General features: G+C 74.7%; 53 protein-coding genes and 2 pseudogenes (2 of these 55 only partly in view). 25 read left to right on the top strand and 30 right to left on the bottom strand.

The genetic code is table 11. The features are described 5' to 3' along the window. Both ABD361_RS04650 and ABD361_RS04645 read right to left on the bottom strand, forming a co-directional pair. Positions 1-238, bottom strand: the beginning of a protein-coding gene (locus ABD361_RS04650) for an amidase (protein ID WP_344433388.1). It extends 1,148 nt beyond the left edge of the window; 238 of the gene's 1,386 nt are visible here — the first part of the coding sequence; it begins with the start codon at positions 236-238; the stop codon falls past the left edge of the window. After that, positions 225-443, bottom strand: coding sequence for a hypothetical protein (locus ABD361_RS04645; protein ID WP_344433387.1), 219 nt, complete (start codon positions 441-443; stop codon positions 225-227). Before ABD361_RS04645 ends, ABD361_RS04650 begins: the two co-directional genes overlap by 14 nt. A gap of 255 nt (positions 444-698) precedes the next feature. Here ABD361_RS04645 and dhaK point away from each other — a divergent pair, with 255 nt between their 5' ends. Continuing rightward, positions 699-1,685, top strand: a complete 987-nt coding sequence (gene dhaK, locus ABD361_RS04640) for a dihydroxyacetone kinase subunit DhaK (protein WP_344433670.1) — start codon at positions 699-701, stop codon at positions 1,683-1,685. A gap of 264 nt (positions 1,686-1,949) precedes the next feature. On the opposite strand, the gene ABD361_RS04635 is transcribed toward dhaK, so the two are convergent. From ABD361_RS04635 to ABD361_RS04600, 8 genes are all read right to left on the bottom strand, one after another. Further along, positions 1,950-3,344 (bottom strand): NADP-dependent succinic semialdehyde dehydrogenase, encoded by a 1,395-nt coding sequence (locus ABD361_RS04635; RefSeq protein ID WP_344433386.1) that lies wholly within the window; start codon positions 3,342-3,344, stop codon positions 1,950-1,952. 286 nt (positions 3,345-3,630) lie between these two features. Further along, positions 3,631-4,542 carry a methyltransferase domain-containing protein gene (locus ABD361_RS04630; RefSeq protein ID WP_344433385.1) on the bottom strand — a complete coding sequence of 304 codons (912 nt, stop codon included), beginning with the start codon at positions 4,540-4,542 and terminating at the stop codon, positions 3,631-3,633. A gap of 118 nt (positions 4,543-4,660) precedes the next feature. Then, positions 4,661-5,590 (bottom strand): diiron oxygenase, encoded by a 930-nt coding sequence (locus tag ABD361_RS04625; protein WP_344433384.1) that lies wholly within the window; start codon positions 5,588-5,590, stop codon positions 4,661-4,663. Then, positions 5,587-6,612, bottom strand: a complete 1,026-nt coding sequence (locus ABD361_RS04620) for a pyridoxal-phosphate dependent enzyme (RefSeq protein ID WP_344433383.1) — start codon at positions 6,610-6,612, stop codon at positions 5,587-5,589. Before ABD361_RS04620 ends, ABD361_RS04625 begins: the two co-directional genes overlap by 4 nt. Before the next feature lie 258 nt (positions 6,613-6,870). Continuing rightward, positions 6,871-8,409 (bottom strand): MFS transporter, encoded by a 1,539-nt coding sequence (locus ABD361_RS04615; RefSeq protein WP_344433381.1) that lies wholly within the window; start codon positions 8,407-8,409, stop codon positions 6,871-6,873. A gap of 652 nt (positions 8,410-9,061) precedes the next feature. After that, entirely contained in the window at positions 9,062-9,541 is a 480-nt protein-coding gene (locus ABD361_RS04610) for an NUDIX hydrolase (protein ID WP_344433380.1), read from the bottom strand. Between the two features lie 201 nt (positions 9,542-9,742). Further along, the gene (locus tag ABD361_RS04605) at positions 9,743-10,336 is read right to left on the bottom strand and encodes a hypothetical protein (protein WP_344433379.1); all 594 of its coding nucleotides are present in this window, start codon (positions 10,334-10,336) and stop codon (positions 9,743-9,745) included. Between the two features lie 274 nt (positions 10,337-10,610). After that, the gene (locus ABD361_RS04600) at positions 10,611-11,408 is read right to left on the bottom strand and encodes a glutamate racemase (protein WP_344433378.1); all 798 of its coding nucleotides are present in this window, start codon (positions 11,406-11,408) and stop codon (positions 10,611-10,613) included. 86 nt (positions 11,409-11,494) lie between these two features. Between ABD361_RS04600 and ABD361_RS04595 the strand changes: the two genes are divergently transcribed. Beyond that, entirely contained in the window at positions 11,495-12,673 is a 1,179-nt protein-coding gene (locus ABD361_RS04595; RefSeq protein ID WP_344433668.1) for a glycosyltransferase, read from the top strand. 46 nt (positions 12,674-12,719) lie between these two features. Here the strand turns inward: ABD361_RS04595 and ABD361_RS04590 are convergent. Together ABD361_RS04590 and ABD361_RS04585 are read right to left on the bottom strand one after the other, a co-directional pair. Then, positions 12,720-13,583: pseudogene (locus tag ABD361_RS04590) on the bottom strand (TerD family protein); the annotation flags it as partial. Between the two features lie 663 nt (positions 13,584-14,246). Then, positions 14,247-14,726, bottom strand: a pseudogene (locus ABD361_RS04585) (TerD family protein); the annotation flags it as partial. Between the two features lie 195 nt (positions 14,727-14,921). Here ABD361_RS04585 and ABD361_RS04580 point away from each other — a divergent pair. From ABD361_RS04580 to ABD361_RS04555, 6 genes are all read left to right on the top strand, one after another. After that, complete coding sequence (locus tag ABD361_RS04580; RefSeq protein WP_344433377.1) at positions 14,922-15,416, top strand: DUF6643 family protein; 495 nt, start codon at positions 14,922-14,924, stop codon at positions 15,414-15,416. Positions 15,417-15,630: 214 nt separating this feature from the next. Then, positions 15,631-16,461 carry an MOSC domain-containing protein gene (locus ABD361_RS04575; protein ID WP_344433375.1) on the top strand — a complete coding sequence of 277 codons (831 nt, stop codon included), beginning with the start codon at positions 15,631-15,633 and terminating at the stop codon, positions 16,459-16,461. 162 nt (positions 16,462-16,623) lie between these two features. After that, a complete protein-coding gene (locus tag ABD361_RS04570) occupies positions 16,624-17,265 on the top strand; it encodes an Rv1733c family protein (protein WP_344433374.1) in 642 nt (213 codons plus the stop codon). Between the two features lie 161 nt (positions 17,266-17,426). Then, positions 17,427-19,832 carry a right-handed parallel beta-helix repeat-containing protein gene (locus ABD361_RS04565; RefSeq protein ID WP_344433372.1) on the top strand — a complete coding sequence of 802 codons (2,406 nt, stop codon included), beginning with the start codon at positions 17,427-17,429 and terminating at the stop codon, positions 19,830-19,832. 103 nt (positions 19,833-19,935) lie between these two features. Next, positions 19,936-20,796, top strand: coding sequence for a DeoR/GlpR family DNA-binding transcription regulator (locus tag ABD361_RS04560; RefSeq protein ID WP_344433371.1), 861 nt, complete (start codon positions 19,936-19,938; stop codon positions 20,794-20,796). A gap of 94 nt (positions 20,797-20,890) precedes the next feature. Beyond that, a complete protein-coding gene (locus ABD361_RS04555) occupies positions 20,891-21,379 on the top strand; it encodes an SRPBCC family protein (protein WP_344433369.1) in 489 nt (162 codons plus the stop codon). An 11-nt stretch (positions 21,380-21,390) separates the two neighbouring features. On the opposite strand, the gene cds1 is transcribed toward ABD361_RS04555, so the two are convergent. Continuing rightward, a complete protein-coding gene (gene cds1, locus ABD361_RS04550) occupies positions 21,391-22,527 on the bottom strand; it encodes an L-cysteine desulfhydrase Cds1 (protein ID WP_344433368.1) in 1,137 nt (378 codons plus the stop codon). A 147-nt stretch (positions 22,528-22,674) separates the two neighbouring features. On the opposite strand from cds1, the gene ABD361_RS04545 reads away from it, so the two are divergent. Both ABD361_RS04545 and ABD361_RS04540 read left to right on the top strand, forming a co-directional pair. Continuing rightward, positions 22,675-23,013 (top strand): hypothetical protein, encoded by a 339-nt coding sequence (locus ABD361_RS04545; RefSeq protein ID WP_344433367.1) that lies wholly within the window; start codon positions 22,675-22,677, stop codon positions 23,011-23,013. Between the two features lie 199 nt (positions 23,014-23,212). Beyond that, positions 23,213-23,734: an ATP-binding protein gene (locus ABD361_RS04540; protein ID WP_344433366.1), complete on the top strand. Its 522-nt coding sequence runs from the start codon at positions 23,213-23,215 to the stop codon at positions 23,732-23,734. 112 nt (positions 23,735-23,846) lie between these two features. Here ABD361_RS04540 and ABD361_RS04535 read toward each other — a convergent pair whose 3' ends face one another. Next, on the bottom strand, positions 23,847-25,070 hold the full coding sequence (locus ABD361_RS04535; protein WP_344433365.1) for an ROK family protein: 1,224 nt from the start codon (positions 25,068-25,070) through the stop codon (positions 23,847-23,849). A 108-nt stretch (positions 25,071-25,178) separates the two neighbouring features. Between ABD361_RS04535 and ABD361_RS04530 the strand changes: the two genes are divergently transcribed. Together ABD361_RS04530 and ABD361_RS04525 are read left to right on the top strand one after the other, a co-directional pair. Next, positions 25,179-26,066, top strand: a complete 888-nt coding sequence (locus tag ABD361_RS04530; RefSeq protein WP_425583152.1) for a DUF2797 domain-containing protein — start codon at positions 25,179-25,181, stop codon at positions 26,064-26,066. A 26-nt stretch (positions 26,067-26,092) separates the two neighbouring features. After that, a complete protein-coding gene (locus ABD361_RS04525; RefSeq protein ID WP_344433363.1) occupies positions 26,093-26,893 on the top strand; it encodes a maleylpyruvate isomerase family mycothiol-dependent enzyme in 801 nt (266 codons plus the stop codon). Positions 26,894-26,993: 100 nt separating this feature from the next. Here ABD361_RS04525 and ABD361_RS04520 read toward each other — a convergent pair whose 3' ends face one another. Beyond that, positions 26,994-28,244, bottom strand: coding sequence for a geranylgeranyl reductase family protein (locus tag ABD361_RS04520; RefSeq protein WP_344433362.1), 1,251 nt, complete (start codon positions 28,242-28,244; stop codon positions 26,994-26,996). Between the two features lie 190 nt (positions 28,245-28,434). Between ABD361_RS04520 and ABD361_RS04515 the strand changes: the two genes are divergently transcribed. Next, entirely contained in the window at positions 28,435-29,826 is a 1,392-nt protein-coding gene (locus ABD361_RS04515; protein ID WP_344433361.1) for a dipeptidase, read from the top strand. Between the two features lie 243 nt (positions 29,827-30,069). On the opposite strand, the gene ABD361_RS04510 is transcribed toward ABD361_RS04515, so the two are convergent. After that, the gene (locus ABD361_RS04510; protein ID WP_344433360.1) at positions 30,070-31,107 is read right to left on the bottom strand and encodes an NUDIX hydrolase; all 1,038 of its coding nucleotides are present in this window, start codon (positions 31,105-31,107) and stop codon (positions 30,070-30,072) included. A 138-nt stretch (positions 31,108-31,245) separates the two neighbouring features. Beyond that, a complete protein-coding gene (locus ABD361_RS04505; protein WP_344433359.1) occupies positions 31,246-32,220 on the bottom strand; it encodes an ROK family protein in 975 nt (324 codons plus the stop codon). A 147-nt stretch (positions 32,221-32,367) separates the two neighbouring features. Between ABD361_RS04505 and ABD361_RS04500 the strand changes: the two genes are divergently transcribed. Then, a complete protein-coding gene (locus tag ABD361_RS04500; protein ID WP_344433358.1) occupies positions 32,368-33,414 on the top strand; it encodes a LacI family DNA-binding transcriptional regulator in 1,047 nt (348 codons plus the stop codon). Positions 33,415-33,796: 382 nt separating this feature from the next. Here the strand turns inward: ABD361_RS04500 and ABD361_RS04495 are convergent, their stop codons facing one another. The 5 genes from ABD361_RS04495 to ABD361_RS04475 all read right to left on the bottom strand — a co-directional run bounded on the left by ABD361_RS04495 (position 33,797) and on the right by ABD361_RS04475 (position 38,153). Beyond that, positions 33,797-35,341, bottom strand: coding sequence for a carboxylesterase/lipase family protein (locus tag ABD361_RS04495; protein WP_344433357.1), 1,545 nt, complete (start codon positions 35,339-35,341; stop codon positions 33,797-33,799). A 53-nt stretch (positions 35,342-35,394) separates the two neighbouring features. Continuing rightward, positions 35,395-36,687, bottom strand: a complete 1,293-nt coding sequence (locus ABD361_RS04490) for a DUF6986 family protein (protein ID WP_344433356.1) — start codon at positions 36,685-36,687, stop codon at positions 35,395-35,397. 86 nt (positions 36,688-36,773) lie between these two features. Beyond that, positions 36,774-36,986, bottom strand: a complete 213-nt coding sequence (locus tag ABD361_RS04485) for a hypothetical protein (protein ID WP_344433355.1) — start codon at positions 36,984-36,986, stop codon at positions 36,774-36,776. A 98-nt stretch (positions 36,987-37,084) separates the two neighbouring features. After that, positions 37,085-37,621: a DUF5134 domain-containing protein gene (locus ABD361_RS04480; RefSeq protein WP_344433354.1), complete on the bottom strand. Its 537-nt coding sequence runs from the start codon at positions 37,619-37,621 to the stop codon at positions 37,085-37,087. A 139-nt stretch (positions 37,622-37,760) separates the two neighbouring features. After that, entirely contained in the window at positions 37,761-38,153 is a 393-nt protein-coding gene (locus tag ABD361_RS04475) for a VOC family protein (RefSeq protein ID WP_344433353.1), read from the bottom strand. A 76-nt stretch (positions 38,154-38,229) separates the two neighbouring features. Between ABD361_RS04475 and ABD361_RS04470 the strand changes: the two genes are divergently transcribed. Further along, on the top strand, positions 38,230-38,778 hold the full coding sequence (locus ABD361_RS04470; protein WP_344433352.1) for a GNAT family N-acetyltransferase: 549 nt from the start codon (positions 38,230-38,232) through the stop codon (positions 38,776-38,778). 21 nt (positions 38,779-38,799) lie between these two features. Here the strand turns inward: ABD361_RS04470 and ABD361_RS04465 are convergent, their stop codons facing one another. Genes ABD361_RS04465 through ABD361_RS04455 form a run of 3 tightly spaced genes read right to left on the bottom strand, consistent with a single transcriptional unit; the run spans position 38,800 to position 41,341 of the window. Beyond that, positions 38,800-39,588, bottom strand: coding sequence for an amino acid ABC transporter ATP-binding protein (locus ABD361_RS04465; RefSeq protein ID WP_344433351.1), 789 nt, complete (start codon positions 39,586-39,588; stop codon positions 38,800-38,802). Next, a complete protein-coding gene (locus tag ABD361_RS04460) occupies positions 39,585-40,484 on the bottom strand; it encodes an amino acid ABC transporter permease (RefSeq protein WP_344433350.1) in 900 nt (299 codons plus the stop codon). The genes ABD361_RS04465 and ABD361_RS04460 overlap by 4 nt, the downstream gene beginning before the upstream one ends. Beyond that, positions 40,481-41,341: an ABC transporter substrate-binding protein gene (locus ABD361_RS04455; protein ID WP_344433349.1), complete on the bottom strand. Its 861-nt coding sequence runs from the start codon at positions 41,339-41,341 to the stop codon at positions 40,481-40,483. Before ABD361_RS04455 ends, ABD361_RS04460 begins: the two co-directional genes overlap by 4 nt. A gap of 420 nt (positions 41,342-41,761) precedes the next feature. Here ABD361_RS04455 and ABD361_RS04450 point away from each other — a divergent pair, with 420 nt between their 5' ends. The 3 genes from ABD361_RS04450 to ABD361_RS04440 are packed head-to-tail and all read left to right on the top strand — an operon-like array spanning position 41,762 to position 45,035. Continuing rightward, entirely contained in the window at positions 41,762-43,159 is a 1,398-nt protein-coding gene (locus tag ABD361_RS04450) for a DUF6421 family protein (protein WP_344433347.1), read from the top strand. A gap of 41 nt (positions 43,160-43,200) precedes the next feature. Beyond that, positions 43,201-43,965: an SDR family oxidoreductase gene (locus ABD361_RS04445; RefSeq protein ID WP_344433667.1), complete on the top strand. Its 765-nt coding sequence runs from the start codon at positions 43,201-43,203 to the stop codon at positions 43,963-43,965. Then, positions 43,944-45,035, top strand: coding sequence for a threonine aldolase family protein (locus ABD361_RS04440; protein WP_344433346.1), 1,092 nt, complete (start codon positions 43,944-43,946; stop codon positions 45,033-45,035). The genes ABD361_RS04445 and ABD361_RS04440 overlap by 22 nt, the downstream gene beginning before the upstream one ends. 72 nt (positions 45,036-45,107) lie before the next feature. On the opposite strand, the gene ABD361_RS04435 is transcribed toward ABD361_RS04440, so the two are convergent. Then, positions 45,108-45,836: a lysophospholipid acyltransferase family protein gene (locus ABD361_RS04435; protein WP_344433345.1), complete on the bottom strand. Its 729-nt coding sequence runs from the start codon at positions 45,834-45,836 to the stop codon at positions 45,108-45,110. 235 nt (positions 45,837-46,071) lie between these two features. Between ABD361_RS04435 and ABD361_RS04430 the strand changes: the two genes are divergently transcribed. The 7 genes from ABD361_RS04430 to ABD361_RS04400 all read left to right on the top strand — a co-directional run bounded on the left by ABD361_RS04430 (position 46,072) and on the right by ABD361_RS04400 (position 52,069). Beyond that, a complete protein-coding gene (locus ABD361_RS04430; protein WP_344433344.1) occupies positions 46,072-46,386 on the top strand; it encodes a TlpA family protein disulfide reductase in 315 nt (104 codons plus the stop codon). 152 nt (positions 46,387-46,538) lie between these two features. Further along, positions 46,539-47,033, top strand: a complete 495-nt coding sequence (locus ABD361_RS04425) for a flavin reductase family protein (protein WP_344433343.1) — start codon at positions 46,539-46,541, stop codon at positions 47,031-47,033. Between the two features lie 189 nt (positions 47,034-47,222). Beyond that, positions 47,223-48,011, top strand: a complete 789-nt coding sequence (locus ABD361_RS04420; protein WP_344433342.1) for an electron transfer flavoprotein subunit beta/FixA family protein — start codon at positions 47,223-47,225, stop codon at positions 48,009-48,011. Between the two features lie 49 nt (positions 48,012-48,060). Continuing rightward, positions 48,061-49,023 (top strand): electron transfer flavoprotein subunit alpha/FixB family protein, encoded by a 963-nt coding sequence (locus tag ABD361_RS04415; RefSeq protein ID WP_344433341.1) that lies wholly within the window; start codon positions 48,061-48,063, stop codon positions 49,021-49,023. A gap of 71 nt (positions 49,024-49,094) precedes the next feature. Continuing rightward, entirely contained in the window at positions 49,095-50,066 is a 972-nt protein-coding gene (locus ABD361_RS04410; protein WP_344433340.1) for a pirin family protein, read from the top strand. Positions 50,067-50,169: 103 nt separating this feature from the next. After that, positions 50,170-51,105 carry a M56 family metallopeptidase gene (locus ABD361_RS04405; RefSeq protein WP_344433339.1) on the top strand — a complete coding sequence of 312 codons (936 nt, stop codon included), beginning with the start codon at positions 50,170-50,172 and terminating at the stop codon, positions 51,103-51,105. Between the two features lie 262 nt (positions 51,106-51,367). Beyond that, positions 51,368-52,069: an HAD family hydrolase gene (locus tag ABD361_RS04400; protein ID WP_344433338.1), complete on the top strand. Its 702-nt coding sequence runs from the start codon at positions 51,368-51,370 to the stop codon at positions 52,067-52,069. A gap of 15 nt (positions 52,070-52,084) precedes the next feature. On the opposite strand, the gene ABD361_RS04395 is transcribed toward ABD361_RS04400, so the two are convergent. From ABD361_RS04395 to scpA, 4 genes are all read right to left on the bottom strand, one after another. Then, entirely contained in the window at positions 52,085-52,915 is an 831-nt protein-coding gene (locus ABD361_RS04395; RefSeq protein ID WP_344433337.1) for an ATP-grasp domain-containing protein, read from the bottom strand. Beyond that, positions 52,912-53,751 (bottom strand): ATP-grasp domain-containing protein, encoded by an 840-nt coding sequence (locus ABD361_RS04390; RefSeq protein WP_344433336.1) that lies wholly within the window; start codon positions 53,749-53,751, stop codon positions 52,912-52,914. The genes ABD361_RS04395 and ABD361_RS04390 overlap by 4 nt, the downstream gene beginning before the upstream one ends. Before the next feature lie 87 nt (positions 53,752-53,838). Further along, complete coding sequence (gene meaB, locus ABD361_RS04385) at positions 53,839-54,825, bottom strand: methylmalonyl Co-A mutase-associated GTPase MeaB (protein ID WP_344433335.1); 987 nt, start codon at positions 54,823-54,825, stop codon at positions 53,839-53,841. A gap of 4 nt (positions 54,826-54,829) precedes the next feature. Further along, positions 54,830-56,612, bottom strand: the 3' portion of a protein-coding gene (gene scpA / locus ABD361_RS04380; RefSeq protein ID WP_344433334.1) for a methylmalonyl-CoA mutase. The gene runs 419 nt beyond the window's last position; the window shows 1,783 of its 2,202 coding nt (coding positions 420-2,202); its start codon lies beyond the right edge, outside the window; it ends in the stop codon at positions 54,830-54,832.

Here is a 56,612-nt window from a genome sequence, read left to right as displayed (position 1 = left end):
CCTTCAGGCCCATGGGGATGCCGTGCAGCGGCCCCCGGTCGCGGCCGCCGGCGAGCTCCCGTTCGGCCTGGCGTGCTGCGCGCCGCGCCCGTCGGGCCGTCACCGTCACGAACGCCTGCAGGTGGGGCTCGACTTGCTCGAGGCGGCCCAGTACGGAGTCCAGCAGCTCGACGGGGGACAGCCGCCGCTGCCGCATCGCCTCCGCGGCGGCGGCCAGGGACATTTCATACGGCTGCACGGGGCGGCTCCTCTTCCAGGTGTGCGCCGTCGGCGCGGTAGGCCGCGGCGGGCGGCACGTCGCCGAAGTCCAGTTCGCGCAGGACCGAGACGACGGAGTGGATGTGCTGGGCGGTTGCCGCCACGAGGGCGTGGCGATCGGCGGACAGCGGCAGGCCGCAGCGGGCGGCCCAGCGGGCCGCCTCCGGTGGACCGAGAGTGGGCACGGAGCGCCCCCCTTCCAGCAAAAGCTAATGATTTGCGTTAGTGGACGATAGACCCCACGGCGAACTAACGCAAACGAATTGCTTTTAGCGGGCCGGAGGGGAGCCTCATGCCACCGCGCTTCTTCCAAGTCCCGCTGGTCGTCCCGGACCTGGACGAGTCCGACGTGCGCCGGACGGCCGGGATCCCGGCCCCGTCAGTAGAGTCGGCATCAGCATCGCCGGGCCCGCCCATCATCCGAGGAGTACCCCGTGAAAATGCTGATCAACGTCCCCGAGACCGTGGTGGCCGATGCGCTGCGCGGGATGGCGGCCGTGCATCCGGAGTTGCTGGTGGATCCGGAGCGGCGGGTGGTGGTCCGGCGGGATGCGCCGGTGGCGGGGAAGGTGGGGCTGGTGTCGGGTGGGGGGTCGGGGCACGAGCCGTTGCATGCGGGGTTCGTGGGGCCGGGGATGCTGGATGCAGCGTGTCCCGGGGAGGTGTTCACCTCGCCGGTGCCCGACCAGATGGTGCGGGCCGCGGCCGCGGTGGACAGCGGCCAGGGCGTGCTGTTCGTCGTGAAGAACTACACAGGCGACGTGCTCAACTTCAACATGGCCGCCGAGCTCGCCGAGGACGAGGGCATCCAGGTCGCCAGCGTACTGGTCAACGACGACGTCGCCGTGACCGACAGTCTGTACACGGCGGGGCGCCGGGGGACGGGGGCCACGCTGTTCGTCGAGAAGATCGCCGGGGCGGCCACCGAGGCCGGTGCGCCGCTGGAGCGGGTGGAGGCGATCGCCCGGCGGGTGAACGAGGGCTCGCGCAGTTTCGGGGTGGCGCTCGCGGCGTGCACGACGCCGGCGAAGGGCGGCCCGACGTTCGACCTGCCGGCCGGTGAGCTGGAGCTGGGGGTGGGCATTCACGGGGAGCCGGGCCGGGAGCGGCGGGCGATGATGACGTCGGGGGAGATCGCCGACGTGGCGGTGCAGGCGGTGCTGGACGACCTGCGGCCGGCCGGTCCGGTGCTGGTGCTGGTGAACGGGGCGGGGGGCACTCCCCTGCTGGAGCTGTACGGGTTCGCGGCGGAGGTGCACCGGGTGCTGCGCGAGCGCGGGGTGGCGGTCGCGCGGACGCTGGTGGGCAACTACGTGACGTCGCTGGACATGGCCGGCGCCTCGGTGACGCTGTGTCAGACGGACGACGAGCTGCTGCGGCTGTACGACGCCCCTGTTGCCACCCCTGCCCTGCGCTGGGGGCGCTGAGGCGACGCGCCCGCAGTCGGCATTGGGGGGGCGCTGCCCCGCCCGGCGGATCTTCGTCATGCGGCACCACGGCGCCCCGTAGGGGCGCGGGGAACTGCGCGACCAGCCACCGACGGCCCGCAGCCAAGGCGCCACCCCGGAGTCCGGGCGCAGCCCGGCACTCCGTCTGCGGGCGCGTCGTGGCGTGTCTCGCCCGCGCGGCGGAGCCGCAGACCGACACTGCCCGCGCCCCTACGGGGCGCTGCACGATCCACCGGACACGCCCTAGTCGGCCCCGTACCAGACGGTCGTGGCGTTGCAGAACTCGCGGATGCCGTGGCCCGACAGCTCGCGGCCGTAGCCGGAGCGCTTGACGCCGCCGAAGGGCAGGGCGGGATGGGAGGCGGTCATGCCGTTGAAGTAGACGCCGCCCGCCTCCATGTCCCGTACGAAGCGCTGCTGTTCGGCCTCGTCGCGCGTCCAGACGTTGGAACTCAGCCCGAAGGGGCTGTCGTTGGCCAGGGCGACGGCCTCGTCGAGGTCGTCGACCCGGTACAGGCCGGCGACGGGGCCGAACGTCTCCTCGCGGTGGATGCGCATGGCGGGGGTGATGCCGGCGAGGACGGTCGGCTCGTAGTACCAGCCGCGCTCCAGGCCGGCCGGGCGGCGGCCGCCGCACAGGGCGGTGGCGCCTTGGTGCAGGGCGTCGTCGACGAGTTCCTCCAGGTCGGCGCGGCCGCGTTCGGTGGCCAGCGGTCCGACGTCGGTGGAGTCCGCCATGGGGTCGCCCACCGTGAGGCCCTCCATGAGGGCGGTGAAGCGTTCGGCGAAGGCGTCGTAGACGTCGGTGTGGACGATGAAGCGCTTGGCGGCGATGCAGGACTGGCCGTTGTTCTGCACGCGGGCCGTGACGGCGGTGCGCACGGCGCGGGCGAGGTCGGCGGAGGGCATGACCACGTACGGGTCGCTGCCGCCGAGTTCCAGGACGGTCTTCTTGATCTCGTCGCCGGCGACCGCCGCGACGGCGCGGCCGGCCGGTTCGCTGCCGGTGAGGGTGGCGGCGGCCACCCGCTCGTCGCGCAGGACGGCCTCGACGGCGCCGGAGCCGATGAGCAGGGTCTGGAAGCAGCCCTCGGGGAATCCGGCGCGCAGGAAGAGGTCCTCCAGGTAGAGGGCGGTCTGCGGCACGTTGGAGGCGTGCTTGAGGAGCCCGACGTTGCCGGCCATCAGGGCGGGGGCGGCGAAGCGCACGACCTGCCAGAGCGGGAAGTTCCACGGCATGACGGCGAGGATCACGCCCAGCGGCCGGTAGTGGACGCGCGCGTGTGCGGCTCCCGCGTCCTTCGCCTCCGCCGGCGGGGCCACCTCGTCCGCGAGCAGGGCCTCGGCGTTGCGGGCGTACCAGCGCATGGCCTTCGCGCACTTGGCGGCCTCGGCGCGCGCGGCCTCCAGGGGCTTGCCCATCTCGGTGGTCATGGTGCGGGCGATGTCGTCGCGGTCGTCGTCGAGCAGGTCGGCGGCCTCGCCCAGCAGCCGGGCGCGTTCGGCGAAGCTCGTGGTGCGGTGGGTGCGGAAGGCCGCGGCCGCGGCGGCCAGGCGCCGCTCGGTCTCCTCCGGTCCCAGCTCCGGGAAGGTCTTGAGGGTCTCGCCGGTCGCGGGGTTCACCGTTGCGATGGGCATGCCTCGACTCTGCGGCGCGGCGGACGGCGGCGCAAGACAGCGTCGGCAGGACGGTGCCGGCCGCGTCACTCGAACCGGTGTGCGTCGCCCGGCCCGGGTAGCGGGACGCCGTGCCGTCACTAAGCTGAATTCCGTCTCGGATGATTTCTCACCGGGAGCGGAAGGAAACCGAGCGGTTCCCGCCCCGTGACCGTGGGGGCCGGCCCCTCTTCCCCGGCCCCCTGCCCGGCCCCTTCGCCGGTGCCCGGGCCCGTTCGCGGGGCGGCGTGCCGCTCGTCCGCCGGTCTCACCAGTGCCGGCGCACGGGCGCGGGCGGCAGGTCCAGGACGCGGACGAGGCCGGCCCACCCCGCGGGCCGGGCCTCGTCCAGGGTCTCCAGGTGCCCGGTGCGGGAGCGGGCGGCCGTGCGCAGCAGCTGCAGCAGTCCGTCGCCCGTCAGCCGGCCGTCGCCCGGCGCCGCCGCCCGCCGGCAGGCCAGGCCCACGATGAAGTACGCGGGCACGGCCCGTCCCGAGCGCCACAGCACGGCCTCCCCGGCCTGCTCCAGCGCGAGCACCTGCTCCATGTGGGTCAAGGTGAACTCGCCGAGCGGCAGGGGGCACAGGGTGACCGCGTGCACGCGGTAGCCGGCCTCCTCCAGCAGGTGCACGGCCTTGCGCGGCGTGGAGTAGCTGCCGATGGTCAGGCCCAGGTCGCTGCCGAGCGCCCGGCCGTGGGCGATGACGGCGGGCGCCCACCGCAGCCCGTCCTCGCCGCCGCTGATGGAGCGCCGGCGGGAGCCGGCCGCGGCGGTGAGGGGGACGTACGGCGGGTTGCTGGTGACGACGAGCGGGCGGGGCAGCGGGGTGGGCGCGGTGGCGAGCAGGTCCTTCGTGGACAGTTCGGCGAAGTCGCCGTGGCCGACGGTGACCGGCCCGGCGTCGTGCGGGGCGTAGTGCTCGCGGGCCCAGGCGACGGAGTCCGGCGAGGCGTCGACGCCGTGGACGCGGGCGGCGCCGGCGCGGGCGATGGCGGCGGCTGCGGCGCCGCTGCCGCAGCCGAGGTCGAGGACGGAGCAGTCGTCGCCGATCAGGTCGTGGGCGACCCACACGCCGGTCTCGGTGTCGGCGGGTTCGAAGAAGACGTGGGGCGATGCGGGCGGCGTGAGGTCCGCTCCGGTCAGGTGGACGTGGCTGTTGACGCGGGTGACGTGCGGCACGGCGATCCCCTGTCGGTCGGTGGCGGTGGGGCGGGTGGGCGGCGCGCTGTCCGGTCCGCCGGCGGGGGCGGTGCGGGCGCTGGACGGACCCGGGGCGGACCGGGTGGTGGGCGGGCGCTCAGGGGTCGACCAGGCGGGCCTCGGCGAAGGCCGTACGACCGCCGTCGGCGTCGAGCACCCCGGTCTCGGTGAAGAGCCGGACGGCGTGCCGGGAGGCGGTGCGGACGTCCCGGTCGACCTTGTGGGCCGGGTAGGTGTCGTGGACCACCTCCTCGGCCTGCCGCGGCGTCAGCCCGGCGGCGGTCAGCGAGGCCCGTACGGGGCGCAGGTCGGGCAGGAGGCTGGAGCGGATCAGCTCCGGCAGGCAGCGTGCGATGCGGCCGCGGCGGGCGGCGTCCTGGCCGGCCCACAGGTCGCGGAAGAAGCCGGAGAAGAAGGCGTGGTGCCATCCCTCGTCGCGGGCGTGGTCGCGCACGACGTCGCGCACCAGCGTCAGGACCCGCTCGTCCTTGGGGACGTCGCACAGGATGGCGGTGATGAGGGTTTCGAAGACCACGACCTGCAGCAGCTGGGCGAGCCGGCGCTCGCCGGGCAGGGCGCGGGCGCCGGCGTCGTCGAGCCGGCGCAGGAAGGGGGCGAAGTCGTACGGCGCGGGGGCGATGCCGCTGGCGCGGGAGACCTGGTCGACGACGTCGAGGCTGTACAGGGAGTGGTAGCCCTCGTCGACGTAGATGCGGTAGGCGTCCAACCGGGTGGCGGTCGGCAGGTCCAGCCCGCTGCGGCCGCCGGCGATGGCGTCCGTGGCCCGGTTGACCACCCTCGTCTCGAACTGGGCGGTGAAGCCGAGGTAGTGGTAGAGGTGGCGGGCGAGCAGTTCGGTGTGCCGTTCGGGGGGCAGGGCGGCGACGGCGGGGTGGGCGAGGCAGGGGACGAGGTCGGGCGGGAAGAAGAGGCGCCCCTCGTCGAGCTCGCCGGCCAGGACACGGCGCGGATCGCTGCGCACTCCGGCCCGTTCGTACCAGTCGCGGCCGGGGCCGGTGGCGGTCACGGCGGCTCCTTCTGTGGGGCGGACGGTTCGCGGGCGCGGGGGTGCGCCGGCGGTGGGCCGGCCGGCAGGTGGGTGACGGCGCGGACGCCGACGCCCCGGCCGACGTCGGCGCCGGCCAGGCCCTGGCGGCGGCGCCAGGAGGGGCGGTAGACGGTCTCCAGGTAGCGGTCGGCGCCGTCGGGACACAGGCAGGCGGCCCGGCGCCGGTCCGTGGTGCGCAGCAGGTGCAGGGCGGCGGCGACGAGGGCGCCGGAACTGCCGCCGACGGCCACGCCCGTGGTCTCGGCGAGCCACAGGCAGGCGCTGACGGCCTCCTGGGGCGTGACCCGGACGGACGGGGCGTGGCCGTGGGGCAGGAAGAGGGAGCGGCGGCTGGCCCCGATGCCGGGGAGCAGGCGGGGGCCGGCGGTGCCGCCGAGGGCGGCCGAGCCGGTGACGTCGACGCCGACGAGTTCCCAGGCGGGGCGGGCGGCGTGGAGATAGGCGCGGAAGCCGGCGAGGGTGCCGCCGGTGGAGACGGCGATCAGGACGCTGGTGGGCTGCTCGCCCGTCTGGGCGCGCAGTTCGGGTGCGGTCTCGCGGGTGTGGACGGCGGGGCTGGCGGGGTTGGCGTACTGGTCGGGCCACACCAGGCGGGGCTCGGCGGCGAGCTGCTCGCGGAGGCGGGCGAGCCGGTTGAGGAGGTATCCGCCGGCCCCGTCGGGGCGGTCGACGGTGAGGACCCGGCCGCCGAGGGCGGCCACGGCGTCCACGAGCGCGGTGCTGCTGCGCGGGTCCATGACGGCGGTGAAGGGGATGCGGTGGGCCGCGGCGACACCGGCGAGGGCGAGGCCGAGGTTGCCGGAGGTGGATTCGATGATTCCGATGCCGGGATCCACCCGGGGGGCCACGTCCTGCCACAGGGCCAGGGCGGTGCGCCCCTTGACGGAGCCGTACGGGCCGTACGACTCCAGCTTCAGCCAGAGGGTGGCGGGGCGGCCGTGAACGGACAGTTCCAGGCCGACGACCGGTGTGCGCGGCACCGGGGACCCGCTCGTGACCGGCGGATCCGGGTACCCCTCGGCAGGGCCCGCCAACGACGCCTCCCCGGGGACTTGCCCGGCGCGCGGCACCGTCGCCGTCCCGGGAAACCATGCCTCCTGATCTTCGAATCTATGAGCGGTCCCTGGCACGGGCAAGGGGCATTCACGCCAGCTTCGGGGCGGGTCGCGGGCCCGGCCGGTCAGCGCGGGCCCGGCCGGTCAGCGCGGGCCCGGCCGGTCAGCGCGGCGGCCGGTCGGTCAGCGCGGCGGCCGGTCGGCGGGCTCCTCGTCGGGGACGAGGGGCCCCGGCAGCCGGGGCGCGTCCTGCCCGCCGAGGCCGCCGCCCACGGGCGGCGCCGCATCCCGTGCAACCGGTGAGCCGTTGGTGGCCGGCGGGGCCGGGGGGACCCATGGTTCGCGGGGGACGACGGGGCCCCTGGCCCGCTTGACGAGGGCGCTGCCGCCCGCCGGTTGCTCCTCGCCGCCGGGCACCCCGGGCAGCACGGCCGTCCCGGTCACCACGGGGTTGCCGGCGACCGCCGGCTCCCCCGGGGCCGCCACCGCCGCCCCGGGCAGCATCCGGGCGCGGTAGAGCATGGCCACGGCGCCGGCGGAGGCGAGCCCGAAGGACAGGCAGCACACCCACGGCAGCCAGGGCCAGCCGGCCTGTTCGGCGATGTCCATGGCCCGCCCCACCACGGCGTTGCCGCCGGTGGCGGCGATGCCGGAGAAGACGTAGAACAGGCCGAAGTAGGTGCCGGTCAGGCTCTCGCGGCCGAAGCCGGGGATCATCTCCAGCACGGTCGGGTGGGCGACCATGATGCCGAAGAACAGCATGACCGAGCTCAGCACCATCACGCCCAGCCGGGCGGCCGCCGCGGTCGTGCCCACGGGCGGCTCGGTGCAGCAGACCAGCAGCGGGGGCAGGAAGCTCGCGCCCATGACGACCAGGCCCGAGCTCACCCAGCGGGTGCCGCCGCCGTTGCGTTCCAGTGCGCGGGTGATGCGCAGCTGGAAGACCATGTTGGCCAGCGCGCCCGCCGCCAGGAGCACCCCTCCCCCGGCCTTCCAGCCCGACGCCCGCAAGGCGCCGTCCGGCAGCAGGAGGTAGAGCTGGTTCTCCATGGTGAACATGCCGGTGGTGGCGAGGCAGAACAGCAGGAACCTGCGGTTGGCCATCGCCTCGCGCCAGTCGGCGAGCACCGAGGCGGAGGGGACGGGAGCGACACCACGGGTGGGCAGCACCATGGCCTGGGCGACGGTCAGGAGGCCGAAGACCGCCGCGACGGCCACCGCGCACATCCGGAAGTCGGCGAGGAAGAGCACGCTGCCCAGCAGGAGCCCGCTCAGGGAGCCGATGGTGGCGTAGACGTTGAGGCGGGCGAACGCCTCGGCCTTGCCGTCCCCCGACTCCAGTGCGACGTAGGTGCGTACGGCCGGGTAGAACAGCGCCGCGGCCAGGCCGGTCAGGGCCGATGCGCACATCAGCAGCCCCAGGGAGCTGCCGAAGGCGAAGAGGGCGAAGCCCACGGTCCGCAGTGCGCAGCCGGCGATGATCACTACTCGGGGACCGAGCCGGTCCGCCGCCGATCCACCGAGGACGAACAGACCCTGCTGACTGAGGGTCCGTGCCCCGAGGACCAGTCCGACGAGGGCGGCCGACATTCCCAGGCCCTGCTCCAGATAGGCCGCGAGAAACGGCATCAGGAGATAGAAGCCAATGTCGATCCCAAACTGATTGAGCAATAGCAATCGCAATGCGAGAGGGAACTCGCGCGTCGCCCGAAACTTTCTCATGAGCGTTCCTGAATCCAGCCCGGGCAGGCGGGAACGCCCTGATCCAAGGGCGCGCCAAGCGACCGGGGGTGTGACGGTGCGCCAAGCGGCGGGGAGGGAATCCGGGGCGACCTCAGGAACCTTCCTGATCAGAGCCCTGACTGAGCGTCAGTTCGCTCCGGTGTCCACGTCGTCGACTCGCTTGTCCGTTCGCAGGAACGGCCGCACTCGCTGACTGGGAGAGGGCGGTCGATCATATGCTTTTGCGGTGCATCCTCACTGACCCCCGGCTGCTCTCGGAAGAAGGAGCAGAGGACACTTTAGCAAAGCAATCTCTTTCCCAACAGTGCCGGTGAGAGGCCTGACGGCACCCTCGGTATCGAAAGAACGGCACCGAATTGCGACCGGCTGTTTCTTCGAGCGCTGGAACGACCGTGCAGGCGAAAGGACTTTTGGGGCACCGTCAGTGCGACCCGGCGGATCGCCGCGACGCGCCGCGTCCACGACTGCCGAAACGATCCTGCAGTGCGCCGCGGACCACTGGGGCCGCCGATGCTGTCGGTGGCCCAACAGCTCGTCAGCGCAGGCCCCTTGAAGCCGTCCTCTTTCGACTGCACAGGTGCAGCACGACTTTGACGAACGGTCGCCTTTCCTTGACGGCTCGTCACTTCGCCTACGGCTCACCCAGACCCTCGAACCAGGTCGGCCCGTCCTCGGTGGCCTGCTTGATGCGCGCGACCGCGAACGGTTCGAGGTCGGGCAGCGCGTCCGGCGCGAACCAGCCGACCTCCAGCGACTCGTCGTCGTTGACCCGCGCCCGGCCGCCCACCGCGCGGCAGCGGAAGCAGATGTCCATGAACTGGCAGATGTCCCCGTTGGGGTAGACCACCTTGTGCAGGGCCTCGACGAGCAGGATCTTCTCCGGGACGCAGTGCACGGAGGTCTCCTCGTACACCTCCCGCACGACGGCCGCAGCCGGCTGCTCGCCCGGATCGGGGATGCCGCCGATGATCGACCACATGCCGAGGTCGGCCCGGCGCCCGAGCAGGACGCGCCCCTCTTCGTTCAGGACGATGGCGCTCACGCCAGGAAGCCACAGCAGACGGCCGCCGACGGCCGTCCTCAGGTCGCGGATGTACTCGGGTACCGGCACGCCTCGCAGCCTAGGGCCTGTCCGGCGGAACTTCGCGCCCTGCAAGGGGCGCGCGGCAGTGTCGGTCGGCGGCTCCGCCGCCCGGGCCCGGGACGGCACGTCGACTGCGGGCCGTCGGTGGCCGATCGCGCCCACGCGGCGGCAGCCGCAGATCGGTACTGCCCCGCGCCCCTTCGGGCGCGGCAGGGCCGCGCAGGCGGATCAGGCCGCGGCCGAGCGGCCGCGCAGCAGCCGCAGGCGGGCGCGGATCACCCGGACGGCCGCCTCGGCGTCGTCCACGGTGACCGTGTACGTACGGCCGTCGCCGAGCCGCACCACGAAACCCTCGCCGCGCCGCACGACCACTCCGGTGCCCTTGCCCGGCAGCCAGCGGTAACCCCAGCCGCCCCACTGCCGCGGGGTGACGCGGGGGTCGAAGTCGGCGTCCACCACGTGGGTGAGCGGGATGCGCGTGCGGGGTACGCCGATGTGGCCGCAGCGGATCTCGACGTTGTCCTTGTCCACCCGCACGGCCACGTGGACGAAGGCGATCGTGCCGTAGAGCATCAGCAGCCCGGCCGCGACGCAGCCGACGACCGCCATCACCAGGGGTGCGGGCCCGGAGGTCCAGGCGCTGTCGACCGCGAGGTCGATGCCGAGCGCCAGACAGGCGGCCCCGGCGGCGGCCAGCAGCCACTGGACGCGGTTGGTCGCCCGCCCGGTCCACACGGGGGGCGCCGGCGGCGCCTCCGCGCCCGCCCGCCCGCCGTCCTCGGGGCCCTGCGGGCCCTCGCTCCCCTGGGAGTGGTCCCTCATACCGGGCAGCCTACTCACCTTCGCACCCGTCGGCAGGGGTGCGCGCGCCCCGTACGGGCGCGGGGCCCTGCCGATGTGCGGCTCCGCCGCGCGGGCGCGCCGAGCCACGACGCATGTCGACTGCGGGCCGTCAGTGGCCGATCGCGCAGTTCCCCGCGCCCCTTCGGGGCGCCCCGAAGGGGCGCGGGGCAGTGTCCGATCTGCGGCTCCGCCGCGCGGGCGCGACAAGCCACGACGCGCCCGCAGACGAAGTGCCGCGCGCCGGCCGCAGGCCCTACGCCTGGGCCGCGCCGACCGGGACGAGCGTGCGGCCCTCGGGGTAGGCGAGCGCCGCCGGCTGCAGTTCGGCCTCGCGCCCGCCGAGCAGTACGGTCAGGCGCCCGGTGGCCGCGGCGCGCGGGTCCGGCTCGACGCCGGCCCGGCGCAGCGCCTGCGCGGCGACGGCGTCGGCCGAGCCGTACTGCTCGACCGGCGCGGCGCCCTCCGCCTGGACGGCGCTCACCGCGTCGCGGATCGTGCCGGCCACGAGCTCGTAGTGGGTGCAGCCCAGCACCAGGCGGCGCACGTCGCGCGGGGTGGCCGCCGCGGCGGCCCGGACCGCGAGGTCGATGGCCTCGGCGTCGGCGCGCTCGACGGCGTCCGCGAGCCCGGGGCAGGCCACCTCGGTGACCTCGACGCCCTGGGCGAAGTCGCGGATCAGCCCGCGCTGGTAGGGGCTGCCGGTGGTGGCGGGGGTGGCCCAGATGGCCACCGGGCCGCCCGCGGCGGCCGCCGGCTTGATGGCGGGCACGGTGCCGATGACCGGCAGAGCCGGCTCCAGCTCGGCCCGTATCGCGCCGAGGGCGTGGACGGAGGCGGTGTTGCAGGCGACGATCAGGGCGTCGGGGCGGTGCTCCGCCGCGGCCCGGGCGCAGCCCACGGCGAGCCGGGTGAGGTCCTCGGGCGTGCGCGGCCCCCAGGGCATGGTGCCGGGGTCGGACGACAGGACGAGATCGGCGTCGGGACGCTGCCGGTGCACGGCGGCAGCCGCTGCCAGCAGGCCGAGGCCCGAGTCGATGAGCGCGATCTTCACCCGGTCACTTTAATCGATGCGCCCGCCGCGGCGGCTCCGCGCCCCGGGACGGGCGCCCGTGCGGCAGACTGCGGCGGGTGGACGCGCTGACGTGGATCACCGCCGTTTCGCTGGCCGCCTGGCTGTGGCTGCTGCTGGGCCAGGGCTTCTTCTGGCGCACCGACGTGCGCCTGCCGCGGCGCACGCCGCCGGGGCGGTGGCCGCAGGTGGCGATCGTGGTGCCGGCCCGGGACGAGGCCGGGGTGCTGCCCGCCAGCCTGCCGTCGCTGCTGGCGCAGGACTACCCCGGGCGGGCGGAGGTCTTCCTCGTCGACGACGGCAGCACCGACGGCACGGCCGCCCTGGCCCGCGAGCTGGCCGACCGGCACGGGGGGCTGCCGCTGACGGTGACCTCCCCCGGGGAGCCGGAGCCCGGCTGGACGGGGAAGCTGTGGGCGGTGCGGCACGGCATGGCCCTGGCCCGGGCCCGTACGGACGCCGCGTACCTGCTGCTGACCGACGCCGACATCGCCCACGCCCCCGACAGCCTGCGCGAGCTGGTCGCCGCGGCCGAGGCAGGCCCGGGGCTGGACGTCGTCTCGCAGATGGCGCGGCTGCGCGTGGCCACCTTCTGGGAGCGGCTGATCGTGCCCGCCTTCGTCTACTTCTTCGCTCAGCTGTATCCGTTCCGCTGGTGCAACCGGCCGGGCGGGCGCACCGCGGCGGCGGCCGGCGGCTGCGTCCTGATCCGCCGGGAGGCCGCGGAGCGGGCCGGCATCCCCGCCGCCATCCGGCAGGCGGTGATCGACGACGTGGCGCTGGCCCGGGCCGTGCGGCGCAGCGGGGGCCGCATCTGGCTGGGGCTGGCGGAGCGGGTCGAGAGCGTACGACCGTACCCGGGCCTGGGGCCGCTGTGGCGGATGGTCTCGCGCAGCGCCTACGCCCAGCTGCTGCACAATCCGCTGCTGCTGGCCGGGACGGTGGCAGGGCTGGCCGTGGTCTACCTGGTGCCACCGGCCGCGGTGGTGGCCGGCGTGGTGACGGGTGCGGCACTGCCGGCGGCCCTGGGCGCGGCCGCGTGGGCGGTGATGGCGGGGACGTACGGACCGATGCTGCGCTACTACCGCCAACCGCTGCTGCTGGCGCCGCTGCTGCCGGTCACGGCGCTGCTGTACCTGCTGATGACGGTGGACTCGGCGGTGCAGCACCACCGGGGACGGGGGGCGGCCTGGAAGGGACGCACGTACGCGCGTCCCGAGGCCGCCCCCGACCGGTCGGCCTCCTGACGGGGCCCGGCGGCACCAGACCCGGCGGCACGGGGCCCGGCGGCGGTCATTTGCGGGCGGGCCGCCAGCGCAGGCCCCAGCCGTAGGCCCGGTCCACGGCGCGCTGGGGGCCGACACCGCGCTCGGGCACCAGGTAGCGGGCCTCGCGGTGGACGACGAGCTCGCCGTTCTGGTTGGTGATCAGGGCGAGGGCGCACACGTCGGAGGCCACGGTGCACTCGTCGAGGGCGAACTCGATGGGCGCGCCGTGCTGCGGCTGGAGGGTGACGGTGGCGTGCAGGCCGGCGAAGCTGCGGGCGCCCTCGTAGATCGTGACGAAGACGAGGATGCGCCGGAAGAGGTGGGCGTGGTCGAGGTTGATGGTGAGGTTCTCGCCGGTTTCCACCTCGCCGGTCCGGTCGTCGCCGTCGAGGTGGATGTACGGCGGCTCGTGCAGGGCGCCGAAGGACTCGCCCAGGGGCTGGACGACGCCCTTGCTGCCGTCGGTGAGCTCCCACAGGGCACCGAGGTCGAGGTCCAGGGGCTGCGGGGGCACGCCGAGGCGGCGGCCCCGGCCGGTGGTGGGGCGGGGCAGCATCTGCCAGTTGAGGTTGACGCGCATCACGCCGGAGGTGCCGCCCTGCTTGGCGAGGGAGACGGCCGGGGCCTCCTTGGTGAGGGTGACCTTGGCGGGCCGCGAGCCGCCTGACGGCGGGCCGGCCGGCCCGGGCGAGGGACGCAGCGGCGGGGTGACCTGCGGGCCGGTCCGGGGGACGGCGCCCGCGGGGCGGCGTGCGGAGGCCGCGGGGCGGGAGGGGGGAGCAGCGGGCCCGGATGCGGGAGCTCCGGGCCGGGTGGCCGGAGCCGCGGGCCGGGGCGCGGGAGCCCTGGGGCCGGAAGCGGGAGTCGCAGGCCGGGGCGCGGGAGCTCCGGGGCCGGAAGCCGGAGTGCCGGGCCGGCGTTCCGGGCCCCCGGGCCGGGAAGCGGGAGCTCCGGGGCCGGAGGCCGGAGTACTGGGCCGGGGTGCGGAAGTCCCGGGACCGGAAGCCGGAGTGCCGGGCCGGCGTTCCGGGCCCCCGGGCCGGGAAGCGGGAGCTCCGGGGCCGGACGCCGGAGTACTGGGCCGGGGTGCGGAAGTCCCGGGACCGGAAGCCGGAGTACCAGGCCGGCGTTCCGGGCCCCCGGGCCGGGAAGCGGGAGCTCCGGGGCCGGACGCCGGAGTGCCGGCCCGGGGCGCGGAAGCCCCGGGGCCCGAAGCCGGAGTACCAGGCCGGCGTTCCGGGCCCCCGGGGCGGGACGCCGGAGTCGCGGGCCCAGGCACGGAAGCCGGCGGCCGGGGCGCGGAAGCCCCCGGGCCGGAAGTCGGAGCCCCGGGCCGGTGCTCCGGGCCCCCGGGGCCGGACGCCGGAGTACCGGGCCGGGATGCGGAAGCCCCGGGGCCCGAAGCCGGGGCGCCGGGCCGGGACGCCGGAGTCCCGGGGCCGGGCGCCGGGCCACCGGGCCGCGGCGCCGGACCCGCCGGCCGGGGCACGGCAGCCGTCGGCTGCGAGGCCGGAGGCGCCGGGTGGTCGGGGCCGAGGCCGTACGCGGCGGCCAGGCCCTCGTAGCCGGTGTTCCAGCCCTGGCCGACGGCCCGGAACTTCCACTGCCCGCCCCGGCGGTAGAGCTCGCCGAGGACGAGGGCGGTCTCGACGGTGGCGTCCGTGCTGTCGAAGCGCGCCAGTTCGCGGCCGCCGGCCGCGTCCAGGACGCGCACGTGCAGGCCGGGCACCCGGCCGAAGGGGCCGTCGGCGAGGGCGGCGACCAGGACGCGCTCGGCGTGGCCGGCGAGGGCGGCCAGGTCGACCGCGAGGGTCTCCACGGCGCCGGAAGCGGAATCTCGGCCTTCGTGGCGCACGGCGCCCGAGGAGTGCACCGGCCGGCCGTGGAGGACGAGGTCGTCGTCGGAGCGGACCCGGCCGGCGGTGAGCAGCACGGCGGCGGCGTCGATGTCCGGAACACCGGGGCCCGGGCGCCAGCCCAGCTCGATCCGTACGGCCTGTGCAGGGACGATGATGTTGGCGCCCTTGAGCATGCCCATGTTCCCAACCCCTCCGGAACCCCTTGCCGAGCTCCTTGCAGCTGCCGGTCTTTACACGATTCCAACGCCCTTTGGCGACCGTTTTTCCACGGTTCGACCGGGTCGGTGATCCCCCGCCTCCCGGGGAACCGGAATCAACCCACCCACCGGGCTCCCCAACCGGCACACCATGGGCTTAACTTATGGGCTATGACCTCCCCCCGCAGCACCTACGGCGGTGGCTACTACGCCTCGTCGTCGTTCCCGGACACCCCCATCTACGACAGCCTCGTCGCCGAGCGCGGCACGCCGCAGATCGCGCCGATCCGGGTCTCCTCCCCCTACGACTTCGGCGGGGGCGGCCTGCCCGCCCTGCCGGCGCTGCCCTCCGGGCCCTCCGCCGCGCAGTCCGCGCCGCCGGCCGGCTACCCCGCGCCGCAGCAGCCGCAGTACGGCGGCGGCCAGCCGGGCCCGGCCATGGCGCAGCCCGGCGGTCTGCAGCAGGCGCCGGCGCCGTACATCCCGCAGCAGGCCTCCGCGCCGCGCGGTCCGGTGGCCCCGCAGCAGCTGCAGCAGCGCCCGGGGGCCGGCACCAACCCCGCGAGCTTCGAGGCGATGCGCCCGGCCGCGCCGCGCCCGGCGCCCGGGCAGTACGAGGACCCGTACGGCGGCGGTCGTCCGTACCAGGGTCAGGGAGGCTACTGACCGACCGGTGCCGGGGCCCCGACCGGCCCCGGCACGTCCTGCGGGGGACACACCGAGCACGACGCACCAAGCACGACGCATCACGCACCACGCACGACACACATCGCACGACAGAACGCACGACCGAGCGCGAAAAGGGGACGAACCGCCACGACGGCGGTCGTCCCCTCGTCTCGTCCGGCCAAGTGTCATATCCGGCTGGCAAGATGACCCCATGCCGACTCCCGTGCTCACCGCGCTGCACTGCTACCCGGTCAAGTCGATGGCGGGATGCGCGCCCGACGAGGCGCTCGTGGAGCCCTGGGGGCTCGCGGGCGACCGCCGATGGGCCGTCACCGATCCCGACGGCCAGGTGCTCACGCAACGGCAGGCGCCCCGGCTCGCGTTGGGCGCGGCCGTTCCGCTGCCGGGCGGCGGCGTGCGGCTCGGCGCGCCCGGGGCGCGGCCGCTGGAGCTCGCTGCGCCCGCCTCCGGGGAGCGGGGCACGCTCACGGTCCAGGTCTTCTCCGAGAAGGTGACGGCGGTGCCCGCGGGCGCCGCCGCCGACGCATGGGTGAGCGCCTTCCTGGGCGCCCCCTCCCGGCTCGTGCACATGGCCGACCCGGCGCACTGCCGCCCCATCGATCCGAATTACTCGCGCGAGGGCGAGACGGTCAGCTTCGCGGACGGCTACCCGCTGCTGGTCACCACCACCGCCTCGCTGCGGGCGCTCGACGCGCTCGTCGCCGAGGGCGACCGCGCCGCGGAGGGGCCCCTGCCGATGGACCGCTTCCGGCCCAACGCGGTCGTCGACGGCACCGGGCCGTGGGAAGAGGACGGCTGGCGGCGGGTGCGCATCGGCGAGGTGACCTTCCGGGCCGTCAAGCCCAGCGGCCGCTGCATCATCACCACCACCGACCAGCGCACCGCCGAGCGGGGCAAGGAGCCGCTGCGCACCCTGGCCCGCCATCACCGGCTGGGCGGCAAGCCGGTGTTCGGGCAGAACCTGATACCGGAGCACACCGGCACCCTGCGCCTCGGCGACCCGGTCGAGGTGCTGGACTGACCACCGCTTTCCGACCACCGCCGCACGACCGCCCGTGGGGGGCGGCGTCAACGCGCCGCCGCGGGCCCACTCCGCGAGGGGTGATTTTCCTCTCTCCGTCGTCTTCCTCCGCATGCGGTCTTCCGTGTGAGGTATTTACGGACGCGTAAGGGGGTGACCACCGTGCGCGCGACACTGTCCCACCGGCTGTGCCGACTGCTGGCCCGTTGGGGCTTCCCGGTGTCCCGGCGGCGCAATCCGCTGCTGCGGCGGAGCGACGTCGCCGAGGCCTGGACGGGGGTGGCCGCCGTGGTGCTGATGCTCCTGCTGGCACCGCCGCTGGGCTGGCTCACCGGCTCGCTGGCCCACGACGCGCTGCGCGAGACGGTCCGTGCGCAGCAGCGGCACCGCCATCTGGTGACCGCGACGGCGCTGCCGGTGCCCGCCGGCGCCCCGGAGGCGGGGCCCGGGCAGGAGAGTTCCACCGGCCGCGACGGCTTCCACCACGTGCTCGCCAGTTGGCCGTGCCCGGGCGGCCGGGAGTGCACCGGGGCGGTGGCCGTGCGCCGGTTCGCCGGGCCCGGCGAGCACTTCCCGCTGTGGACCGACGACGCGGGCCGGGTCGCGACCCGGCCCATGGACGACGCGGCCGCCGCGCTGCACGCCGTGCTGGCCGGGGTCGCCACGGCCGGTGCCTGCGCGGGGCTGCTGGAGGGCGGGCGGCGGCTCGTCGTGTGGCGCATCGTCCGGCGCCGGTACGCGCAGTGGGACGAGGAGTGGGAGCGGGCGGCGGGCACCTGGGGGCGGGCGGACACCGGCAGCTGAGGGCAGGCACCGGTCCGGCACCGGCTGCGGGCGGGCGGCGACGCGGAGACGTCAACTCCCGTGCGCCGCGCGCGCTACCGTGGTGCGGCCGGTACTCCTTCCGATCACGATGGCTCGTCCCGGATCGCACACACACTCATACGTGGGGGCTCAGCAGCACCATGGCACAGGGCTCGGTCAAGGTGACGCACACCGGCACGTCCCGCTGGCGGCTGCGGGCGGGCGAACGCACCGGGGAGTACGACTCCCTGGCCGCCGCCCTCGAAGCCGCCGCGGACGGCGACGTGCTGTCGGTGGCACCCGGCACCTACCGGGAGAACGTGGTGCTGGCCCGCGCCGTCACGCTGCGCGGCGGCGAGGGCCGGCCCGGCTCGGTGCGGATCGCCCCCACCGAGGGGGTGGCCGTCACCGTACGGGCGTCGGCGACGCTGCAGGACGTGTGCATCGAGGGCCACGACGCCGCGGCGCCCGCGCTGCTGGTGGAGGAGGGCAGACCCGTGCTGTCCGGGCTGCGGGTGGTGACACGTTCGGCGGCGGGCATCGAGGTGCGCGGCGGCGCGCGGCCGACGGTGCGCGCCTGCACCGTCGACAACCCCGCCGGTGTGGGCATCAGCGTCCAGGACGGCGCGGGCGGGGTCTTCGAGGACTGCGAGGTGGTGGCCGCCGGCCAGTCGGGGGTGGCCGTCGGCGGCGGGGCCGCGCCGCGCCTGGAGCGGTGCCGGGTGCACCACGCCCGTGGTGCGGGACTGTCGCTGACCGGCGAGGGCAGCACGCTGGAGGCGGTGGGCTGCGAGGTGTACGAGATCCGGGGCGCCGGGGTGCAGGTCGCGGAGCGCGCCGCGGGGCGGCTGACGGACTGCCGGGTGCACCGCACCTCCGGGGACGGGGTGACCCTGGACACCGATGCGGTGCTGGAGCTCGCCGACTGCGCCATCCACGACGTCCCGGAGAACGCCGTGGACCTGCGCTCGCGTTCGGTGCTGCGGATGACCCGCTCGGCGGTGCGCCGCTTCGGCCGCAACGGGCTGTCGGTGTGGGATCCGGGCACGCGGGTGGAGGCCGCGCAGTGCGAGATCCACGACAGCACCGGCGACTACCCGGCGGTGTGGGTGAGCGACGGCGCCGGGGCCGGCCTGGTCTCCTGCCGGGTGCACGACGTCCCCGACGCCCTGTTCGTCCTGGACCGCGGCTCCAGCGCGGAGGTCACCGACAGCGATCTGTCCCGGGTGCGCGGCACCGCGGTCTCGGTCAGCGGCGGCGCGGCCGCCGCCCTGGAGGACTGCCGGATCCGGGAGGCGGCCACCGGCGTGTGGTTCCGCGGGCACGGCAGCGGCGGGCGGGTGGCCGGCTGCGCCATCGACGCCACGTCCACCGGCGTGATCGTCTCCAAAGGCGCGGATCCCGTGGTGGAGCGGTGCACCGTCACCTCGCCCCGCGAGGCCGGCTTCTACGTCTCGGCCGAGGGGCGCGGCACGTTCGACGGCTGCCGGGTGACCGGCAGCGCCGGGTACGGCTTCCACGTCATCGACGGCTGCCGCTCGACGCTGACCGACTGCCGTACGGAGCGCTGCGCGCGCGGCGGCTACGAGTTCGCCGAGGACGGCGTGGTGCGCGAGGGGTGCACGAGCGACGACGAGGTGCGGGCCGCGGCGCCGGTGCCCGTGGTGCAGACCGCGGCCGCCCCGGCCCGGCCCGCCGCGGTGCCCGGCCCGCGCCCGGCGACGGCGGAGACCGAAGCGGCGGACGGTGCGGCGGTGCGGCCGGCGGCGGCGGTCCTGGGGGAACTGGACGCGCTGGTGGGTCTGGAGAGCGTCAAGCGCGAGGTGCGCGCCCTGACCGACATGATCGAGGTCGGCCGGCGGCGGCAGGAGGCCGGCCTCAAGGCGGCCTCGGTGCGCCGGCACCTGGTCTTCACCGGTTCCCCCGGCACGGGCAAGACCACCGTCGCCCGGCTCTACGGCGAGATCCTGGCCGCCCTCGGGGTGCTGGAACGCGGGCACCTGGTGGAGGTCTCCCGGGTGGACCTGGTGGGCGAGCACATCGGCTCGACGGCGCTGCGCACCCAGGAGGCGTTCGACCGGGCGCGCGGCGGAGTGCTGTTCATCGACGAGGCGTACGCGCTGTGCCCGGAGGACGCCGGGCGGGACTTCGGCCGGGAGGCCATCGACACGCTGGTGAAGCTGATGGAGGACCACCGGGACGAGGTGGTGGTGATCGTCGCCGGCTACACGGCGGAGATGGAGCGCTTCCTGACGGTCAATCCGGGGGTGGCCTCGCGTTTCTCGCGGACGATCACCTTCGGCGACTATGCGCCGCAGGAGCTGCTGCGCATCGTGCGGCAGCAGGCGGAGGAGCACGAGTACCGCATCGGCGAGGAGGCCGCCGAGGCGCTGCTGCGGTACTTCACGGACCTGCCCAAGGGGCCGGCGTTCGGCAACGGCCGCACGGCCCGGCAGACCTTCGAGGCGATGGTCGAGCGGCATGCGGGCCGGGTGGCGCAGCTGCCGGCGCCGAGCACCGAGGACCTCACCCTTCTGTACGCGCAGGACCTGCCCGAACTGCCCTGACCGGGCGAGCGGTTCGCCTGGTGCGCCACCTGGCGTCGTCGTGACCGCGTGGCAGGATGTGCGCCACGGTGTGCGACGGTCGACCCCCGAAAGGACGGCCCGGGTGAGCGACAACCAGAACCTCCTGGCGGAGCAGCGGCGCGCCCTGATCCTCGACGAGGTCCGGCGGCGCGGCGGGGTGCGGGTCAACGAGCTGACGCGGCGGTTGCACGTGTCGGACATGACGGTCCGCCGGGACCTGGACGCGCTGGCGCGCCAGGGGGTGGTGGAGAAGGTGCACGGGGGTGCGGTGCCGGTGGCGGCGGCGACCACGCACGAGCCGGGGTTCGAGGCGAAGTCGGCACTGGAGCTCGGCGCGAAGCAGGACATCGCCCGGGCCGCGGCCCGCATGGTGCCGCGGGGCAGTGCGATAGCGCTGGCGGGCGGGACGACGGTGTACGCCCTCGCACAGCAGCTGGTCGAGGTCGCCGAGTTGACGGTCGTCACCAATTCGGTACGGGTGGCCGAGGCGTTCCACGCCGCCCGGCGCGCGCTTGCGCCGTCCGTCCACCCCGCCCGGCCGGGCGCGGCGACGGTGGTGCTGACGGGCGGCGTGCGCACGCCGTCGGACACCCTGGTGGGCCCGGTGGCGGACGCGGCGATCCGGTCGCTGCACTTCGACGTGCTCTTCATCGGCGTGCACGGCATATCGGCGGACGCCGGACTGTCCACGCCCAACCTGGCGGAGGCCGAGACCAACCGGCACTTCGTGCGCGCGGCGAGACGGGTGGTGGTGCTGGCCGACCACACCAAGTGGGGCACCGTGGGCCTGAGCTCCTTCGCCGCGCTGGAGGAGGTGGACGCCCTGGTCACCGATGCCGGGCTGCCGTCCGCGGCGCGCACGCAGATCACCGAGCGGGGGCCGGCCGTCGTGGTGGCCGGCGAGGAGGACGACGGGGAGGCCGACCGGGATACGGACATCTGAGGCCGCACGCACTACCGTAAGCGGAACCCGGTCGGAGGCGAGACCCACGTGGGGGGTTGGTGCGATGACCCGTGCGATGGCCCGTGTTGCTGCGATGACCCGCAGGTCGCGCGGCCTGCGCCCGGTCGGTGCGGACTTCGCCGACACCGCGCCGGTGCGCCTGTCGTTCGCGGCCCGGATGGCCGCGGCGCCCGAGGAGGTCTACCGGGCGCTGGCCGACGAGGTGGAGGCGTGGCCGCGCTGGTTCCGGGTGGTGACGCTGGCCCGGCCGGTGGAGCGGGAGGGCCGGGACGGGCACGAGATCCACCTGTTGGGGACGATCCGCTTCCTGGAGACCGTGATGGTGGCGGTTCCGCAGCGGCGGTACGCGTACCGCGTCGACGCCACCAACCTGCCCGGGGTGCACGCGATGCTGGACGACTGGCGGCTGTCACCGGTCGGTGGCGGAACGATCCTGCAGTGGCGGATCGGCATGGACGGCCCCCTGCCGGGGCGCCTGGCCGTACAGCTGGCCCGCCCCCTGCTGCACCGGGTCTTCCGCGACGCGGTGCGCACCCTGGACCGCCGGCTGTCGGCGGCGTAGGGACCGCGGCGTCAGCCGGGCCAGCGGCCGGTGGCCAGGAAGGTGCTGATGGCCATGGTGTAGGGGGTGATGTCCAGGCCCTGCGCGGCCAGCCAGGCGTCGGAGTAGTACTTGTCGAGGTAGCGCTCGCCGGGGTCGCAGATGAGGGTGACGACGCTGCCCGCCCGGCCCTCGGCGGCCATCTCCGCCACGATCCTCAGGGCGCTCCACAGGCCGGTGCCGGTGGAGCCGCCCGCCTTGCGCCCGATGGCCCGCTCCAGGGCGCGCACGGCCGCGACGCTCGCCGCGTCGGGGACCTTCATCATCCGGTCGATGGCACCGGGCACGAAGCTGGGTTCCATGCGGGGCCGGCCGATGCCCTCGATGCGCGAGGGCAGCTCGCACACGGCGGACGGGTCGTGGTCGCGCCAGCCGGCGAAGAAGCAGGAGTTCTCCGGGTCGGCGACGCACACCCGGGTGTCGTACTGCATGTAGCGGATGTAGCGGGCGATGGTGGCGGAGGTGCCGCCGGTGCCCGCAGTGGCCACGATCCAGGCCGGCTCGGGGTGCCGCTCGTCGCGCATCTGACGGTAGAGCGACTCGGCAATATTGTTGTTGCCGCGCCAGTCGGTGGCCCGCTCGGCGTAGGTGAACTGGTCGATGTAGTGGCCGCCGGTGCGCTCGGCGAGGGCCGCGGCCTCGGCGTACATCGTGCGCGGGTCGTCCACGAAGTGGCAGCGCCCGCCGTGGAACTCGATGAGCCGGCACTTCTCCGGGCTGGTCGTGCGCGGCATGACGGCGACGAAGGGGACGCCGATCAGCTCGGCGAAGTAGGCCTCGGAGACGGCGGTGGAGCCGCTGGAGGCCTCGATGACCGCGGCCTCCGGCCGGATCCAGCCGTTGCACAGCCCGTACAGGAACAGCGAGCGCGCCAGCCGGTGCTTCAGGCTGCCGGTCGGATGGGTCGACTCGTCCTTCAAATACAGGTCGACGCCCCACTCCGGCGGCAGCGGGAAGCCGAGCAGGTGCGTGTCGGCGGACCGGTTGGCGTCCGCCTGGACCCTGCGCACCGCCTCCTTGAGCCAGGCGCGGTACGCCGGGTCGCTGCGGTCCACGTCGACGGTGTGCCGGGGCGGGTCGTGCTCCGGGGGGTGCGCTGTGCCGTTCACACGCCGCTCCTGGTGCTGTGCGGGCGCCTCCCGGGCTCCGGGCCCGGTGTGGCCCTTCGATCATAAGCGGGCACTGGTGTCCGGGCCCGGTCACGGGCAGACTGCGCCTGAAGGGCGATCCGGACACGACACGAAAGGCGGTACGCCGTGGCGGAAGCGGAATTCAGCGCGAGGGGCGTGCGGATCGACCGCGACCACCGGTCGCTGACCCGGGCCGGACAGGTGCAGATCAAGGACGGCCGCCTGGAGCTGCTGACCAGTTACGGCCGGGAGATCGACAGCGCGCCGGTGGACTCGGTGCAGGCCCGCAAGCCCTGGCTCGCCCGCGACCGGGCGAGGGCGACGGTCAACGGCCACCATTACGTGCTCACCCTGGGCGCCGAGCACGAGGCGGCCGCCGAGGACGCCGAGGACAAGGCCGAGGAAGAGGTCAACCGTTTTCTGGAGGTGGTGCGGTCGGCGCACGGAAGCACGCCGAAGCACTGACGGGTGCAGGAGTTGCGAAGGCGGCTGCGAGAGTCGACCCTTGACGCAAGTACCGGCATCACCGAGGGTCTACCGGCGGTCACCCTGCGGACCAGTCCGCCGTACGGACCGGCGGGGGGACGCCGCCGGTCCGCAACAGGCGCGTGAGGCAACGCGTTTCGGAATCAGGCTAGCCCTACTTCTTCAGGGAGTCGCAGCCGTGATCAGCCGAGTGAACAGGCACTGCACCGTCGAGCTCCAGGCTCTGCCGCCGCGGATCGGCCAGGTCCGCAGAATCGTATCTGCGCAGTTGCGCTACTGGCATCTCGATCCGCTCATCGACCGCGCGGCCTTGTGCGTCACCGAGCTGCTGACCAACGTTCACCAGCACGCGGAGCCCGACAAGCACTGCACGGTCGAACTCGACCTGGTGCTGGACCGGCTGACCGTCTCCGTGCGCGACCACGACCCCCGGCTGCCCACCCTGGGCGCTGCGGACCCGGCGAGCACCCACGGCCGGGGGCTGGCCCTGGTGGCCGCGCTCAGCTCCAGCTGGGGCGTGCAGGAGCGGCCGGACGGCGGGAAGGTCGTCTGGTTCACGCTGTCCGTTCCCGCGAGCGCCCCGTCGACCCCGCCGCGCACGGCCCGCCGCCCCAAGAAGCGCGCCGCCCTGCCGGCCACGCTCACCCCCCACGAGGAACCCGCCCTGGCCGGCGCCCGCCCCACCCGAACCCGCACCTGACCAGCGCCCCGAAGGGGCGCGGGGCACACGGCCCCACCCCCAGGGGCGCGGGGAACTGCGCGACAAGCCACAACGGAGCCGCACCCGACCGCGCACCCCGCAAGCGGGCGCGTCACCCCACCAGCACCCGCAGAGGATCGTCCAGCACCGGCTGCCAAGCCGCCTCCGCCGCCCCGATGAGACTGTTGAAGTCGAGCGTGCAGGCGAGGATCGGGACGCTCCCGCTGCGCCCCCACAGGCTCCGGTCGGCCACGACGGCCCGCAGCCGCTCGGGGTCGGCTTCCAGCAGTTCGCGGTGGAGTCCGCCGAGCAGGATCCGATCCGGGTTGAGGATGTTGACGAGTCCCGCCAGCCCGAGCCCGAGCCGGTCGACGACCAGTTCCGCCGCGGCCCGTACCGCCGGGTCGGAGTACTCCGAACGGAGCAGCTCCCGCGACTGCTGCAGCAGTGACACCGCGGGGCCGGGCGTGCGGCCGGCCGCCGTGAGGAAGGCGAGCGGGTCGGTCTCGACGTCGAGGCATCCGCGGCTGCCGCAATGGCACGGCAGCCCCGCCGGGTTGACGGTGAGGTGGCCGACTTCCAGGGCGAGCCCGGAGCTGCCGGTGTGGGGACGGCCGTCCAGGACGAGCGCCCCGCCGACTCCCCGGTGGCCGGTGGCCACGCACAGCAGGTGCCGCGCGCCGCGGCCGGCGCCGTGCCGGTGCTCGGCGAGGGCGGCGAGGTTGACGTCGTTGCCGGCGACTCCCGCGAGCGGCCTGCCGTCCGCTCCGGTGATCCCGCTCTTGGCGAGGGCTTCGGTGAACAGCCGGCGTACGGGCGCGCCGGCGGGCCAGGACAGGTGCAGCGGGTTGAGGGCGGTGCCGTCGGGTTCGGCCACGGCCGAGGGCACGGCGAGGCCCGCGCCGAGGCACTGCCGGCCGGTCTCGCGCAGCAGGGTGGCGCCGGCTTCGACGACGGCGTCGAGGATGCGGGAGGGGTCGGCGGGGACGTCCATGCAGCCGGGTGCGGTGGCGACCATGCGCCCGCCGAGGCCGACGAGGGCCGCCCGGTAGCCGTCCGCGTGGATCTGCGCGGCGAGGACGACCGGTCCGCCGGGGGCGATGGACAGCCGGTGGGAGGGGCGTCCCTGGGCGCCGGCGGCCACGGGGTGCGGGTCGACGGTGATCAGCCCGAGGGCTTCCAGTTCGGCGGCCACGGCGCCAGCGGTCGCCCGGGTCACGCCGAGTTCGGCGGTGAGCACGGCGCGGGTGGGCGCGCGGCCGGTGTGTACGAGCTGGAGGGCCGGGCCGAGCGCCCCTCTGCCCCGCTCCAGGCGGGTGGTCCGGGTCTGGGTCACGCTCCTATTCTGACTTTGTGCCGTCGCTGAACAAAACACGGACGGCCGCCTGCGTGTCAGTGCCGGCTGACAGGATGGCTGTGTGAGCGAGGGGAGGCTGCCGTGGTGATCGCCCAGGAGCGCGGCTGGCTGTGCGCGGGCCTGCGCTGGAGCGCGGACGGCCCGGCCCTGGTGTGGCGCCGCCCCGGGCGCGGCGAGCGCCTCTCCCCGCTGCCGCCCGGCAGGGCGCTGTCCTTCACCACGGGCGCCGGCCGCCACTGTGTGGGCGTGCGCCGCGGCGGCCGGCACACCCCGTGCCCGACCGGTGCCGGCGTCCCGGCCACGGTCACCTCGGCGCAGTGCGCCGACTGCGCCCGGCTGGACCGCTCCCGCTCCGTGGCGGCCGACACCCTGGCCGACGACCCCCGTCCCTACGACGTGTACCTGGCGTGGTTCGGCCCCGGTCTGGTCAAGGTCGGTATCACGGCCACCGAGCGGCAGGGTATCCGCCTGCTGGAACAGGCCGCGTTGTCGTACGTGCTGCTGGGGCGCGGCCCGCTCATGGCGGCACGCCGCGCGGAGGCCGTGCTGGGTGCCGCCCTCGCGGTCCCCGACCGCATCCCGTACGCGGCCAAGCGCACCGCCCGCCATCCGCTGCCGCCGCGGGAGCGGCGCGCGCGGGAGCTGGCGGCGACGCACGCGCAGGCGCTCGGGCTGGCGGGGCTGCCCGAGTCGCTGCACACGCTGCCGCCGGCCGTGGTGCACCACGACGAGGCGTTCCACACGGAGGGCATACGCACCGGCGGGGCCCTGGCCGAGCTCGCCCCCGGGTGCACGGTGGCGGGCCGGGTGGCCGCCGTGGCGGGCCCGGACGTCCATCTGGAGACGGCCGAGGGCCACCAGCTGGTCGTCGACGCGCGGCAGCTGGCCGGCTGGCCGCTGACGGCCGCCGCGCCAAACGCCCGGACGACGGCGGCGGTCCGGGCCGCGGCGCCGGAGCCCGAAGGGCTCTTCTGACGGGAAGCCGCCGCTACGGTGGTGCCATGACGGCCCTGAGCTTCGAGCGCCACTGCGCGGAAATCCTCGCGCAGACGGCCCTGTTGAGGTCCCACGTCCACGGGGCGGACGCGGACGCCCCGGTGCCCACCTGCCCCGAGTGGACCCTCGGCCAGTTGCTGCGGCACCTCGGCGGCGCCCACCGGTGGGCGGAGACGGCCGTACGGACGCGGGCGCAGGAGCCCGTCCCCGACACGGAGCTGAACACCGTCCCCCAGCGCACCGGCGAGGACCTCGACCCGCTGGGCTCCTGGCTGGAGGAGGGCGCGGCGCTGCTGGCCGGGACCCTGCGCACGGCCGGGCCGGCCGCACCGGTGTGGTCGCCGGTGCCGGAGGAGTCGGCCCGCTACCGGTGCGCCGGGTTCTGGGCCCGCAGGATGGCCCACGAGACGGCCGTGCACCGGGCGGACGCGGCGCTGGCCGTGGGGGCGGAGTTCGCGCTGGAGGCCGAGGTGGCGCGGGACGCCGTCGAGGAGTGGCTGGGCTTCGCCGGCCTGCCGGAGGCGTACGAGGCGGCCCCGGGCCGGCCGGGCCTGCTCGGCCCCGGCCGCACCCTGCACTTCCACGCCACCGGGGCCCGGCCCGCCGACTGGTTCGTCGACCTGACCGGTACGGCCCCCGTGGTGCGCCCGGCACCGGCCGACGCGACGGTCGTGGTGCACGGCTCCCTGACGGACCTGCTCCTCTTCCTCTACCGCCGCCCGGCCCCGGACGTCCACGTCACCGGCGACGCGGGGCTGCTGGCGCTCTGGCTGGACCGCACGGGCTTCTGGCTCCAGGAGGAGTGAGGGCCCCACCCGAGCCCGGTTTGCCCCTCGGGTGCGGGTCGTTCCTGGCTGGTCGCGCAGTTCCCCGCGCCCCTTTGGGGCGCCCCATTCGGGGGCCGGCTCAGGCGCCCGACGTACCCGGGCGGTCGATGCCGGCCAGGGTGCGCCGGGCCACCGGATGCGTGCGGACGATCTCGGCGAGCGTCGTCGAGCCGCTGGTGATGCGCGCGAAGGCGCGCCACGCCGGGCGGAAGCCGGTGACCGCGGCGTGGATCAGGCCGGGCCGGCGTTCGAAGAGGGCGAGCATGCGGCGCCCGACGCCCATCTCGACCCCGAGCCCGGCCTTGATGGCGAAGGCGTAGTTCAGGGCCTGGCGGCGGGCGTCGACGGCGTCCTGCGCCTCGGCGATGCGTACCGCCCACTCCCCCGCCAGCCGGCCGGAGCGCAGGGCGAAGGAGATGCCCTCGCGCGTCCACGGCTCCAGCAGCCCGGCGGCGTCGCCGCAGACGAGGACCCGGCCGCGGGAGAGGGGGGAGTCGTCGGTGCGGCAGCGCGTGAGGTGGCCGGAGGAGATCTTCGGCTCGAAGCCGGCGAGGCCGAGCCGGCCGATGAAGTCCTCCAGGTAGCGCTTGGTGCCGGCGCCGTCGCCGCGGGCGGCGATGACGCCGACGGTCAGGGTGTCGCCCTTGGGGAAGACCCAGCCGTAACTGCCGGGCATCGGGCCCCAGTCGACGAGCACCCGGCCGGCCCAGTCCTCGGCCACGGTGGCGGGCACGGGGATCTCGGCCTCCAGGCCGAGGTCGACCTGCTCCAGCTTCACCCCCACGTGGGCGCCGATGCGCCCGGCGCTGCCGTCGGCGCCGACGACGGCGCGGGCCAGGACGGTGCTGCCGTCGCCGAGGACGACGGCGACGGTGCGCCGGTCGGGCACGGCCGCACCGTGCTGTTCGACGCGCGAGACGGTCACCCCGGTGCGCACCTCGGCCCCGGCGGCCCTGGCGACGTCGACGAGTCCGGCGTCGAACTCGGGCCGGTTGATGAGCCCGAAGAGCATCCGCTTGGAGCGGCGGGTGCGGGTGAGCTTGCCGTTGAGGGAGAAGGTGACGGCGTGCACGCGGTCGCGCAGCGGCAGCTCGAAGCCGGGCGGCAGCGCGTCGCGCGAGGGGCCGATGATGCCGCCCCCGCAGGTCTTGTAGCGGGGCAGTTCCGCCTTCTCCAGGAGCAGCACCCGGCGGCCGGCGGCGGCCGCGGCGTGGGCCGCCGAGGCGCCGGCGGGCCCGGCGCCCACCACCACGACGTCCCAGACCGGTTCCCCGGCCGGCTCGCCGGCCGTCTGACGTCCCTCGTCCCGGGCTGCGCTGTCGCTGCTCACCTGTGCCTTCGCTCCCCACACCTTCACGGCAACGGCTTTCGTCCGCATCCTACGGCCCGTCGCGGCGCGCCCCCTCGGGGGTGAGCCCGGGGCGGGCCGTGGGAGGATCGGCGGACACAACCGTGCATCCGTACGAAAGGTGCGGTCACGGCACGAACGACCGCTGCCGCGTCTCGAAGGAGAGCGTTCCATGGACACGTCCTCGTCCCGTCTGCCGGACCCCGCCGCGCTGGCGACCACCGTCGCCGGGCTCACGCAGCGGGCCCGGACCGAACTGGCCGAGCTGGTGGCCTTCCGATCGGTGGCGGACGAGGCGCAGTTCCCCAAGAGCGAGTGCGAGGCGGCCGCGAACTGGGTGGCCGGCGCCCTGCGCGCCGAGGGCTTCGAGGACGTGGCGCTGCTGGACACCCCGGACGGCACCCAGTCCGTCTACGGCCACCTGCCCGGTCCGGCCGGGGCGCCGACCGTGCTGCTGTACGCCCACTACGACGTCCAGCCGCCGCTGGACGAGGCGGCCTGGGTCTCCCCGCCGTTCGAGCTGACCGAGCGCGACGGGCGCTGGTACGGCCGGGGCTCGGCCGACTGCAAGGGCGGCTTCATCATGCACCTGATGGCGCTGCGGGCGCTGAAGGAGCACGGTGGCGTGCCGGTCGGCGTGAAGGTGATCGTGGAGGGCTCGGAGGAGCAGGGCACCGGGGGCCTGGAGCGGTACGCCGAGGCGCACCCGGAGCTGCTGGCGGCCGACGCCATCGTCATCGGTGACGCCGGCAACTTCCGCCTCGGCCTGCCCACGGTGACGGCCACCCTGCGCGGCATGACGCTGGTGCGCGTGCAGGTGGACACGCTGGAGGGCAACCTGCACTCCGGCATGTTCGGCGGTGCCGCGCCGGACGCGCTGGCGGCCCTGATCCGCGTCCTGGACAAGCTGCGCGACGAGGACGGCTCGACGGTCGTGCCCGGCCTGGAGGAGCAGGCGGCGGCGAGCTGGGAGGGCCTGCAGTACCCGGAGGCGGACTTCCGCAAGGACGCCAAGGTGCTCGACGGCGTCGCGCTGATCGGCTCGGGCACGGTGGCCGACCGGCTGTGGGCCCGCCCGGCCGTGACCGTCCTCGGCATCGACTGCCCGCCGGTGGTCGGCGCGACCCCGTCCGTGCACGCCAGTGCCCGCGCCCTGATCAGCCTGCGGGTGCCGCCGGGCACGGACGCGGCCGCGGCGACGAAGCTGCTGGCCGCGCACCTGCAGGCGAGCACCCCCTGGAACGCCCGGGTCTCGGTGGAGCAGGTCGGCCAGGGCCAGCCGTTCCAGGCGGACACCTCCAGCCCGGCGTACGAGGCGATGGCCCGGGCCATGGGTGTGGCGTACCCCGGCGAGGAGATGCAGACCGCGGGCATGGGCGGCTCGATCCCGCTGTGCAACACCCTCGCCTCGCTCTACCCGCAGGCGGAGATCCTGCTCATCGGCCTGAGCGAGCCGGAGGCGCAGATCCACGCGGTGAACGAGAGCGTCTCGCCGCAGGAGCTGGAGCGCCTCGCCCTGGCCGAGGCGCTCTTCCTGGCGGACTACGCGGGCAGCCGCACCTGAGCGTCCGCCGGTTGGGGCGCGGCGCGCCCCCAGGGCATGTCCGGCGAATCGGCGTCATGCCGCGCCACGGCGCCCCGTAAGGGGCGCGGGGAACTGCGCGATCAGCCACCGACGGCCTGCAGCCGACGTGGCACCCCGCGCCCCGGGCACGGCACTTCGTCTGCGGGGCGCGTCGTGGCTTGTCGCGCCCACGCGGCGGAGCCGCAGATCGACACTGCCCCGCGCCCCTACGGGGCGGCGCCGTCACCCCACCGGGACGCCGGCCTCCAGGTTGTACGGGCAGCCCCGTTCCCGGGCGCGCAGCGCCCACCGCAGCCGGCTCAGGCGGACCGGCGGGAGCATCGTGGCCGCCTCGTCCTCGGTGACGAAGCGCCAGCCGCGCAGCTCGGAGCCGGGCAGCAGCAGGCGGTGGGCCTCGGCGGAGTGCAGCCGCCCGCCGTCGAAGAGGAAGCGCATGCCGCCGAAGCCGGGTGGCTTGGGCGGCTCCCAGTCGACCACCAGCAGCCGCGGTACGTCCTGCAGTTCGATGCCGATCTCCTCGGCGACCTCGCGCATGCCGGCCCGGGCGGGGGCCTCGCCCTGTTCGACGACGCCGCCGGGGAACTCCCAGCCGGGCTTGTAGGTGGGGTCGACGAGCAGGAAGCGGTCGTGTTCGTCGAACAGCAGCACGCCGGCGGCGAGCGTGGCCGCCGTCGGCTCGGGCGTCTGGACGATGGGGCAGTAGCCGGCGGTGCCGTTGCGGACGGCTTCGGCGACCTGTTCGGCGACCTCGCGCGGGGTGCGGCCGGCGGTGTCGACGACCAGGCCGTCCTCCTTCAGCCAGCCGAGGGCGGCCCGGTAGGGGGCCAGGTGGTCGCGCGCCCACTGCCGTACGGATTCGCTGCGCACCGCGTCGCCGGGGAATTCCACGCGTGCCTCGATGCGCTCCCGCAGTATCGTTTCGTCGGCGGTGAGCACCACATGGCGCACCTGGATCCGACGGGAGGCGAGGGCGCCGAAGATCTCGTCGCGGTACTCCTGCCGCAGCAGCGTCATCGGCACCACGAGCACCCCGCCCACCTCGGCCAGCAGCGCCGCCGCGGCGTCGGCCACCATCCGCCGCCACATCGGCAGGTCCTGGTAGTCGGTGACCTGCGCCATTCTCTTCTGCGGCAGCAGGTGCCGCAGTGCCGCGCCGATCACCTCCGGGTCGTAGAGGGTGCTGTCCGGAAGGAGCCGGACCAGTTCCTGCGCCGTGCTGGTCTTGCCGCCACTGAACGGGCCGTTCAGCCAGACGATCACGGTTCCCCCTTCTGCGCGGTCCCCCAGGGACCGCCCCCGACAGCACGTCCCGCACCACCTTGCCACGGAAACGTGTACGAGGGGCATGGTGCCCGCGCCCGATCGCCGGGCCCGTCTTGACCAGGGCCTGAGCCCACGTCATATGCCGGAGGCGTTCCCCGGCAGTCCCCACAGCCCCAGCTCCCCCGCGGCCGCGGCCGCCGCGCCCACCAGGCCCGCGTCCGCGCCCAGCCGGGCCGGCACCACCCGGACGCCCGCGGCGAAGGACAGCGCCGCGTACTCGCGCAGGCACGCGCGCAACGGGCCGAAGAGCACCTCGCCCGCGCCCGCCACACCGCCGCCCACCACCGCGACGTCGACCTCCACGAGGGTGGCCGTCGCGGCGATGCCGGCGGCCAGCGCCCGGGCGGCGCGGGCGAAGGAGGCGCGCGCGGCCTCGTCCCCGGCGCGGGCCGCGGCGGCGACGGCCTGGGCGCTCGCGTCCCCGTCCGCCCCCGGCCGCCAGCCCTCGGCCAGCGCCCGGCGGGCGATGTTCGGCCCGCTGGCGATCCGCTCCACGCAGCCGCGCCCGCCGCAGGCGCAGCGGTCCCCGTCGAGGTCGACGCTGATGTGCCCGATGTGGCCGGCGTTTCCCGTGGGGCCGGGATGCAGGCGACCGCCCAGCACCAGGCCACCGCCGACGCCCGTGGAGACCACCATGCACAGCGCGTTGTCGTGGCCGCGGGCGGCGCCCTGCCAGTGCTCGGCGGCGGTCATCGCCACCCCGTCGCCCACCAGTACCACCGGGAGCCCGCCACTTGCCGCGGTCACCTCGGCGACCAGCGGAAAGTCCCGCCAGCCGGGCACGTTGACGGGGCTCACGCAGCCGGCGGAGGCGTCCACGGGCCCGGCGCTGCCGATGCCCACGGCCCGTACGCCCGACCACTCGGCGGCCGCGGCCAGTTCACCGAGGACCGCCGCGACCGCGGCCATGACCGCGGCCGCGTCCCCGTCCGCCGGGGTCGCCCGGCGGACGCGCCGCAGCAGCCGGCCGCGGCCGTCCACCAGCGCGCCGGCGATCTTGGTGCCGCCGATGTCGAGAGCGGCGACGAGGTCGCCGGGTTCGGTGTGCACGGTGCTCGCGTCTCTCCTGGGTGCGGCCGGTCGGTCGGTGTACGGGCCCCAGTCTCACCGGGGTTGACAACGTTGTCCACCTCTATGCTCGACACCGCCCCCGCGCAACCGGCGGCCCCCGCACGCACAAAGGACCGGAAAACGCCCATGAACACCGCCCGCGGCCCCCTCGTGGGGCAGCCGCGCTACGGCACCCGCCCCACCATGAAGGACGTCGCCGCCCGCGCCGGCGTCGGCCTGAAGACGGTCTCCCGCGTGGTCAACGGCGAGCCGGGCGTCACCGCCGAGACCGAGCGGCGCGTCCGCGACGCCATCACCGCCCTCGGCTTCCGGCGCAACGACAGCGCCCGCATCCTGCGCAAGGGCCGCACCGCCTCCATCGGCCTGGTCCTGGAGGACCTCGCCGACCCGTTCTACGCGCCCTTGAACCGCGCGGTGGAGGAGGTCGCCCGGGACCACGGCGCCCTGCTCTTCAACGGCTCCAGCGCCGAGGACCCCGAGCGCGAGCAGGAGGTCGCCCTCGCCTTCTGCGCCCGCCGCGTCGACGGCCTGATCGTCATCCCGGCCGGCCACGACCACCGCTACCTCGAACCCGAGATCGCCGCCGGCATCGCCACCGTCTTCGTCGACCGGCCCGCCGGGCTCATATCCGCCGACGCGGTCCTCTCCGACAACTTCGGCGGCGCCCGCGAGGGCGTCGCCCACCTCATCGCCCACGGCCACCGGCGCATCGGCTTCATCGGCGACCGGCCCGGCATCCACACCGCGGCCGAGCGACTGCGCGGCTACCGGGCCGCGATGGCGCAGGCGGGGCTGCCCGTGGCCGACGAGTGGCTGGGCCTCGGCCCCACCGCCCCCGACCGCGTGCGCGCCGCGGCCGAGCGCATGCTCACCGGCCCCGAGCCGGTCACCGCCCTGTTCACCGGCAACAACCGCGTCACCGTCACCGTCCTGGAGCTGCTGGCGCGTTCGCCTCGGCCCGCGGCCCTCGTCGGCTTCGACGACCTGGAACTGGCCGGCCTGCTCTCCCCCGGCATCACGGTCGTGGCCCAGGACGCCGCCCGCCTGGGCCGCACCGCGGCCGAACTGCTCTTCCAGCGCCTGGAAGGCGCCGAGGACACCCCGCGCCACGTCGAGGTCCCCACCCGCCTGGTGGTCCGCGGCTCCGGCGAACTGCCGCCCGTCACGGGGTGACTCCTGGGCCGTCGCCCCGCAGGGGCGCGGGGCGGTGTCGATGTGCGGCTCCGCCGCGTGGGCGCGACAAGCCACCGACGGCCTGCGGCCGAAGCCCCACCCCAGCACCGGCCTGCGGGCGCGCCGTGGCCGATCGCGCCCACGCGCTCGCGCGCCCGCAGGCAGGGTGCCGTCCTTCGCCCGGGCCTGGGGGTGGCGCGTCGACTGCGGGCCGTCGGTGGCCGATCGCGCAGTTCCCCGCGCCCCTGGCGGGGCACTGCACCAGCACACGGCGTCCCGTCAGGGGCGCGTCGACTGCGCGACAAGCCACGACGCACCCCCGGACGGGGTGCCGTGCCGCGCCCGCGCGGCGGCAGCCGCAGGTCGGCACCGCCCCGCGCCCCTACGGGGCGCCGTGCAGCGGCAGCGCCGCGAAGACGTGGTCCTGCCACACCAGGCGGGACGCCTCCTCCGGGTAGGCGGTGGTCACCGGCCGGGTGTCGAAGAGCCGCGTCAGGCGCTGCTCGGCGTCGTACGCCGGCCAGCCGGGGTCGCCGTGCGCGGCGAAGGCCGCCCACGCGGCGCGCAGGGAGGCGGAGACCTCCTCCGCGGCGGGACGGGCGCCGCCGCCGTCGCCGATCATCATCGTGGCCAGGCCGCTGCCCAGGTTGCCGAACACCAGCGGGACGTCGAGGCCGTGGCAGGCGCCGAAGGCGCCGCCCATGGCAGGGGCCGCCCAGGTCAGCTCGTACAGGTGGGCGCGTCCGCCGCCGGCGGTCTGCGCCGTGGCGAGGTGGAGGCTCGGCATGCGGAACAGCCGGTCGGAGTTGACCAGTTCGTACAGCTCGCCCGGGCCCGCGGCCGGGAAGGCGTCGCGGTAGCGGCGGGCACCGTCCGGGCCGGGGGCGAACCGCTCCAGGGCGGTGGCGGCCTGCTCCGGCGTCACCTGCCCGAGCGTGCCGTCGACCACGTCGAACAGTCGCTGCTCGTCACGGGTGTGGCCGACCACGAGGTCCACGTCCCGGCCGGCACCGCCGGCCAGGGCCTGCCAGGGCGTGGCGGACAGGACGTCGCCGTCGACGACGGGCGAGAACAGGATGGGCCGGTGCGCGATCGAACCCCAGCGCCCCGCGAACGCCGCCGCCTTGGCGCCGACCGCGTCACCGGCGGCCGACAGCCGGTCCGGGGCCACGGTCGCGAGGTCGGCCGCGGTGGGCCGCAGGCCCAGCTCGGCGGCGCAGGCGGCGGTGACGTCGGCGGCGAGTTCCGGTGAGAAGAAGGTGCCCGGCACGCTCTGTGCGACGGCCCGGCGGAAGAGCCCGGCCGCGCGCGGCACCGTCAGCAGCGCGGCGATCGATCCCGCGCCCGCCGACTGGCCGAAGACCGTGACCCGGTCCGGGTCGCCCCCGAAGGCCCGGACGTTGTCCCGGACCCACTCCAGCGCGGCGATCTGGTCGAGCAGCCCCCGGTTGGCGGGCGCCCCCTCGATCTGCGCGAAACCCTCGATGCCCAGGCGGTAGTTGAACGTCACCACGACGAGACCGCCCTCCCGCGCGAGGCGGGCCCCGTCGTACTCCGGCTGGGCCGCGGTGCCGACGATGTAGGCGCCGCCGTGGAGCCACACCAGCACCGGAAGGCCCGCCCCCGTACGCGGTTCGGGCGACCAGACGTTGACCGTCAGCCAGTCGGTGCCGGTGCCCCGCGACAGCGCGTCCATGCCGAACGCCGCAGCCTGCGGGGGCGGCGGGCCGTACGCCACGGCCTCGCGCACGCCCTCCCAGCGCCCGGCCGGCCGGGGCGCGGCGAACCGCAGGCCGCCCACCGGCGGCTCGGCGAACGGAATCCCGCGGAAGACCGCCACGCCCTCCTGCGTGCTGCCGCGCAGCACTCCGGACGCGATGCGCACTTCGGGAGGGGGTCCGGTGGTTTCGGGCACGGCAGTGGTCATCGCAGTCCCTTCCCGGGCACGGGGTGGCCGCCATCGTCGATCCTCCCGTCGGATCAGGACGAGCGCCAGCCGTTTTCCGCGCGCCCGCAACGGCCCGCCAGGGCGTCGAGGGCAGAAAGGGCGAGGCCCGTCGGGCCGGTGACCTCCGCCGCGTCGAGCGCACCGCAGTCGACGCCCCGCAGCAGGAAGCCGGCCAGCGCCCGTGCCGTGGCCGGCTCGTCCAGCACGGCGCCGTCGCCGCCGCCGGCGGCGTAGGCCGCCAGCCGCTCCGCGGCCGGCCCGAGGCCCTCGCGGTAGAAGGCGTACACCGCGGCGTAGCGCGTGGGCAGCTGCGCCGGGTGCATGTCCCAGCCCTGGTAGTACGCCCGTTCCAGGGAGCGCCGCACGAGGGCGTGGTGCAGCCGCCATCCCTCGTGGACGCGTTCGCGCGGGCCGACGGGCAGGACGTTCGTCGAGCCGTCCGACAGCCGCACCCCGGTGCCCGCCGCGGCGACCTGCATCACGGCCTTGGCGTGGTCGGCCACCGGGTGGTCCGGCGACTGGTGGGCGGCCGCGACCCCGCACGCCGCGCTGTAGTCGAACGTGCCGTAGTGCAGGGAGGTCACGCGCCCCTCCCCCGCCTCGACGAGGCGGGCGACCGTGGCCCGGCCGTCGGGCCCGAGCACGGCCTGCGCGGTCTCTATCTGTATCTCGAACCCGAGCCGGCCCTCGGGCAGGCCGTGCGCCTTCTCGAACTCCTCCATGAGCCGCACCATCGCCGCCACCTGCGCCGGGTGGCTGACCTTGGGCAGCGTGACCACCAGCCCGTCCGGCAGCCCGCCCGCGGCGATCAGCCCGGTGAGGAAGACGTCGAGGGTGCGGATGCCGCGCTCGCGCACGGCGGCCTCCAGGCACTTGATGCGGATGCCCGTGTACGGGGTCCCGGTGCCGGCGGCCACCAGACGGGCGGCCCGCGCCGCGGCGGCGTCCTCCTCGGCGTCCGGGCGCACCCCGTACCCGTCCTCGAAGTCGATGCGCAGGTCCTCCACCGGTTCCGTGCCCAGCTTGGCCCGCACGCGGGCGTACACCTCGCCTGAAAGCTTCTCCGGCAGGCCCAGCACCGCGCCGAACGCGGCGGCATCGGCCGCGTGTTCGTCGAGCGCCGCCAGCGCCTGCTCGCCCCAGGCCCGCGCGGTGCCGGCGCCGAAGGCATCGGCCGGGACGTACACGGTGTGCACCGGCTGACGGGTGCCCGGCTCCCCGGGATAGCGCCGCGCCAACGCGGCATCGACCGGCCCGAGCAGCGCCCCGATGCGCTCGCTCACCGCGCGCGTGAAGGTCGTCACGACTTCCGGCTGCGTCCCCATGCGTCCCTCCGCCACCTCGCGTACTGACCGTCCGGTGGCGCGAACGTAGCCAGGCGCGAGGGCACGGGGCAATGGTGCGGCCGGTGTCAGAAGTACTCGCGCACCACGTGTTCGGCCGCGCGGTTCTCGGCGGTGGGTGGGTCCAGTTCGCTCAGGGACAGCAGGTCGGTGTCGTCGCGCAGGTAGTCCTCCCAGGTCGCGGCCAGTTTCTCCTGTTCCTCGCGCGGCAGCTGCTGGACGTCCTCCCGGCTGGCCGGGCTCAAAGCGTGGAGAAACCGCGTCACGGTGTCCGTCTCCATGGGGCCTCCTCGTGGGATCCGTCCTCCGGACGGATCTCTTCCAGCGCCCGGCGCGCGGGGACACCTGGGGGGACGGCAAGGTCACCCGGACGGAGCCGTCACAGGGTCAGGAGCATGGTCAGCATCCCTATGGCCATCGACAGCCGGCAGGCGTGCGTCAGCTCGCGGCCCGGTGGCCGCGGCGGGCCGCCCGCCGGGGCGGGTACGGGCACGACGGCGGCCGCGGTGCGGACGACGTACGCGGCGAAGTACAGCAGGAGGAGGCCGGTGAGCAGGGGCGTGCCCGCCGGGCGGTGGTGGCCGGTGTGGGTGCCCTGGGTGGATGCCGGCACCATCGCCACGGACATGTAGACCATCGCCAGGGCTCCCACCGTGTGGTGCAGATGGTGCCCCGTCATCAGGGCGCGCACGGCGGCCGCGGCGAAGAGCGCGGCGAGGAGCACCGGTCGCCAGGGGGCGGTGTCCCAGGCGGTGGCCGGCACGGCCATGGCGGCCATGCCCAGGCCCATCACCGCGTCGTCCGCCGCGGACCGGCGCTCCCCCGCGGCGCCGGTCCGGGCGCGCAGGAGGCAGTACGCCCCGGTGGCCGTGCCCAGGACGACGAGCAGCCAGCCGGCCAGCGGCGGTCCGTGCACGGCGCACCTCCCCGGGCGTGCACACCTCCTGGGGAGGCTGCCCATCCGTGGGGCCGCGCACGGGAGCGCACGGGCGCACACGGGGAGCACGCCGGCCCCGTCGCATGCGCCCGCTCACCGCCGGCGCACGAGCCGCCTCTCAGATGCCGGGCCGGTAGCGCAGGGGGTGTCCCTCGGGGATCTCGACCACCGCGATGCGCACCCCGTCGGGGTCGGCGATCCACATCTCGATCAGTCCCCACGGCTTGCGCTCGGGGGCTTCCAGCACCGTCACGCCGCGGGCGGCGAGCTCCTCGTGGGCCGCCGTGACGTCGGCGACCTGGAGCCACAGTTCGAGTCCGGGGGCGGGCGGGGCCGGGGAGCGGCCGGAGACCTCCAGGAATCCGCCGCCGAGGAAGTAGACGACCCCGCGCTCGGGGCCGGTACCGAATTCGCGGTATACGGCGAGCCCCAGCGTTTCGCCGTAGAAGGCCCGGGACCGCTCGGGGTCGGTCGGTCGCAATAAGAACCTGCTGCTCAGTACGTGCACCATGCCGGTGACTGTACGCATTCCGGCTCGGCTAGGGTCGTACGTACGCCCGAAACCGCGCGAAAGGATCCCGGTACCCATGGAGACCGTCACCCCCGGCACGGACCTGCCCGTCTTCCGGATCGCGGACGCGGGGGACGTGCCCGCGCTGGTCGCGCTGGTGGAGTCGGCGTACCGGGGCGACGCCAGCCGCGCGGGCTGGACGACGGAGGCCGACCTGCTGGACGGGCAGCGCACGGACGCCGCCGGTGTGCTCCGGCTGCTGGACGACGCCGGCAGCCGGCTGCTGGTGGCCGAGCGGGACGGCGAGCCGGTGGCCTGCTGCCACCTGGAGCACCGCGGCGACCACGTCTACTTCGGCATGTTCGCGGTCCGGCCGACGGCGCAGGGCGGCGGCCTGGGCAAGCTGGTGATGGCCGAGGCGGAGCGGCTGGCGCGCGCCGAGTGGGACGCGCGGGCGATGCACATGACGGTGATCAGGCAGCGCGAGGAGCTGATCGCCTGGTACGAGCGCCGCGGCTACCGCCGTACGGGGCGGATGAGCCCGTTCCCGTACGGCGACGAGCGGTTCGGCATACCGCGCCGGGCGGACCTGGAGTTCGAGCTGCTGATCAAGGACCTCGTCTGACCCCGGGCGGCAGCGCCCTCCTCACAGCCGTCCCGCCGCCACGAGCCGGCTGAGGAAGCGCCGTGTGCGCTCGTGGCCGGGCTCGCCGAGGACGCGGGCAGGAGTGCCGCGTTCGACGACCACTCCGCCGTCCAGGAAGCACACCTGGTCGGCGACGTCGCGGGCGAAGCCCATCTCGTGGGTGGCCAGGACCATGGTCATGCCCTCGTCCTTCAGGCCGCGCACCACGTCGAGCACCTCGCCGACGAGCTCGGGGTCGAGGGCGGCGGTGATCTCGTCCAGGAGCAGCAGCCGGGGCCGTACGGCCAGGGCCCGGGCGATGGCCACGCGCTGCTGCTGGCCGCCGCTGAGCCGGTCGGGGTACTCCCCGGCGCGGTCGGCCAGGCCGAGCCGCTCCAGCAGGGCGCACGCCCGCTCCTCCGCCTCGGCGCGGGGCACGGCGTGCACGCGGCGCGGGGCGAGGGTGATGTTCTGCAGCACGGTCATGTGCGGGAAGAGGTTGTACGCCTGGAAGACGACGCCGATGCGGCGGCGCACGGCGTCCTGGTCGGCGCGGGGGTCGGTGATCTCGGTGCCGTCGAGCAGGATCGCGCCGTCGTCGATCTCCTCCAGCAGGCCGGCGCAGCGCAGCAGCGTGGACTTCCCCGAGCCGGAGGAGCCGATGAGCGCGGTGACGGTGTGCGGGGCGACCTCCAGGTCGACGTCGCGCAGCACGACGGTGCCCTCGAAGGACTTCCTGACGGCTTCCAGGCGCAGGACGGGGTGCGCGGGGCCGGCGATGGCGTCCGCGGGTGTGGTCGCAGCGGTCACAGCAGTCCTCCCTTGGCGCGGCGGCGGTCCATGCGGGCGGTGACGGCGTCGGTGAAGCGGGTCATGGGGACGGTCAGGGCCACGAAGATCAGTCCTGCGACGACGTAGGGCGTGTAGTTGAAGGTCTTCGCGGCGCTGATCTGCGCGGCGTAGACGGCGTCCACCGCTCCGGCGACGGAGACGAGGCCGGTGTCCTTCTGCAGGGAGACGAGGTCGTTGAGCAGCGGCGGCACCACGGCCCGCACGGCCTGCGGCAGCACGACGAAGCGCAGGGTCTGCCCGGTGTTCAGGCCGAGCGAGCGGGCGGCCGCGCGCTGGGAGGGGTGGACGGATTCGATGCCGGCGCGGAAGACCTCGGCGACGTAGGCGGAGTAGGTGAGCACGAGCGCGGTGCCGCCGAGCAGGACGGGGTCGGTGGTCACGCCCTGCAGGCGCAGGGCGGGGACGCCGAAGACGACCACGAGCAGGCAGATGATCAGCGGCAGGCCGCGGAAGAAGTCGGTGTAGGCGGCGGCGAGCACGCGCAGCGGGAGGAGGACCGGCCCGCGCAGGGTGCGGGCGACGGCGATCAGCAGGCCGAGGACGAGGACGGCCGCCCCGCACACCAGCAGCAGCCGGACGTTGAGCCACAGTCCGGTGAGGATGTGCGGCAGGGCCTCGCGGGCGTGGTGGTAGCTGAGGAAGGTCTGCCGGGTGCGGGGCCAGCCGGGCGAGTTGACGACGAGGAGGACGAGGGCGAGGGCGGTGAGCAGGGTGCTGGCGGCGGCGAGCGCCCGGGCACGGCGGGCGCGGGCGCGCCGGAAGCGTTCGCGTTCCAGGCGCCGGGCGGAGGGCACGTAGCCGTCCGCCCCGGGTGCAGCGTCCTTCGGCCGGGCCGTCGTCCCGCGGGCCGTCATCGCAGCTCCGGTGCGCCGGCGGCGTCCGCCAGCCACTGCTTCTCCAGGCGGGCCAGGGTGCCGTCGCCGCGCAGGTCGTCGACGGCCTTGCTGACGCACGGGGTGAGCCGGCTGCCCTTGTCCAGGACGAGCCCGAACTGCTCGGCGCGGGCGCCGGTGGCCGGGAACTGGCCGACGACCTTCGCCTCGGGCACCTCGGCGGAGGTGATGAAGAAGGCGGTGGGCAGGTCGACGACGACGGCGTCGACCTGACGGTTCCTCAAGGCGCTTTTGGCGTAGTCGTTCTTCTGGAAGACCGCGGGCTGCCGGTCGGGCCTGATGACGTCGTTGACGACGTCGAGGCTGGTGGTGCCGACCTGGGCGCCGAGGCGGGCGTGCTTCAGGCCGGCGGCGGTGGTGGCTTGCGCGGCCGGCGAGTCCTTGAGGGCGACGACGGCCTGGCGCACGGAGTAGTAGCCGCTGGAGAAGTCGACGGCGCGGCGGCGTTCGTCGCTGATGGAGACCTGGTTGATGTCGAAGTCGAAGTCCTTGGGGCCGGGTGCGACCGCGTTGTTGAAGGGCACGGTGCGCCAGCGGACCGCCGAGCGGTCGAAGCCGAGGCGGGCGGCGACGGCGTAGGCGACGGCCGACTCGAAGCCCTTGCCGTCGGCCGGGTCGTCGCCTTGGAACCAGGGGGCGTAGGCGGGTTTGTCGGTGCCGACGGTGAGCGTGCCGGGGGTGCGCGTGGCGGGTCTGGGGCCGGTGCAGGCGGCGGGTGCCGCGGTGCCGGTCTCGTCCTGCGGCGCGCAGCCGGTGACCGCGGCGAGCAGCACGGCGAGGGCGGCGGCCAGGCGGGCGGGCTGGGTGGCGACGGGCATGGCGGGAGACTGGCAGCGGCCGTGCGGGGCTGTCCAGGAGGGACCGCCGTCCGTCCGGATGGCGGAAGGTTGTTGCCTGTGCATGAACGGGACGGCATGAACGGGCCGGCACAAATGGACCGGCACGAATGGACCGGCTTGAACCGGCCGGAACGTCATGAAGCGGCCGCAACGTGGGTAGCCGTCCGGGAAGGACGGTGCACCCCGTGCGTGGCCGGTTTTCGCCCGTGTCGCGGGGGTGAAAGGCGCGCCGGGGGTGGCGCACGTCCTCTCGCGTTGCCTCGTTCGGGGTAGGCGCACAGGAAAAACGTCGGTCCACCCCGGGGGACGGCAGGATAATTTCTCGCCACGGCCCTTGAGCTGAAGAACCTCGCCTGGATACGGTGTCTTAACGCCAGGTTCTCCCGAGGAGGGGCAGTCGTGACGGAAATTCTTGCGTCGACAGCGGTCAAAACCGACATTCTGTCTGACGATCGTGTCGTGGAGCACCCGGCATGGGCCGCGCTCAAGACGGCGGTCGAGACGATCCGGCCGTGGCAGGCCGCCGACGGCTCGATCGACCTCACCGCCGGCGGAGCGCCGCCGGGCGAGGCGGTCCGGGCACAGGTCGAGGCGGTCATAACGGCCGTCGAGGAGCTCTCCCCGCTCCTGCCGCACGACGCCGCCTACCACGAGGCCCTGGTGGCCGACCTGCGCCGCTGGGCGGATTCGGGCTTCGGCGTGCCGGACTTCCTGGACGCGCTGCTGGCCTTCCAGCCGGCCGCCCGGCGCGCCGACGGGCTGCAGCACCTGGTGGTCTTCCCGATGTACACGCAGAACGGCAACCTGGACCGCAACCTGGAGGCCGTCGTCCTGCGCGTGGTGTGGCCGGAGTGGCTGGCCGAGCTGGAGCGCACCCGGTACGACAACCCGCTCTTCCTCGGCATCACGTTCGAGGACTTCACCTCGGGCTACGACACCAACTCCGCCGTGCTCTTCCCCGAGACGATCGCGGTGCGCGAGGCCCCCGAGCGCTTCACCTGGGGCGGGATCTTCTGCGACCGCGAGGCCGCCCGCTTCCGCCGGGTGACCGAGGCGGCAGTGGAGACCCTGCGCGTGGACCTGCCGGACGACGTCGCGGCGATGCTCGGCGACCAGAAGCGCTGCGAGGAGGCGTTCGTGCTGTGGGACATGGTCCACGACCGCACCCACAGCCACGGCGACCTGCCCTTCGACCCGTTCATGATCAAGCAGCGCCAGCCGTTCTGGATGTACGGCCTGGAGGAGCTGCGCTGCGACCTCACGGCGTTCAAGGAGGCCGTGAAGCTGGCGGACGAGGGCTACCCGCAGGCCCGTGACGTGCAGTTCGCGGTGCTCTTCGACCGGATGTTCCGCTTCCCGCTCACCGGTGAGCGCGTGCGCAACTACGACGGCCTGGGCGGTCAGCTGCTCTTCGCGTACCTGCACAAGCACGACGTCGTACGCTGGACGGACAACACCCTGCGCATCGACTGGGAGCGGGCTCCGCAGGTCACCAACCAGCTGTGCGGCGAGATCGAGAAGCTCTACCGGGACGGCATCGACCGCCCCAAGCTCGTGCACTGGTTCGCCGCCTACGAGCTCGTCTCCTCCTACCTGGCCCCCCACCCCGGCTCCGTGTGGGCCAAGGGCCCGGACGCCCTGGACCTCACCCAGCCGCCGCGCAAGCTCGTGGACGAGGTGCTCCCGGACGAGTTCCCGCTCAGCATGTTCTACGAGGCCCTTGCCAAGAAGCTGCGGTCCGTGATCGCCTCGACCAAGGGGATCACCGCGGCGGACGTGGAGCGGGTCGCGGCGTGAGCGAGCAGAACGTGAGCGAGCAGGAGAAGGAGGCGACGGGCATGAGCACTCCGTCGAACGGCAACGGCGGCCCCCTGGAGGGCGCCGTGGTGGCAGTGGCCGGAGCGGCCGGAGCGGCCGGACGGGCGGTCCTGCTGCGACTGGCCGAGGCCGGGGCCACCGTCGTGGCCTCCGACGCCGACGCGGCCCGCCTCGCCGAGGCCGTGGACGCCGCCCGGTACGCGCACGGAGGCGCGACCGTGACCGGCGAGACCGTGGACCTGCTCGACCTGGACGGCACCCGCGCCTGGGCGGACCGGACGGAGAAGGAGTTCGGGCGGATCGACGGCCTGATCCACCTCGTCGGCGGCTGGCGCGGCTCGGCGACCTTCGCCGAGACGGACCTGGCCGACTGGGAGCTGCTGGAGAAGCTGCTCATCCGCACCGTCCAGCACACCTCGCTGGCCTTCGAGGGCGCCCTGACCCGCAGCGGCCGCGGCCGGTACGTGCTGGTCAGCGCCGCGGGCGCGAGCAAGCCCACCGCCGGCAACGCCGCCTACGCGGCCTCCAAGGCCGCCGCCGAGGCCTGGACCCTGGCGCTCGCGGACTCCTTCCGCAAGGCGGGCGGCGAGGGCGAGCCGCCGGCCGCCGCCACCGTCATGGTGGTCAAGGCCCTGGTGCACGACGCCATGCGCGCCGAACGACCCAACGCGAAATTCGCGGGATTCACCGACGTCAAGGACCTGGCCCAGGCCATCGCCGGCGTCTGGGAGAAGCCCGCCCACGAAGTGAACGGAACCCGTCAGTGGCTGACCCCGCAACCGTGATCCCCCCGGCGACCGACGCGATACGCCGGCACGACCCGCAGCTGCGCGGTTTCGCCAGCGACAACTACGCCGGGGCCCACCCGGAGGTCCTCGCGGCCCTCGCCCTCGCCAACGGCGGCCACCAGGTCGCCTACGGCGAGGACGACTACACCGCCCACCTGCAGGAGGTCATGCGGGCCCACTTCGGGCCCACCGCCGAGGCCTTCCCGGTGTTCAACGGCACGGGCGCCAACGTCGTCGCCCTGCAGGCCGCCAGCGAGCGCTGGGGGGCGGTGATCTGCGCGCAGAGCGCGCACATCAACGTCGACGAGGGCGGCGCGCCCGAGCGCGTCGGCGGGCTGAAGCTGCTCGCCGTGCCCACCGAGCACGGCAAGCTGACGCCGGAGCTGATCGACCGCGAGGCGTGGGGCTGGGACGACGAGCACCGCGCCCAGCCGCAGATCGTCTCGATCACGCAGACCACCGAGCTGGGTACCTGCTACACGCCCGAGGAGATCCGCGAGATCTGCGACCACGCCCACGAGCGGGGCATGAAGGTCCACCTCGACGGTTCGCGGATCGCCAACGCGGCGGCCTCCCTGGGCGTGCCGCTGCGGGCCTTCACCACCGACGCCGGTGTGGACCTGCTCTCCTTCGGCGGAACGAAGAACGGCATGGTCTTCGGCGAGTGCGTCGTGGTTCTCGACCCGGACGCGGTGCGGGCGATGAAGCACCTGCGCAAGCTGTCGATGCAGCTCGCCTCCAAGATGCGCTTCGTCTCGGTGCAGTTCGAGGCGCTGCTGTCGGGCGACCTGTGGCTGCGCAGTGCCTCCCACGCCAACGCCATGGCCGCCCGCCTGGCCGAGGGCGTGCGCGGGATCGAGGGCGTGGAGGTGCTGCACCCGGTGCAGTCCAACGCGGTCTTCGCCCGCCTGCCGCACGACGTGAGCGAGCGGCTGCAGAAGCGCTACCGCTTCTACTTCTGGGACGAGGCGGCCGGCGACGTGCGCTGGATGTGCTCCTTCGACACCACCGAGGCCGACGTGGACGCCTTCACCGCGGCGGTCGCCGAGGAAATGGCCAAGCGGTAGGCGCGAGCGCCCTGCACCGTACGGGGTGCGGGGTACGTACGACGGCGTACGTACCCCGCACCCGTCGTCGTATCAGCGCCGCTCGGCCAGGGCGGCCTCGGCCGGCGTGGGGGCCGTGCCACCGAGGTGGGCGGGCACCCACCAGCTGTCGCCGGGGCCGTCGGCGCGCACCGGATAGGCGCGCTGGGCGGCCTCCAGCAGCTGCTGGACGCGGCCGCGCACCCGGTCGGTGACCTGCTCGGCGGACTCGCCCGCCGCGGCCTCGACCGGCTCGCCCACCCGGATGGTCACGGGGACGTGGTTGCGGCCCAGGTCGCGCTTGCGGCCCTTGGTCCACAGCCGCTGGGTGCCCCACAGGGCCATGGGCACCAGCGGCACCCCGGCCTCCTGGGCCAGCCGTGCCGCGCCCGTCTTGAAGTTCTTCAGCGTGAAGGACGTGGAGATCGTCGCCTCGGGGAAGACCCCGACGACCTCGCCGGAGCGCAGCGCGGACAGCGCGTGGCGGTAGGCGTCGGCGCCCGCGGCCCGGTCGACGGGTATGTGCTTCATGGCCCGCATGAGCGGCCCGGAGACCTTGTGCCGGAAGACCGACTCCTTGGCCATGAAGCGCACCAGGCGCCCCGCCGGCCGCGCGGCCAGCCCGCAGAAGACGAAGTCGAGGTAGCCGATGTGGTTGCTCACCAGCACGGCCCCGCCGCGCTGGGGGACGTGCTCGCTGCCCTGGATGTCGAACCGCAGGTCCAAGGCCTTGAACATGGTGCGTGCGAATCCGATCACCGGGGGGTAGACGAGCTCTGCCATATCGGGAAGATCCTTCCGGCCCGGGGAGGGTGCTCCCGGTTGAGATGCTGAAGTTACGCGGACGTAGGGTCTGGCTTTCGCCAGATCGTGCCCGAATGGGCACGCGCCGATCCAGCTGGGAGACCGGGCCGGGGTGGAGATCCTCGTCACGTCGGGAAATTTCCCGGTTACGGCGGGCGCTGACGCGAGGGCACGGACGCCGATGGATGCGGCGGACACGACGAAGGAGCACACGATGCAGCCGACGCGGCTGAGCGGGGCCGAACTCGGCGCGCGCCTGGGCGAGCGGGCGACGCTCGTGCAGTTCTCCAGTGCCTTCTGCCAGCCGTGCCGGGCCACCCGGCGGGTGCTCGCGGACGTGGCCGCCATGGTCGAGGGCGTGGTGCACGTCGAGATCGACGCGGAGTCCCGCCTGGAACTGGTGCGCGCGCTGGAGGTGACCGCCACCCCGACCACGCTCGTCCTGGACGCCGGCGGCCGCGTCGTGCGCCGGGCCGCCGGGCAGCCGCGCCGGGCCGACGTCGTCGCCGCGCTCGGCGCGGCGTTGTGACGGATGCGGCGTTTGACGCGGCGTCGTGATGCGCAGAGGTGACGCGGCGTGATCCACCTCCCACCCGTAGGCCCTCGCTTGACGACGCACGGCGTCGATCGTCACTGTGACGCCATGCCGCCCGGGCCCCTTCGGAAGGACACGACAACTCCATGACGGCCTCCCCCGCCGACCTCGGCAGCCCCGAGCTGCTGCGCTCGGTCTTCCGCCGGCACGCGGCCGGCGTCGCGGTGATCACCGCGCAGGGTGCCCGCCCGGCCGGCTTCACCGCGACCTCCCTGACCTCCGTCGCCGCCGAGCCGCCCCTGGTCTCCTTCGGGGTGGGCACCGGCTCCTCCAGCTGGCCGGTGCTGGCCGGGGCCGAGCACGTGGGCGTGCACATACTCGGCGAGCACCAGCAGCAGCTCGCCGCCACCTTCGCGCGCAGCGGCGCGGACCGTTTCGCCCCGCCCACCCGCTGGCGGCCGGGCCCGCACGGGGTGCCGGTGCTGGAGGACGTCCTGGCGTGGCTGGTGTGCCGGGTGGTGGCCCGGGTGCCCGCGGGTGACCACCGTGTGGTGCTGGCCGAGGTGGTGGCCGGGGATCCCACGGGCGACGGCCGGCCCCTGCTGTACCACCAGGGGCGTTTCAACGCCTTGCGCGACTGAAGCGTCCCCGTCCCACGCGTTGGGCAGATCACAGTGGACCGGCCTTGCGTTCGGTCACCACGCTCGATGTACTGACGAGTAACATTCTGGTCGGAGCGAGGACGCCGCCGACCGGGATCCCGCCCCACCAGGCGCCTATGCTGCCTGTCAAGGCAGCTTTGATAGAGACGATGCAGTAGGAGAGCCGGCGTGAGCTTGAGGATCGTTGTCTGTGTGAAGTACGTGCCCGACGCCACCGGCGACCGGCACTTCGCCGAAGACCTGACCGTCGACCGCGACGACGTGGACGGCCTGCTCTCGGAGCTCGACGAGTACGCGGTCGAGCAGGCGCTGCAGATCAAGGAGGCGGCCGACGGCGAGGCGGAGATCACCGTCCTGACCATCGGTCCCGAGGACGCGAACGACGCGCTGCGCAAGGCGCTGTCGATGGGCGCCGACAAGGCCGTCCACGTCGAGGACGACGACCTGCACGGCACCGACGCGCTCGGCACCTCCCTGGTGCTGGCCAAGGCCGTCGAGAAGACCGGCTTCGACCTGGTGATCAGCGGCATGGCCTCCACCGACGGCGGCATGGGCGTGCTGCCGGCGATGCTCGCCGAGCGCCTGGGCGTCCCGCAGGTCACCCTGCTCTCCGAGGTCGCCGTGGCCGACGGCAAGGTCACCGGCCGCCGCGACGGCGACGCCGCCAGCGAGCAGCTGGAGGCCGCCCTGCCGGCCGTCGTCTCCGTCACCGACCAGTCGGGCGAGGCGCGCTACCCCTCCTTCAAGGGCATCATGGCCGCCAAGAAGAAGCCGGTGGAGTCCCTGGACCTGTCCGACCTGGACATCGAGGCGGACGAGGTCGGTCTGGAGGGCGCCTGGACCGCGGTCGACGAGGCCGCGGAGCGTCCGGCCCGCACGGCCGGCACCATCGTCACGGACGAGGGCGAGGGCGGCAAGCAGCTCGCCGAGTTCCTCGCGGGCCAGAAGTTCATCTGAGCCGCGCCGTCCCCTTCCCGTCCTCGTTTCCCCGCAGGAGAGCAACGCCATGGCTGAAGTCCTCGTCTACGTCGACCACGTGGACGGCGCCGTCCGCAAGCCCACCCTGGAGCTGCTGACGCTCGCCCGCCGCATCGGCGAGCCCGTCGCCGTGCACCTGGGCGCCGGTGCCGACACCGCCGCCGCGACCCTCGCCGAGTACGGCGCGGTCAAGGTCCTCGCCGCCGACGCCCCCGAGTTCGCCGACTACCTCGTCGTGCCCAAGGTCGACGCCCTGCAGGCGGCCTACGAGGCCGTCTCCCCCGCCGCCGTGCTGATCCCCTCCTCCGCGGAGGGCAAGGAGATCGCCGGGCGCCTCGCGGTGCGCATCGGCTCGGGCATCATCACCGACGCCGTCGACCTGGAGGCCGGCGACGAGGGCCCGGTGGCCACGCAGTCGGTCTTCGCCGCCTCGTACACCACCAAGTCCCGCGTCACCAAGGGCACCCCGGTCATCACCGTCAAGCCCAACTCGGCCGCCCCCGAGGCCGCCCCGGCCGCCGGTACGGTCGAGCAGCTGGCCGTGACCTTCGGCGAGCTGGCCACCGGCACCAAGGTCGTCTCCCGCACCCCGCGCGAGTCGACCGGCCGCCCCGAGCTGACCGAGGCCGCGATCGTGGTCTCCGGCGGCCGCGGCGTCAACGGCGCCGAGAACTTCGGGATCATCGAGTCCCTCGCCGACTCCCTCGGCGCGGCCGTCGGCGCCTCCCGCGCCGCCGTCGACGCCGGCTGGTACCCGCACACCAACCAGGTCGGCCAGACCGGCAAGTCCGTCTCGCCGCAGCTGTACATCGCGGCGGGCATCTCCGGCGCCATCCAGCACCGGGCCGGCATGCAGACCTCGAAGACGATCGTGGCCATCAACAAGGACTCCGAGGCCCCGATCTTCGAGCTCGCCGACTACGGCGTCGTGGGCGACCTGTTCGAGGTCGTCCCGCAGCTGACGGAAGAGGTCAAGTCCCGCAAGGGCTGATCGCGCCTCCTCCCCAGGGCCCCCGCTCCGGCTTCCGCCGGGCGGGGGCCTTCGCGTGGCACAGTGTGCCCATGAGCAATCTCGATCTCCGCCCCGTCCCCACCCCGTGCGGCGGCCGCGGTGACGTACCGGGCGGCCCCGTACGGGAGTTGCTGCCCGCCAAGAACGTGCCGCTGGGCGAGAGCACCGTCGTGCGCCGGCTGCTGCCCAGCATGGGCAGGCGCATGGTCGGGGCATGGTGCTTCGTCGACCACTACGGGCCCGACGACATCGCGGACGAGCCCGGCATGCAGGTCCCGCCGCACCCGCACACCGGCCTGCAGACCGTCAGCTGGCTGCACGACGGCGAGATCCTGCACCGCGACAGCCTGGGCAGCGCGCAGACGCTGCGGCCGGGGCAGCTGGGGCTGATGACGTCGGGGCGCGGCATCGCCCACTCGGAGGAGTCGCCGCGCGAGCACGCCCCGCTGCTGCACGGTGCGCAGCTGTGGGTGGCGCTGCCCGAGGCGCACCGGCACACCGCGCCCGCCTGGGAGCACCACGCCGAGCTGCCGCGGGTCACGGGCGGCAAGGGCCTGGCCGCCACCGTGCTCATGGGGGAGCTGGCCGGCGTGGCCTCGCCCGCCACCGCGTACACGCCCCTCGTCGGCGCGGACGTCTCCCTCGCGGCCGGCACGTCGGCCCGGCTGCCGGTCGACCCCGACTTCGAGTACGCGGTGCTGACGATGTCCGGCGAGGTGGAGGCCGACGGTGTGCGGCTGGCCCCCGGATCGATGCTGTACCTGGGGTGCGGGCGCACGGAACTGCCGCTGCGGACCTCGGTGGACAGCGCGTTCATGCTGCTGGGCGGCGAGCCGTTCGAGGAGCGGATCGTGATGTGGTGGAACTTCGTGGGCCGCGGGCACGACGAGATCGTGCGGGCGCGCGAGGAGTGGATGTCCGGCCCCGCGCGCTTCGGCGAGGTGCACGGCTACGACGGCGCGCGCCTCGCCGCCCCCGCCCTGCCGCCCGTCCCGCTCAAGCCGCGCGGGCGCGTGCGCTGAAACCGCCCGGCCCCGGCGTGGGCGGGACCACTGCGCGCGGGCCGTTCGGCCACTAGGGTCGCAGCAGGCACCCATCACTTCGGTCCGGGGGGTACACACGCCCATGATGGTCCCGCTCGCGCTGCTGCTCCTGGCCGCCCTCGTCGCGGCCCTGGCCCCGCGCGTCCTGACCCGCGCCGACTGGCCCGCACGCGAACCGGTGCTGGCGCTGTGGGTGTGGCAATGCGCGGTGGCCGCCGTCCTGTTGTGCTGCGCGCTCGCCATGGCGCTCAGCGCGGCCGCCGCCTGGGAGGCGGTGCGCGGCCACGTCTTCGCCCTCGCACCGCACGGGGTGATGGAGGCCTACGCCCTGGGCGCGTACGGCTCCTGGGCCGCGCCCCTGGCCATCCTGCTGGCCACCGGCGCCCTGTGGACGGCGGCGATGCTCACCCGCGAGGTGCGCCGGGCCCGGCGCCGCCGGCGGCGCGCGGAGCTGCGGGTGCGCTCGCCGCGGCTGCCGGGCGAACGGCGCGGCGGCGAGCGCCTGGTGGTGCTGGAGAGCGACCGCCCGGACGCCTGGCTGCTGCGCGGCGGCGCCGCACCACGGCTGGTGATCACCACCGCGGCGCTGCGCCGGCTGGACGGCTCGCAGCTGGACGCCGTGCTCGCCCACGAACAGGGCCACGCCCGGGCCCGCCACGACTGGCTGCTGCACTGCTCGGCCGCGCTGGCGGACGGCTTCCCGCAGGTGCCGGTCTTCGCGGCCTTCCGCGACCAGGTGCACCACCTGGTCGAGCTCGCGGCGGACGACTGCGCCTCCCGCCGCACGGGCCGGCTGGCGACCGCCCTGGCCCTGGTCGAACTCAACGAGGACCGCGGCGTCTTCGGCCCCGGCGCCTCCGGCCTGTCCCAGCTGCCCGACCGCGTCGACCGCCTGCTGGCGCCCGCACCCCGGCTGACGGTGCCGCAGCGGCTGCGACTGACGGCGGTGGCGTCGCTGGTGCCGTTCGTCCCCGTGCTGGTGACCTTCGTCCCCGGCCTGAGCGCCCTCGGCGGCTAGGACCTGTCCGGCGGATCTTCGTCACGCGGCACCACGGCGCCCCGTAGGGGCGCGGGGAACTGCGCGATCAGCCACCGACGGCCCGCAGGCGACATGCCACCCCGGGCCCGGGAACGGCACTTCGTCTGCGGGCGCGTCGTGGCTTGTCGCGCAGTTCCCCGCGCCCCTACGGGGCGCCCTGGCTTGTCGCGCCCCCGCGGCGGTAGCCGCAGATCGGCACGGCCACGGCGCCCCCTACGGGGCGCCGTGGCACAGTACTGCCATGAGTCACCCCAAGGGCGTTCTCTTCGACTTCTCCGGCACCCTGCTGTGCATCGAATCGACCGCGTCGTGGCTGCGCGCCGCGCTGGAGCGGACCGGGACCGCCTTGCCGGCGGGCGAGTTCGACGGTCTCGTGCGCCGTCTGCGGGAGGCGGGCGCACAGCCGGGCGGACCGCTGCCGGCCGAGGTGCCCGGCGAGCTCGCCGCCGTGTGGGCGCGGCGCGACAGCAGCGCCGAGGAGCACCGGGCCGCCTACTTCGCGATGGCGAGCCGCGTGCCGATGCCGGTGCCCGGGCTGTACGAGGTGCTGTACGCGCGGCACATGGAGCCCGGCGCGTGGCGGCCGTACGCCGACGCCGCCGCGGTGCTCGGCGAGTTGCGCCGGCGCGGCGTGCGGACCGCCGTGGTCAGCAACGTGGGCTGGGACCTGCGCCCCGTCTTCCGCGAACACGGCCTGGACCCGCTGGTGGAGGTCTACGTGCTGTCGTACGAGCACGGCGTGCAGAAGCCCGACCCCCGGCTGTTCCACGCGGCCTGCGAGGCGCTGGGGCTGCCGCCGCAGGAGGTGCTCATGGTCGGTGACGACGCGGTCAACGACGGCGGGGCGGCCCGCATCGGCTGCGCGGTGCACCTGGTGGAGCACCTGCCGGTGGACCGGCGGCCCGACGCCCTGCTGCCGGTGCTCGAAGCGGTGGGCGGCTGACCGCTCCGCGGGCCGTCAGGGGCTGACCGCCGGGACGCGGGGCCCGCGGCTGCCGGTGGCCGTGCGCAGGGTCAGGGCGGCCAGCGCACGGGGGGCGCCCTGCTGGCCGCGGATGCCGGGGAAGGCGTTGATGTCGACGATCACCGGCTCTCCGCCGGCGTCCAGCAGGTCGACGCCGTAGACGTCCAGCGCGAAGACCTCGCCCACCCGGCGCACCGCCTCCAGCCACCCGGGCGGCAGGTCCGCCGGGGGGAAGGAGCGGGTGCGCGGGCCGGGTACGGGCGGGGCCAGTTCCGAGCGGCGCAGGGCGGCGAAGACCTCGTCCGCGACCACCCACAGTTTGTGGTCCCAGCCGTCGTTGGGGGTGAAGGGCTGGACGACGACGGGCTCCCCGGGCCACTGCCCGGCCAGCTCCCGCAGCCGCTCCGGCCCGTCGACGAGGGCGACCAGGTCGCCGCGGCGGCTGTGCCGGCTCTTGACGACCACCGGCCCGGTGGGCCCGCCGGCCGCGGCGAGCCCGGCCAGCGACGGCTCGGTGCGGGTGGTCACGAACGGCAGCCCGGCGCGCAGCGCGACCTCCGCCATGGCGGTGCGGTCCTGGCACAGCTCGGTGGCCGCGGCGGAGTTGATGACGGGGGCGCCGTGCGCCTCCAGGTGCCGGGCCAGCTCCAGGGCGCGCGGCGTGCGGGTCTTGAGCAGGTAGACGTCGGCGAGCGAGGCCGGCTCCGGCAGGCCCTCGTACGTGCCCGGGTCGAGCCACTCCACCTCGTGGCCGGGCGTCAGCAGGGCCGTCGTCTCGGCGAGCAGCGGGTGCGTGGGGTCGGGGGTGAGCAGGCCTATCCTCATGCGAGGCCGCCGGCCGCGTGCGTGAGGGGTGCGGCGTCCGTCCGTGCGGCGAGGCGCAGCACGGCCTGGGACACCTTGGCGACGGCGTCCGGCACCTGACGGAAGCTGGGGAAGTCGTTGACGTCCACGACCACGGGCCCGTCGGGGCCCAGCACGATGTCCACGCCGTACAGGTCGAGGCCGTACGCGGCGCCGGTCGCGGCGGCGATCGCTGCGACCTCGGCGCCGAGCGGCACGTTGCGCTCGTGGGCGGGCCGGTCGGGGTGCAGCGGGCTGCGGCGCTCGGTGGCGTGCAGTTCGCCGTCGACGCAGTAGACCTTGAGGTCGGTGCCGGAGTTGGGCACGTAGGGCTGGGCGATGAACAGGGATCCGGTGGCGGTGTGCGGCAGCCGGCCGGGGGACGTCACGAGCCGTACGGCGCGGCCCGAACTGCCGTCGGCCGGCTTGACGACCAGCGGGAACAGCGACTCGGGCAGCTCCGCGAACTGCCGGGCGTCCGCGGCGGCGAACGTCGGCGGCACCGGCAGCCCGTGGGCCTCCGCCACGACCGCGGCCCGCACCTTGTCGCGCACGGCGCGGATCGAACGGGCGTCGTTGACGGTCACCATGCCCACGGCCGCGGCGGCTTCGAGAAGGCTCAGCCCCGGACCGCCGGAGACCGTCTTGAGCACCCATGCGTCGTGCTGCCCGGTTCGTACCGCTTCGGAGAGCGGCACCAGGGAGCTGCCGGGGCGCAGCACGTCCACGTGGTGCCCCCAGGCGGTGAGTTGGCGGATGACGTCCACCGGCATGCCGTCGTGCCGGTACTGCTCCTCCACCAGGAAGCAGAGTCTCATGTGGTGCACCCTCGGTCCGGCGAACTGTGACGGCTCAGGATGCCACGTTCGGCCGGGGGCCGGACCCGGGGGTGCTGCGGCCGTGGGCTACTCGCCTCGGAACGCCTGCAGGAGGCGCTGGGCCGCCACGCTCGCCGGCAGGGTGCCGGCGCGGACCGACTCCTCCAGGTGCGGCGCCAGCGCCCGTACCCCTTCGTGCTGCCGCAGCTCCGTCAGGAGCTGGTCGCGCACCATGCTCCAGACCCACTCCACCTGCTGGCTCTGGCGGCGCGCGTCCAGCGCGCCCGTGGCGTCCAGGACCCGGCGGTGCTGTTCGATGCGCTCCCACAGCACGTCCAGGCCCGCGCCCTCGCGGCCGCTGCAGGTGAGGACGGGCGGGTTCCAGGCGGCGTCCGGGCCGTGCAGGAGCCGCAGGGCGCCCGCCAGTTCGCGCGCCGCGGCCTTCGCGTCGCGTTCGTGGGGGCCGTCGGCCTTGTTGACGGCGATGACGTCGGCCAGTTCCAGGACGCCCTTCTTGATGCCCTGGAGCTGGTCGCCGGTGCGGGCGAGGGTGAGCAGCAGGAAGGTGTCGACCATGCCGGCGACGGCCGTCTCGGACTGGCCCACGCCCACCGTTTCGACGAGCACCACGTCGTAGCCGGCGGCCTCCATGACCACCATGGCCTCGCGCGTGGCGCGGGCGACGCCGCCGAGCGTGCCGGCGGTCGGCGAGGGGCGGACGAAGGCGGCGGGGTCGACGGCCAGGCGCTCCATGCGGGTCTTGTCGCCGAGGATGCTGCCGCCGGTGCGCCCGGAGGAGGGGTCGACGGCGAGCACGGCGACGCGGTGGCCGAGGCCGGTGAGCATGGTGCCGAAGGCGTCGATGAAGGTGGACTTGCCGACGCCGGGCACGCCGGTGACGCCGATGCGGCGGGCGCGTCCGGCGTGCGGCAGGAGTTCGGTGAGCATGCGCTGGGCGTGCTCGCGGTGGTCGCCGCGGCTGGACTCGACGAGGGTGATGGCGCGCGCGACGGCGGCTCGGCTGCCGTCGAGAACGCCCTTGACGTAGACGTCGGTGTCTATCGCGCGGGCCATGCGATCACAGCTCGTGGCCGAGGACCCCGGCGAGGGTCTTCAGCAGGTCGTGGGCGGCGTCGGGGATGACCGTGCCGGGCGGGAAGACCGCGGCGGCGCCCATCTCGCGCAGGGTCGGCACGTCCTGGGGCGGGATGACGCCGCCCACCACGATCATGATGTCCTCGCGGCCCTGTTCCGCCAGCTCCTCCCGCAGGGCGGGGACGAGCGTGAGGTGGCCGGCGGCCAGCGAGGAGACGCCGACGATGTGCACGTCGGCCTCCACCGCCTGCCGGGCGACCTCGGCGGGGGTCTGGAAGAGGGGGCCGACGTCGACGTCGAAGCCGAGGTCGGCGAAGGCGCTGGCGATGACCTTCTGGCCGCGGTCGTGGCCGTCCTGGCCCATCTTGGCGACCAGGATGCGCGGCCGGCGGCCCTCCTCCTGCTCGAACGCCTCGACCAGGGTGCGGGTGCGTTCGACGGCGGCCGACTGTCCTGCCTCTTCGCGGTACACACCGGAGATCGTACGGATCTGGCCGGCGTGGCGTCCGTAGACCTTCTCCAGGGCGTCGGAGATCTCGCCGACGGTGGCCTTGGCGCGGGCGGCGTCGACGGCGAGGGCGAGCAGGTTGCCGTCCAGGCCGGGGCCGGGCGTGGCCGCGGCGGCATTGGTCAGGGCGCGCAGGGCGTCCTGGCAGGCGGCCTCGTCGCGTTCGGCGCGCAGCCGGCGCAGCTTGTCGATCTGCTGGGCGCGGACGGAGGAGTTGTCGACCTTGAGGACCTCGATCTGCTCGTCGGCCTCGACCCGGTACTTGTTGACGCCGATGACCGGCTGCCGGCCGGAGTCGATGCGGGCCTGGGTACGGGCCGCGGCCTCCTCGACGCGCATCTTGGGGATGCCGGCGTCGATGGCCCGGGCCATGCCGCCGGCGGCCTCGACCTCCTGGATGTGCTGCCAGGCGCGGCGGGCGAGGTCGTGGGTGAGGCGTTCGACGTAGGCGCTGCCGCCCCAGGGGTCGATGACCCGGCAGGTGCCGGATTCCTGCTGCAGCAGCAGCTGGGTGTTGCGGGCGATGCGGGCGGAGAAGTCGGTGGGCAGGGCCAGGGCCTCGTCGAGGGCGTTGGTGTGCAGGGACTGGGTGTGGCCCTGGGTGGCGGCCATGGCCTCGACGCAGGTGCGGGCGACGTTGTTGAAGACGTCCTGGGCGGTCAGCGACCAGCCGGAGGTCTGCGAATGGGTGCGCAGCGACAGCGACTTGGTGTTCTTCGGCTCGAACTGCGCGACGAGCTTGGCCCACAGCAGCCGGGCGGCCCGCAGTTTGGCGATCTCCATGAAGAAGTTCATGCCGATCGCCCAGAAGAAGGACAGGCGGGGGGCGAAGGCGTCGACGTCGAGGCCGGCGTCGCGGCCGGCGCGCAGGTACTCCACGCCGTCGGCGAGGGTGTAGGCGAGCTCCAGGTCGGCCGTGGCACCGGCTTCCTGGATGTGGTAGCCGGAGATGGAGATGGAGTTGTAGCGCGGCATCTTCTGCGAGGTGTACGCGAAGATGTCGGAGATGATCCGCATCGAGGGCCGGGGCGGATAGATGTAGGTGTTGCGGACCATGAACTCCTTGAGGATGTCGTTCTGGATGGTCCCGGCCAGCTTCTCGGGCGGTACGCCCTGTTCCTCGGCGGCGACGATGTACAGCGCGAGGACGGGCAGCACGGCGCCGTTCATCGTCATGGAGACGGTCATGCGGTCCAGCGGGATGCCGTCGAACAGCTGCCGCATGTCGTAGAGGGAGTCGATGGCGACGCCGGCCATG

The organism is Streptomyces luteosporeus, assembly GCF_039532865.1.
Taxonomy (GTDB): domain Bacteria; phylum Actinomycetota; class Actinomycetes; order Streptomycetales; family Streptomycetaceae; genus Streptomyces; species Streptomyces luteosporeus.
Note: the sequence above shows the minus strand (reverse complement) of the source record. Positions and strands in the feature narration are given on the sequence as shown.

Excerpts from the sequence above, each read along its gene's own strand:
- ABD361_RS04390 (WP_344433336.1), bottom strand. The coding sequence starts at position 53,751 with ATGAGACTCTGCTTCCTGGTGGAGGAGCAGTACCGGCACGACGGCATG.
- ABD361_RS04410 (WP_344433340.1), top strand. The coding sequence starts at position 49,095 with ATGAGCAATCTCGATCTCCGCCCCGTCCCCACCCCGTGCGGCGGCCGC.
- dhaK (WP_344433670.1), top strand. The coding sequence starts at position 699 with ATGCTGATCAACGTCCCCGAGACCGTGGTGGCCGATGCGCTGCGCGGG.
- ABD361_RS04490 (WP_344433356.1), bottom strand. The coding sequence starts at position 36,687 with ATGGGGACGCAGCCGGAAGTCGTGACGACCTTCACGCGCGCGGTGAGC.
- ABD361_RS04425 (WP_344433343.1), top strand. The coding sequence starts at position 46,539 with ATGACGGCCTCCCCCGCCGACCTCGGCAGCCCCGAGCTGCTGCGCTCG.
- ABD361_RS04615 (WP_344433381.1), bottom strand. The coding sequence starts at position 8,409 with ATGAGAAAGTTTCGGGCGACGCGCGAGTTCCCTCTCGCATTGCGATTG.
- ABD361_RS04525 (WP_344433363.1), top strand. The coding sequence starts at position 26,093 with ATGACGGCCCTGAGCTTCGAGCGCCACTGCGCGGAAATCCTCGCGCAG.
- ABD361_RS04435 (WP_344433345.1), bottom strand. The coding sequence starts at position 45,836 with ATGGCAGAGCTCGTCTACCCCCCGGTGATCGGATTCGCACGCACCATG.
- ABD361_RS04445 (WP_344433667.1), top strand. The coding sequence starts at position 43,201 with ATGAGCACTCCGTCGAACGGCAACGGCGGCCCCCTGGAGGGCGCCGTG.
- ABD361_RS04485 (WP_344433355.1), bottom strand. The coding sequence starts at position 36,986 with ATGGAGACGGACACCGTGACGCGGTTTCTCCACGCTTTGAGCCCGGCC.
- ABD361_RS04580 (WP_344433377.1), top strand. The coding sequence starts at position 14,922 with ATGACCTCCCCCCGCAGCACCTACGGCGGTGGCTACTACGCCTCGTCG.
- ABD361_RS04400 (WP_344433338.1), top strand. The coding sequence starts at position 51,368 with ATGAGTCACCCCAAGGGCGTTCTCTTCGACTTCTCCGGCACCCTGCTG.
- ABD361_RS04430 (WP_344433344.1), top strand. The coding sequence starts at position 46,072 with ATGCAGCCGACGCGGCTGAGCGGGGCCGAACTCGGCGCGCGCCTGGGC.
- ABD361_RS04460 (WP_344433350.1), bottom strand. The coding sequence starts at position 40,484 with ATGACGGCCCGCGGGACGACGGCCCGGCCGAAGGACGCTGCACCCGGG.
- ABD361_RS04415 (WP_344433341.1), top strand. The coding sequence starts at position 48,061 with ATGGCTGAAGTCCTCGTCTACGTCGACCACGTGGACGGCGCCGTCCGC.
- ABD361_RS04555 (WP_344433369.1), top strand. The coding sequence starts at position 20,891 with ATGACCCGCAGGTCGCGCGGCCTGCGCCCGGTCGGTGCGGACTTCGCC.
- ABD361_RS04605 (WP_344433379.1), bottom strand. The coding sequence starts at position 10,336 with ATGAGGGACCACTCCCAGGGGAGCGAGGGCCCGCAGGGCCCCGAGGAC.
- ABD361_RS04565 (WP_344433372.1), top strand. The coding sequence starts at position 17,427 with ATGGCACAGGGCTCGGTCAAGGTGACGCACACCGGCACGTCCCGCTGG.
- ABD361_RS04470 (WP_344433352.1), top strand. The coding sequence starts at position 38,230 with ATGGAGACCGTCACCCCCGGCACGGACCTGCCCGTCTTCCGGATCGCG.
- ABD361_RS04455 (WP_344433349.1), bottom strand. The coding sequence starts at position 41,341 with ATGCCCGTCGCCACCCAGCCCGCCCGCCTGGCCGCCGCCCTCGCCGTG.
- meaB (WP_344433335.1), bottom strand. The coding sequence starts at position 54,825 with ATGGCCCGCGCGATAGACACCGACGTCTACGTCAAGGGCGTTCTCGAC.
- ABD361_RS04395 (WP_344433337.1), bottom strand. The coding sequence starts at position 52,915 with ATGAGGATAGGCCTGCTCACCCCCGACCCCACGCACCCGCTGCTCGCC.
- ABD361_RS04475 (WP_344433353.1), bottom strand. The coding sequence starts at position 38,153 with ATGGTGCACGTACTGAGCAGCAGGTTCTTATTGCGACCGACCGACCCC.
- ABD361_RS04500 (WP_344433358.1), top strand. The coding sequence starts at position 32,368 with ATGAACACCGCCCGCGGCCCCCTCGTGGGGCAGCCGCGCTACGGCACC.
- ABD361_RS04515 (WP_344433361.1), top strand. The coding sequence starts at position 28,435 with ATGGACACGTCCTCGTCCCGTCTGCCGGACCCCGCCGCGCTGGCGACC.
- ABD361_RS04405 (WP_344433339.1), top strand. The coding sequence starts at position 50,170 with ATGATGGTCCCGCTCGCGCTGCTGCTCCTGGCCGCCCTCGTCGCGGCC.
- ABD361_RS04635 (WP_344433386.1), bottom strand. The coding sequence starts at position 3,344 with ATGCCCATCGCAACGGTGAACCCCGCGACCGGCGAGACCCTCAAGACC.
- ABD361_RS04495 (WP_344433357.1), bottom strand. The coding sequence starts at position 35,341 with ATGACCACTGCCGTGCCCGAAACCACCGGACCCCCTCCCGAAGTGCGC.
- ABD361_RS04575 (WP_344433375.1), top strand. The coding sequence starts at position 15,631 with ATGCCGACTCCCGTGCTCACCGCGCTGCACTGCTACCCGGTCAAGTCG.